The following is a 56,837-nucleotide window of genomic DNA, read 5'->3' as shown; positions in this document are numbered from 1 at the left end:
GCAGCCCGCCGCGCTGCGGCGGCTCCTCGCGGACGGGGCGCCCGGGATCCGTGAGGTGGCGGGCGCCGTCGCGGCGCGGAGGCCGCGCTTCGTCCTGCTCGCGGCGCGCGGCACCTCCGACCACGCGGCGCTGTACGCGAAGTACCTGCTGGAGATCAGGCGGGGGCTGCCCTGCGGGCTCGCCTCCATGTCCACCATCACGGCGTACGGCACCCGCCCCGACTTCACCGGCGTGCTCTTCGTCGGCGTCAGCCAGTGGGGCGGCTCGCCCGATCTCGTGGCCGCCACCTGGGCCGCCCGGGAGGCGGGCGCGATCACGCTCGCGGTGACGAACAACCCGGACTCGGCGCTCGCCGCCGTGGCCGAGTACCACATCGACGTTCTGGCGGGCGCGGAACGAGCGCTGCCGGCCACCAAGTCGTACACCGCCTCGCTGCTCGCGCTGTACCTCTTCACCGAGAGCCTCGGCGGCGCCGACGGGGCGGGGGCCGCCTCCGCCGTGCCGGATCTGGCGGACGAGATCCTCGCCCGGGGCGCGGAGGTGCGGACGCTCGCCGCCCGCTACCGGTTCGCCGGGCGGATGGTCGTCATCTCGCGGGGTTACGGCTATCCCACGGCCAGGGAGGCGGCCCTGAAGCTGATGGAGACCAGCTACCTCCCCGCGCTCGCCTACTCCGGCGCGGATCTGCTGCACGGCCCGCTCGCGATGATCGACAACGGCTCGCCGGTGATCGCCGTCGTCCCCGAGGGCACGGGCGGCGAGGCGCTCCGCCCCGTCCTCGACCGGCTGCGCGGCCGGGGCGCCGATCTGTGCGTGGTGGGCCCGGCGGCGGAGACCGCGCGGGCCGCGGCGGGGTTCGTGCTGCCGGTGGAGGGGGTGGGGGAGGAGCTTCAGCCGATCCTGGAGATCCTGCCGCTCCACCGTCTGGCCTACGAGATCTCCGTCGCCCGCGGCTACGACCCGGACGCCCCGCGCACGATGGCCAAGACACCCGAGTCGAGCTGAGTGGCCACTGGGTCCTGGAGGTCCTGGAGCCTGGGGGACCGGGACCCTTGGAAACACCCGCGGGCCGCGGCGCCGCGACGGGACCCTCAACCCGTACGGCACCGCAGCCCGGAGTTGCTACGGCCGACGGGTGTGCGGTCCCGGCGGCCGTTGGGAGAGGTTCCGCCGCAGTCAGGGCAGAGAGCGCCGGCACCTCGTTCCACCCTCCTGTGCGGGGAGGGCGGAAGCCTGTCGCACCATTCTGGACTAGACCATTCGGAGGTGTCCATGCCCGCGGCGCGTACGGTGAGCCTAATTCGCCGCCTACCCCTCAGTACAGACCAAGGGCGTCCCCGATCCGGACCGGGGGTCGCACCTGAAGGGTCTGATCCGTCCCACGGGTACGCTCGCAGGTGTGCCCTCCATGAACGATCTCGTACGCCAGCACACAGCCCTCGGTGAATCCGACCTGGAGTGGCTGCATCTGCTGGTCTCGGAGTGGCAACTGCTCTCCGACCTCTCCTTCGCCGACCTCGTCCTCTGGGTCCCGACCCGCGACGGCACCCGCTATGTCTCCGTCGCCCAGATGCGGCCGAACACCGGGCCCACCTCCTATCAGGACGACATGGTCGGCCACCTCGTGCCGCGCGGACGCCGGCCCCTGCTGGACGCCGCGCTCGACGAGGGGCGGATCGTCCGGGAGGGCGACCCCGAGTGGCGTGAGGAGGTGCCCGTACGGGTCGAGTCCATCCCCGTACGGCGTGAGGGCCGGGTCCTCGGGGTCATCGCCCGTAACACCAACCTGCTCACCGTCCGGACCCCGAGCCGGCTGGAGCTGAGCTATCTCCAGTCCGCCTCCGACCTGGCGCAGATGATCGCCGCCGGTTCCTTCCCCTTCCCCGGCCAGCAGGTCGACATGGACGCGTCACCCCGGGTCGGGGACGGGCTGATCCGGCTCGACGCCGACGGGGTCGTCCAGTACGCCAGCCCCAACGCCCTCTCCGCGTATCACCGGCTGGGACTCGCGTCCGACCTGGTGGGACAGCACCTCGGCCGGGCCACCGACCAACTCGCGCCCGCCCGCGGCCCGGTGGACGAGGCCATCGTCAAACTGGCCAGCGGTTACGCGCCCCGGGAGACCGAGGTCGAGGGCAACGGCGGGGTCATCCAGCTCCGTACCATCCCGCTCAAGCCGAAGGGCACCCGGATCGGCTCGCTGGTGCTCCTCCGGGACGTGACGGAACTCCGCCGCCGGGAGCGTGAGTTGATCACGAAGGACGCCACCATCCGGGAGATCCACCACCGGGTGAAGAACAACCTCCAGACGGTGGCGGCGCTGTTGCGCCTCCAGGCCCGCCGGATGGACTCGGTGCGGGGCCGCGAGGCGCTCAACGAGGCCGTACGGCGCGTCGGTTCCATCGCGATCGTCCATGAGACGCTGTCTCAGAATCTGGATGAGCGCGTCGAGTTCGACGAGATCGCCGACCGTGTCCTCGCGATGGTGGCGGAGATCTCGCCCGGCAAGATCCTCTGCCGGCGTACCGGACGGTTCGGCATTCTGGACGCCGAGGTGGCCACCCCGCTCTCCATGGTGCTCACCGAGATTCTGCAGAACGCGCTGGAGCACGCCTTCGACCCGGGAGAGGAGGGCCGGGTGGATGTCTCCGCGGTCCGCAGCGGTGACTCGCCGGCGAAGAAGAACCGGCGCACGGGCACCTCGGGCCCGTCGGACACCCGGCTGCTGATCACCGTCCAGGACGACGGGCGGGGGCTGCCCGAGGGATTCGATCCGCACCGGGCCGGGAATCTCGGGCTCCAGATCGTCCGGACCCTGGTGGAGGGCGAGTTGGGCGGCACCTTCGACATGGTGCCCGCGCCGGTGCGCGGCACGCGCGTCCTGCTCGACATTCCGGTGGAGCCGCAGAAGTAACCGCGGAAGCGGGTGGGTCACCGTACACAGCATCGAGCCCCGGACCGTTCTACGGTACGGGGCTCGGTTCGAAGCTCACTATGCGATGCGCATCGGGGGGTACTGCGCGCTGCGGTTCGGGGGCGGGTCTATGCGTACACGCTGTACGCTCCGCCGCCTGAGGCTGTTACACGGGTGGTTCAGGCGGTCGCGTTACGCGCCCGGTTACGAGCGGCGCGACGCTTCATCGCGCGGCGCTCGTCCTCGCTGAGTCCACCCCAGACGCCGGAGTCCTGGCCGGACTCGAGCGCCCACTGCAGGCACTGCTCCATGACGGGGCAGCGACGGCAGACGGCCTTGGCTTCCTCGATCTGCAGCAGCGCAGGACCGGTGTTGCCGATGGGGAAGAACAGCTCGGGGTCTTCCTCGCGGCAAACGGCGTTGTGACGCCAGTCCATGGCTGCTACCTCTCTTGGTATTACGTGCAGGTTGCTTGTGAATGTGAACGCTTTCACGAATCCCTCGACAAGGGAAGGGTCGACCGCCGGGAAACCTGGCGGAGTCCTTGGTTTGAGGAGGGGTTCTGGTGCTCAGGGAGGCCGGTGTTGCGGGCCGTCCCGAGCGCCATGTAGAGATTCGCAAACCTCGGCGGCGGATACAACCCCTTCTGGAAAGTTTTTTTTGATTCCTCGGTGTCGACTAGGTCACAGCCGTACTTCCATGGGGTGGATGGCAGCCTAAACGTTCGAGTGAAAGGAGTTTTGCCTCTTCCGCTCACACAATCACACGCAGTGCACGGCGAACGCCTGTGAACGTCACGCTCGTACGCACTCCGAGATGGTCGCCGTCCATCTGGAAGGGGAGGGGTGCCTTGGAATGCAAGGTGAAGTCGGTCAGGTCGTGCAGGGATACGGCATGGCGCCCGTGGGGGCCCCGCTCGGGGGTCGAAGTGAGCAGTTGTGTCCCATATACGGCCGCCGCCGAAGTGGACATTCTGGTCAGTCCGAGGACGTCGAGCGCCGAGTCGAAGGATGCCGTGGGGGACGAGTACAGCGGTCGATTCCCCAGGTAAGTGTAGGGAGCGGTGTTGCAGATTATCGACAGGACGAGATCTTCGACCGGATCCTCACCGGGCCGCTCCAAAGTGATCAATCCGTGGCGGCGATGCGGTTCTTCGAGGAACTGGCGTATCACCTGGCGCACATAGAGGGCGTGCGTCGAACGCTTTCCGCGCTCCCGGTGCTGTTCGACCCGGCCGACGACTCCCGCGTCGAATCCGAACCCCGCGTTGAAGGTGAACCAGCGGGACGGCACGGCTTCGTCCTCCGACCCCGGGGTCCCGGCCGCCAGTCCCAGGCCGACCGTACGTTCGCTCTTCTCCTCCAGCGCCTGGAGAATCGCGCCGGTCGCCTCCACCGCGTCGTTCGGCAGCCCGAGCGCGCGGGCGAAGACATTGGTGGAGCCGCCGGGGACCACCGCGAGGCGCGGCAGCCGCTCGGGGTCCGGGCCGTTGTGCAGCAGACCGTTCACGACCTCGTTGACCGTGCCGTCCCCGCCCAGGGCCACGACCAGCTCGATGTCGTCGGAGTCGGCGGCCCGCCGGCCGAGGTCGCGGGCGTGCCCGCGGTACTCCGTCGTCACCGCCTCCAGCTTCATCTCGCTGGCCAGCGCGTGGATGAGTACGTCTCGGGTGCGGGCACTGGTGGTGGTTGCTGCCGGGTTGACCACGAGGAGTGCGCGCATGCCGAGCAGATTACCGGCCGGGGGGAGACGGGTCGTCCCCGGGCGGAACGCGCCCGGCGCCCGGCACCCCGGCGGCGTACCCGGCGCCGGATCCGGGCGTGGATCCGGGGGCCGATACCCTGCAAGGGTGAGCAGAGCGACGCAGCCAGAGCCCGCCCCCGGACCGACCCCGCGCCCCACCCGGCTGACCGCCGCCGCGGCGGTCAGCGGTCTGGAGGCCCTGGCGCTGTTCGCCGGCGGCGCGTATCTGCTGGTGATGGGGCTGCTCGGCCGTCCCGACTCCCCGCAGCAGGCCGAGATGGGCGGGGTGACCCTGATCGCGCTCGGCGTGATCCCGCTGCTCGCCGCCCGGGGGCTGCTGCTGCGCCGCGGCTGGAGCCGGGGGCCCGCGCTGATCACCCAGATCATGGCGCTGCCGGTCGCCTACACCTTGCTCACCTCGGACGGCGCCGGCATCCCGGCCGGGATCGTGCTGGCGGCCGTCGCCGTGACGGGGCTCGTCCTGCTCGTCAACCCGACGACCACCGAGGCCCTGGGGATCCGCGGCCCGGCCGGCGACGCGTAGCCCGCGCGGCGGGAGCGTGTCCTGTCCGCGGGAGCGGGGCCTGTCCGCGGGAGCGTGACCTGCCTGCGGGAGCGGGGCCTGTCCGCGGGAGCGTGACCTGTCCGGCGGGGACAGGTCCTTCCGCTATTCCTCCACGAGCAGCCGCTCGCGCAACTGCGCCAGCGTGCGCGCCAGCAGCCGCGAGACGTGCATCTGCGAGATGCCGACCTCCTGCGCGATCTGCGACTGCGTCATGTTGCCGAAGAACCGGAGCAGCAGGATCCGCTTCTCCCGCGGCGGCAGATCCTCCAGCAGCGGCTTGAGCGACTCCCGGTACTCGACGCCCTCCAGCGCCTCGTCCTCCGCGCCCAGCGTGTCCGCCACGGCCGGTGACTCGTCGTCCGTGTCGGGGACGTCCAGCGACAGCGTGGAGTACGCGTTGGCGGACTCCAGGCCCTCCAGGACCTCCTCCTCCGAGATGCCGAGCCGCTCCGCCAGCTCGTGCACCGTCGGTGATCTGCCGTGCTGCTGCGACAGCTCGGCCGTCGCGGTCGTCAGGGCCAGCCGCAGCTCCTGGAGGCGGCGCGGCACCCGTACCGCCCAGCCCTTGTCCCGGAAGTGCCGCTTGATCTCCCCGACGACGGTCGGTGTCGCGTACGTCGAGAACTCGACCCCGCGCTCCGGGTCGAAGCGGTCCACCGACTTGATCAGCCCGATGGTCGCCACCTGCGTCAGGTCGTCCAGCGGCTCGCCGCGGTTGCGGAAACGGCGCGCGAGATGCTCGACCAGGGGCAGGTGCATCCGGACGAGCTGATTGCGGAGGGCCGCCTTCTCGGGCGAGCCGTCCGGCAGTTTGCGCAGTTCGACGAACATCGCCCGCGCGCCGCTGCGGTCGTGCGGGTCGTGCCGTGGCTCGCTCCGCGATTCACCCCGCGATTCACCCCGCGGTTCGCTCCGCGACTCGTTCCGCGGCTCACCCTGAGGTTCGTTCCGCGGCCCGTTGTCCGGTCCGTTGTCCGGCCCTCTGCCGGGTCCGTTGTCCTGTCCGCTGTCCTGTCCGCTGTCCCGCTCGCTGTGCTGCTCGCTCATAAAGGCCGCCCGCTCTGCCTGCGCCCGCTCTGTCCGCGTCTGGTCCGCCGCGGCAGTCTGGCCGTCAAGTCCGTCCTCCGGATGGGGACGGGCCTGCTGCTCGGGGATCCCCGCGGGGGCGAGCACCGGTTCCGCCGGAACCTCGTGCCCTCCCCGCGGCTCTGGTGGGATGCGCCCCTCGTCACGCACCGGACCGTCCCCGTTCCTCACGCCGGCCCGGGTCCCGCGCCGCGCTGTTTGTAGAGGCTGATGGTGACCGTACGGTCGTCGGCGACCGTCGACTCGACCTTGCCGGCCAGTGCGGAGAGCACCGTCCACGCGAACGTGTCGCGCTCGGGGGCGCGTCCGTCGGTGGTGGGGGCCGACACGGTCACTTCGAGCGAGTCCTCGATCAGTCGGAAGACACAGCTGAGAACGGAGCCCGGTACGGCCTGCTGGAGCAGGATCGCGCAGGCTTCGTCCACCGCGATGCGGAGGTCCTCGATCTCGTCGAGGGTGAAGTCCAAGCGCGCCGCGAGGCCGGCCGTGGCCGTACGCAGCACGGACAGGTAGGCACCCGCAGCGGGCAGCCGGACTTCCACGAAGTCCTGGGTCCCGGGCTCGCCTGCGATCTGGGACACCCTCACCTCCAAGGTGGCACAAGCTCTTCAGGGCTCCGGACAGGGCGTGTCGAGGAGCCTTGCGGTACGTGTCATTACGTAGCCGGTCTGGGGGGCGACGCTATCGCGATCCATAGTGCCGTGTCGCCGGGACCCCCATCCGCTACGGTCACTCATGGTAAGCATATGACCACGGAAAGTGGCTAGGGGTCTGCGGCATCCAATTGAGAAGAACCGGCGGAGGGTTGACGTACCCAGTCGTCAGACGATCGAACCGTCGACAAAGCACCAGCGCCAGCTCTCGCCCGGCTCGAAACTTCGCATCACCGCGTGTCCCGTCCGCTCGAAGTGGAGTGTCGCGTGCCGGTACGGCGACGAATCACAGCACCCGACGTTTCCGCACTCCAGACAGAGCCGCAGTTGGACGGGGTGGCTGCCGGCGGCCAGACACTCCGTGCAGGTGTCGCCACTCGGCGTGGGCTCGGGGTGTGGAAGTTCCGCGATGTGACTGCACTGGCTCATGATGGCGAGATTACGACGTACGCCCGCGCGCGCACGACCGAAGCACGACAGACGTGCGACAGGAGTGGGTGCGAGGCGGGAGTACGCGCACGACAGAAGTACGCGCACGGCAGAAGTGCGCGCACACGACAGGAAGACGGAGCCGGGATGGACGTACTGCCGCTGATCGCACTGGTGGCGTTCAGTGCCGCGATCGCCGGGGCCGCCCGCCGGACACCGGTGGCCGCGCCGCTGCTGCTGGTGGCGGTCGGTCTGGGTGCCTCGTACGTGCCCGGTGTGCCGGATTACACACTGGATCCGCACGTCGTGCTCCCGCTGATCCTGCCGCCCCTGCTCTACACCGCCGCGGTGGACAGCTCGTACCTCGACCTGCGGGCCAACATCCGGCCGGTGGCGCTGCTCTCGGTCGGATACGTCCTCTTCGCGACGATCGCTGTGGGCTGGCTCACCTATCTCCTCGTCCCCGATCTGCCCCTGACCACGGCGCTGGTGCTGGGCGCGGTCGTCGCGCCGCCCGACGCGGTGGCGGCCACCGCCATCGCCCGCAAACTGGGGCTGCCGAGCCGGATCACCACCATCCTCCAGGGTGAGTCGCTGCTCAACGACGCCACCGCCATCACCGCCTTCAAGGTGGCGCTGGCCGCGGCGATCGGCGCCGGGGCCAGCTGGGCGGGCGGGGTCGAGGAGTTCGCGCTCGCCTCGCTCGGCGGTGTCGGTGTCGGACTCGTCCTGATGGTCCCACTGCACTGGCTGCGCACCCACCTCACGGAGGCGCTGCTCCAGAACACACTCTCGCTGCTCATCCCCTTCGTCGCCTACGCGGCCGCGGAACAGGTCGGCGCGTCCGGTGTGCTCGCGGTCGTGGTGGTGGCGCTCTATCTCGGCCACCGCTCCTGGCAGGTGGACTTCGCGACGCGGCTCCAGGAGGCCGCGGTGTGGAAGATGGTCGCGTTCGTCCTGGAGTCGGCGGTGTTCGCGCTCATCGGGCTCCAGCTGCCCTTCGTCCTCAAGGGCCTCGGCGAGTACGGGGTGACCGAAGCCGTGCTGTACGCCCTCTGGGTCTTCGTGGCGGTGGTCGTCGTCCGGTTCGTCTGGGTCTATCCGGCGACCTTCCTGCCGCGTCTGGTCTCGGCGCGGATCAGGGAGCGTGAACCCGACACGAACTGGAAGGCGCCGCTGATCGTCGGCTGGGCGGGGATGCGCGGTGTGGTGTCACTGGCCATCGCCTTCTCCATCCCGCTGGTGACCCAGGCGGGCACACCGTTCCCCGGACGCAACCTCGTGCTGTTCCTGACGTTCACGACGGTCATCGGCACACTCGTCGTCCAGGGACTCACACTGCCGCCGTTCATCCGGCTGTTGAACGTGTCGGGCCGCGACCGGCAGGCCGAGACGCTCGCCGAGGCACAGGCGCAGAGCGAGGCGTCCACGGCGGCGGAACGGCGGCTGGACGAACTCCTCGCCGACGAGCGGAACACCCTGCCGGGGCCGCTCGCGGACCGGCTCCGTACGGTGCTGGAGCGGCGCCGCAACGCGGTGTGGGAGCGGCTCGGCTCCGTCAACGCGATCACCGGGGAGTCGGCGGACGACACCTACCGGCGGCTGTCCAGGGAGATGATCGAGGCGGAGCGCACCGTCTTCGTGGAGCTGCGCGACCAGCGGCGGATCGACGACGAGATGCTGCGGACGCTGCTGCGCCGGCTGGACCTGGAGGAGGCGGCGGCGTACCGGGAGGACGGCTCGGAATGAGCCGCCGGGTCTGGGTCTGTATCCACACGACAGGCCCTACGGGGCGGACGGTTCCGGGGCGCCGGTGATCACCGCCGCGACCGCCGTGCCGGGCGGGAAGGCGCCCTCCGCCGCCAGGGTGGTGACCCCGTACAGCATTTTGGCGACATAGAGACGTTCCACGGCGAGCCCGTGCCGGTCCTCGAAGTCCCGCGCGAAGGCGTCCAGCTCGGGCGGGACCCGGGCGAAGCCGCCGAAGTGGAAGCGGTCGTCGAGGTGCCAGTCGCCCGCCGGTCCCGCGAAGGCGGCGCGCTGGAGCCCCCGTATCTCCCCGTCCAGGAAGCCGCCCCGGAGCACGGGGAAGCCGAGGGCCGTGCGCCCCGGCCCCAGGGTCCCCGGCCCCAGGGTCCCCGTCCCCAAGGTCCCCGGCTCCGCCCCGGCGGTGGGGTCCGGCGCGAGTCCCGCGGCGAGCCCCGCGAGCGTGCCGCCGGTGCCGCAGGCCACGGCGACGGTGCCGGCCGCGCCGCGCAGCTCCCGGCCCAGCTCGGCGCAGCCCTGCGCGGCGAGCGCGTTGCTGCCGCCCTCCGGCACGACGTACACCCGGCCGGGGTCGAGGCCGGCGCGCCCGAGCAGCGCGGCGACGACGGCGGGCTCCGCCTTGCGTCGGTATTCCGCCCGGTCGACGAAGAGCAGCCGCATCCCGTCGGCCGCGCACCGGGCGAGCGACGGGTTCCGGGGCCGGTCGGCCAGCTCCTCGCCCCGTACGACACCGACCGTGGCGAAGCCGAGGAGCCGGCCGGCGGCGGCGGTCGCGCGGAGGTGGTTGGAGTACGCGCCGCCGAAGGTGAGCAGCGTGTGGCGGCCCGCGTCGGCGGCGGCCCGCAGATTGGGCGCCAGCTTCCGCCATTTGTTGCCCGGCAGCTCCGGGTGGATCAGGTCGTCGCGCTTGAGGAGCAGGCGCACGCCCCGGCGCGCGAAGCGCTCGTCCTCGACCTCGTGCAGCGGAGAGGGGAGCCGCGGGCGCAGAGCGGCGAGCGGCGCGAGAGGGGTGGGCGGCGGGGTCACGTTCCCATTGTCGGCCGGGGTACGCGCCCGGGAATCCGCGCGCCCCCGAAGTGCGCCGTTGGGATGAATTTGCGCGTGTTGTGCCCAGTATCGGGCCGTTCAATCCCACTCGTTTGTGTAATGGCGACTGCACGCCACGTGATGGAACCATTCTTCTCGCAGGTCGTACATGATCGAAAGTTTCGAGAGGAAGACTTCATGTCGGTTTCGGTTGGTGACGAGGTCCGGGCGGCACAGCCGCCCCAGCAGAGCCTGGGGACGGACGCCGCTCGGAACCTGGCGACCACCACCAAGTCGGCGCCGCAGATGCAGGAGATCACCTCCCGGTGGCTGCTGCGGACGCTGCCGTGGGTCCAGGTGCAGGGCGGCACCTACCGGGTGAACCGCCGGCTCAGCTACGCGGTCGGCGACGGGCGGGTGACGTTCGTGCAGACGGGCGACCGCGTCGCGGTCGTGCCGGCCGAGCTGGGCGAGCTGCCCGCCCTGCGGGAGTACGGCGACGAGGAGGTGCTGGCCGAGCTGGCGCGCCGCTGCGAGCAGCGGGAGTTCGAGCCCGGCCAGGTACTCGCGGCCGCCGGTGACGCGGCGGACCGGGTCTTTCTGCTGGCACACGGCCGGGTGGAGAAGATCGGCACGGGTCCCTACGGGAACGAGACGGCGCTCGAAGTGCTGGCCGACGGCGCGTACTTCGGCGAACAGGCCCTGGTGGACGGGGAGGCCACCTGGGACTGGACGGCACGCGCGGCCACGGCGTGCGTGGTGCTGGTGCTGACCCGCCAGGACGTACGGAACCTCGCGGAGCGCGAGGACTCCCTGCGCCACCACCTGGAGGCGGCGGCCTCCGTACCGCCGCAGCGGACCAACACGTACGGCGAGGCGGCCATCGACCTGTCCGCGGGGCATGTCGGCGAAGCGGTCGTGCCGCACACGTTCGTGGACTACGAGCCGGCGCCGCGCGAGTACGAACTGAGCGTCGCGCAGACCGTTCTGAAAATCCACAGCAGGGTCGCCGACCTCTACAACCAGCCGATGAACCAGACCGAGCAGCAGTTGCGGCTCACGGTCGAGGCGCTCAGGGAGCGCCAGGAGCACGAGCTGATCAATCACCGCGAGTTCGGGCTGCTGAACAACTGCGACTACGGCCAGCGCCTCCAGCCGCACGACGGGGCGCCCAGCCCGGACGACATGGACGAGCTCCTGTCGCGCCGCCGCGGTTCGAAGCTGTTCCTCGCGCATCCGCGGGCCATCGCGGCCTTCGGCCGTGAGTGCAGCAAGCGGGGGCTCTACCCGGGCACCGTGGAGGTCTCCGGCACCCATGTGCCCGCCTGGCGCGGAGTGCCGATCTTCCCGTGCGACAAGATCCCCGTCTCGGATGCCAGGACGACCTCGATCATCTGCATGCGTACGGGCGAGAGCGAGCAGGGGGTCATCGGCCTGCAGCAGAGCGGTATCCCGGACGAGATCGAGCCGGGCCTGTCGGTCCGCTTCATGGGCATCGACGAGCAGGCGATCATCTCGTACCTGGTCACGGCGTACTACTCGGCGGCCATCCTGGTGCCGGACGCCCTCGGGGTGCTGGAGAACGTGGAAGTGGGCCGCCGGCGGTGAGGTGAGCCGCCGCGTGGATGGCGTGGCGTGGCTCCGTACAACCGCATCCCCAGGACCGAGAGGAAGGTGACCCGTGACCATGACCAGCACCGGTGCCGCCACCGAGGGCCACGAGGCGGTGGCCCTCCTGGAGCGCACCCGCGCCGAGGTCGATCCCGAACTGCGCGCCGCCGTCGAGTCGTTACCCGCCTCCATACGCGGGGTCGCGCAGTACCACTTCGGCTGGGCGCGGCCCGACGGCACCCCGGACCCGGGGGGTACGGAGCGGGCCGGAAAGGCGATCAGGCCCGCGCTCGTCCTCGCGGCGGCCCGCTCGCTCGGCGGGGACCCGCGCGCCGCCGTGCGGCCGGCGGTCGCCGTCGAGCTGGCCCACAACTTCACCCTGCTCCACGACGACGTGATCGACGAGGATCCCGTACGCCGCCACCGCGCCACCGCCTGGACGGTGTTCGGCACGGTGGACGCCATCCTCTCGGGTGACGCCATGCTGGCCCTCGCGGTACGGCTCCTCGCGGAGGATCCGCACCCGGCGTCGGCCGCCGGCTCGGCGCGGCTCGCGTCCTGCGTGATCGAGCTGTGCGCGGGCCAGCAGGCGGACTGTGCCTTCGAAGCCCGCGATCCGCGCGAGGTCTCGCTCGACGAGTGCGTCGCCATGGCGACCGCCAAGACCGGTGCCCTGCTGGGCGCTTCGTGCGCCCTGGGCGCGCTCTACGCCGGCGCGGGGCCCGAGCAGGCCGAGGCCATGGACGCCTTCGGCCGGGAGGCGGGGCTCGCCTTCCAGCTCATCGACGACCTGATCGGGATCTGGGGCGACCCGGGGCGTACGGGCAAGCCGGCCGGTGCCGATCTCGCCGCCCACAAGAAGTCGCTGCCGGTCGTCGCGGCGCTGGCCTCGGGCACTCCGGCCGCCGGGGAACTGGCCGAGCTGTACCGGCGGCCGATGGACGCCGAGGCGGTGCGGCGCGCCGCCGACGCCGTCGAACGGGCCGGCGGCCGGGACTGGGCGCAGCACGAGGCGGCCGAGCGGATGGCCCGCGCCGTCCAGCAGCTCTCCCGGGCGGTCCCCGACCTGGCGGCGGCGGGCGATCTGCTCTCGCTCGCGGAGTTCGTCACCCGCCGGAGTCGCTGAGAGCCCCGAGCGGCCTGCGAAAGCCGGTGGTTGACGCGCGATCAGCTGCGTAGGGTGGGCCGGGGACCAGGGGAAATTCCGGCATCAGGGGGATCGGTATGCGCCGACTGACGTACTTCATCGCGGTGTCCATCGACGGCTTCATCGGCGACCCGTCGGGGGACGCGAACTGCTTCATGCCCTTCGTGGATGAGGCGTTCTTCGCGTATCTGAAGGCCGAGTACCCGGAGACGCTGCCGACCCATGGCCGGAAGCCCCTCGGCATCGACGACCTGGAGAACCGGCGCTTCGACACCGTCATCCAGGGGCGGGCCAGCTATCAACTCGCCCTGGACGCCGGTGTCACCAGCCCGTACGCGCATATGCGGCAGTACGTGGCATCCCGCACCCTGAAGGAGAGCCCGGACCCCGCGGTCGAGATCGTGGCCGAAGATTTGGCCGGAAAGGTCCGGCAACTCAAGGCGGAGGGCGGCGGGCTCGGCATCTACCTCTGCGGCGGAGCCGACATCGCCGGGCAACTGGCGGACGAGATCGATGAGTTGATCATCAAGACGTATCCGCTGGTGCTCGGCTCGGGGATGCCGATGTTCGCGAAGGATTTCGCCATCACCGAGTTCACGCTGGAGTCCGTGCGGGCCTTCGAAAACGGAGTACTCGTCAGGAACTACGCAAGGAAGCGGTGACCCCTGCGGCAGCGGCGGTTCCGCTACCGCTACAGTCCGCGCCATGGAAGCGGAACCGACGGATTCATGGGCGGGCTGGTACCGGGACCGCCAGGGGGCGGAAGCGATCACCCTCACCTCGGGGGGACAGCAAGTACGCACGCAAATCAGGGGAGTTGAGTACGAAGGGGCGGATTTCGCCGTACTGGAAGCGGTGGGACCGGACGGGGGCGGGGTGCTGTCCTCGTGCGTCATGGAGTGGGACATCCCGCTGTCCGTCAGCTCCGACGGCGCGGTCGAACAGGCCACGCTGAGCTGTCTGCTCGCGCTCGGCGAGCGGGAGGGCGGCGGGCCGGTCGGGCGCGCGGAGCTGAGCCTGACCCTGCACTGCGGCGGGACGGCGTACGCGTCGGGGATAGCCGGGAGCGGGTTCGAGGAGGCGCTCGGCCGGATCAGGCGACAGCTCCCGACGAACACGGAGCTGTCGGACCGGCGGCTGGTGGGCGCGTCCTGACCCGCCGGGGTCCCGGGACCCGGGACCCCGCGCCCCTGACTCCCCGAGCCGCCGGGGTCGGTCGCCGGAGCGAGGGAACACGGAAGGGGCGTCCCGTGGGGGGTGGATTCGGGGGACGCCCCTTCGCGTGCCGTGCTGCGGGAAAGGTCAGGAGAGCTTGGCCAGCGCGGCGGCCAGGCCGTTCGCCCAGAGGCTGTTGACCCGGGAGCGCTCCGCCGCGTTCGGCTGGGCGTTCTGGCAGGACGTGCCGGGACCGCCGCCCGACATCAGCTCGCTGCACGGGCCCGAGTAGTGGTCGGGAAGACCGAGGACGTGCCCGGTCTCGTGGGCCGTCACCCGCGTCGAGTTGTACTGCTGGTTCTGCGCGTAGTCCAGGAAGATGTACCCGGAACCGTGGCCGTTGGTGCTGGCGTACGAGCCGCGCGGGTCATTGCCCTCGCGGTAGGTGAAGTCGACGCCGCTGGTGCCCGCCTGGAGCTTCACGTTGGAGACGGCGCTGTTCCAGATCGAGGTGCTCGCGGCTATCTGGCTCGCGAAGCGGGGCGCGGCCGAGGCGTTGTAGACCACGGTGACGGCCTGGATGCCGGGGTTCGCGGCGCGCTTCTCGGCGACCGACTTCACGACGGCGTCGAAGAACGCCTTGTTGTTCGCCGCCTCCTCCTTCGAGCCCTCGTACGCGGCGTACGAGGTGGTCCGCGCGGCCGACGCGGCGTCGGGGTCGGCGGCCGACGCGGTCGGGGCGAGGGCGAGGGCGCCGACGAGCGCGAGGCCGAGGCTGACGGCGGCGGAGGCGGCGCGCTTGGTGTGTCTCATGTGGGGGGCTCCTGTTTCCTGATTCGTCCGGGCCGTCCGGGCTGTCCGGGTGTCGGTGCCTTCCGGCTCTTCCGGCTCCCTCGGCTCGTCCGGGTCGGTCCGGTGAACGGGTTCGGGTTACCGCAGAGTCTCGATGAGTTCGCCCCGGCGCGGATGATGTCAGCCGCCGATAACACCAACGCATCACCCCGCGTGGATACCCGGCGGTATTTCTTCGAATCAGGCTCCAATTACAGTGTTTTGACCATCTGGTGTGGCTCAGAAGGCCGTTCTACTCTCTGGGCATGGAGCTGGAGGTGAGACACCTGCGCGCCCTGTGCGCCATCGCCGACACCGGCAGCCTGCACAAAGCGGCACGCCAGTTGGGGATGAGCCAGCCGTCCCTCACGACGCAACTGCGGCGCATCGAGAACGCGTTGGGGGCCGAACTGTTCGCCCGCGAACGCACCGGCTGCCGGCCGACCCCGCTGGGGCGTTCCGTCCTGAGCCGGGCACGGCCGCTCGTCTCCGGGATGGCCACGCTGGTCGCCGAGGCGCGCGCGGCCGCCGACCGGGGCGCCGGGCCCCGGCTGCGCGTCGGCTCCACCGCGAGCCGCGCCCTCGCGGGCTGGCTGCGCAGGCTGCGGCACCGGCTGCCGGGCACGGACATCTCACTGCACATGGACGTCTCGCCGAGCGCGCTGCTGCGGATGGTCGCGGCGGGCCAGCTCGACGTGGCCTTCGTGCACGAGGTGGAGGGCTGCCCGCTGGCCGTCCCCGACGGGCTCACCCGGCGCGTACTGGTCGAACGCGAACCGCAGTTCGTCTCCATGGCCCGGGACCACCCCGCGGCGGCCAGCCAGGTCGTGGAACTGGCCGATCTCGCCGGGGACCGCTGGATGGTCGATCCCGCGGTCGACGGCGAATGGGACGGACTGCGCCGGGTGCTGGGCGCGGCCGGGCTCAACCCCCGGGTGGTGCACGGCGATTACCTCACCGCGGCGCAGCTGATCGCGGTCGGCGAGGCCGTCGCCCCCTGCCAGCCCACCTCGGGCCCGCGCGACGACATGGTGATCCGGCCACTGCGGGACGACCCGCTGGCCGTACGGCTGCTGCTCTTCTCCCGGTCCACGGGCTCCGGCCACGCGATCGGCGACGGCGACGTCCTCGGCCAACCCGCGGTGGCGGCCCAGGTGTTCGCGGACCTGGAGGCGGCGTACCGGGAGGCGGCGCTCCGGGCGGTGGACTACCGGCGCTGGCTCACCCGCCACAAGAGCCCCCTGCTGCACGCCCCGGCCGCCTGACCGAACCGTTCAGCGGTACGCATACGGCCGGTCGGGCTGAGCAGGGCGGGGTGTTCAGCCGTATCCCCAGGTGAACACCGCAGGGGCGACTTGAGGAGCGATTTGAGATGGCCCACCGCTTGACCGTGCCCGGCCTCTTCCCGCCGCCGGACTATGCCCACGCGGCCATCGTCGACACGGACCGGCGCCTGGCCTTCCTGGCCGGTGCGGTCCCGCTCGACGGCGACGGCAAACTGGTCGGCCCCGACGACTTCGTCACCCAGACGGAACAGGTCCTCACCAACCTGGAGAGCGCCCTGGCGGCCCTCGGCTGCGGCCTCGGCGACGTCGTGTCCACCACGGTCTCCGTGGCCACCTCGGACCCGGCGGACCTCAGCCGCGTCTGGGAAGTCGTCCGCGCCGGCGGCCTGACCCTGGGCCCGCACGCGTCGACCCTGCTCGGGGTGGCCTGCCTGGGCTACACGGGCCAGTTGGTGGAGATCACGGCGGTGGCGGAGATCCCCTGAGCGGTCCGGGATCCCCTGAGCGGTTCCGGGATTCCCTGAGCGGTTCCGGGCGCGAGGGGGGAGACAGAAAGCCGGGCGGAGAAAACCGCACCCGGACCGCGAAGGCCGCCGATGTCGGCGGTCCCACGGGCCGGGTGCGGACCGGTGAGTGGAGTGACCCGCGGGAGGCGGGCCGACTCGCCGGGTGAGTCAGGCCTTCTTGGTCTCCCAGAAGATCTTGTCGATCTGGGCGATGTAGTCCAGAGCCTTCTGGCCCGTCGCCGGGTCCGTCGACGCCTTCGCGGCCGAGAGGGCCTTGAGGGTGTCGTTGACCAGCTGGTGCAGCTCCGGGTACTTCTCGAAGTGCGGGGGCTTGAAGTAGTCGCTCCACAGCACCGAGACGTGGTGCTTGGCGAGCTCGGCGCGCTGCTCCTTGATGACCGTCGCGCGAGCCTGGTAGTGGGGGTCGTCGTTGCCGGCCATCTTTTCCTGGACGGCCTTGACCGACTCGGCCTCGATACGGGCCTGGGCGGGGTCGTACACGCCGCAGGGGAGGTCGCAGTGGGCGCTGACCTTCACCTTGGGGGCAAACAGGCGGGAGAGCATGGAGCTGTCCTTCCTCGTGATCGTCTTCTCAGGTGGGACATTACTCCGTGAGAAGAGGTATTTCGCGAGTGCCCCCTTGGGCTTAGGACAAAAGTCCGGGGTCACCATGGGACCGGTGGCGGAACGTACCGTGGGACCGGGAGGTGCCGTATGACGGAACTGGGGCAGGAGCCGGGGGCGGGGCCCGAGCGGGTGCCGGGGCGGGAGCCCCGGGTGCCGTGGGGGATCGCGGAGGTGACCGGGCCGTCGATGTATCCGACCCTCAGGCACGGCGATCAGCTCCTGGTCCGCTACGGAGCCCCGGTCAGGGCCGGGGACGTGGCCGTGCTGCGGCATCCGCTCCAGCAGGACCTGCTCATCGTGAAGCGGCTGGTCGAGCGGCGCGACGGCGGATGGTGGGTGCTCGGGGACAATCCGGGCGCCGAAGGGGACAGCCGGGTGTTCGGGACGGTGCCCGAGGAGCTGCTGCTGGGGCGGGTCAGGGTGCGGTACCGGCCGCTGGGCGGTCAGCGTTCGGCGCGCGCGGTGGTCTCCTGGCTGGTCAGCGGGGTGCGCCCGGTGCTCGCCGGTCGCTCGCCCGTCGGGCGCCTGTCGCTCTCCAGGCGCTTGCGGGCCCGGTAGGCGGCGACGTTGGCGCGGGTCGCGCACCGGTCCGAGCAGTAGCGGCGCGAGCGGTTGGTGGAGGTGTCGAGGTAGGCGTTGCGGCACGGCGCCGCCTGGCAGAGGCCGAGCCGGTCCACGCCGTACTCGGTGAGGTGGAAGGCGAGGCCCATCGCCGCGGTCGCCGCGTACCCCGCGGTCGCGTTGGACGGGTGCTCCGCCAGGTGCATGTGCCAGCGGGGCTTGCCCTCGGCGTCGAGGAGGTCGTGCCCGGAGACCTGCGGGCTGACGGGGAACTCCAGCAGCAGGGAGTTGAGCAGGTCCACCGCCTGGGTGGCCTCGCCCGAGTCGGCGGCGCTGAAGACGGCCCGCAGCCGCGCCCGTACGGAACGGAAGCGCGTCACGTCGGCGTCGGTGGCGCGGCGGGCCGCCTGTGAGTTGGGTCCGAACAGGGCGCGGACCGCCTCGACCGAGGTCAGGGTGTCCGTACCGCGGGCCGGTTCCTCGGTGTTCACCAGGCGTACGGCATAGTCCGAGTAAGAGGCCAGTTCCACTTGTAGTCCTTACGGAAGCGGTCTAGGTTCTGGAAGGCGAGAGCGGTAATGACTGGATACGGTTCTAGGGTATTACCGGGGTGTGGGGGAGGGGGTCCATGACGGGGACGGGGACCGAGGGGAACGGAAGAGGCGCCGCGACCGGACCGGGAGGAGCGCTTCCGGGGCATGCCGGACATGGTGGAGGCCACGGTGGGCCATGGACCGCGGGTGCTGGACCTCGCCCGCGGTACGGGAAGTATCACGGACAGAGTGCTGAAACGGTTCCCCCGTGCGGTGAGTACCGGTGCCGATCTCGATCCCGCCCTGCTCGCCGTCGCCCGCGGCTCCCGCGCCGGGGCCGGCCGGGCCGGCCCACCCTTCGCCACCGCCGACCTGAGGGACCCCGGCCGGCCGCTGCTGCCGCCGTACGCGATGTGGGGAACGCCAAGGACCGGCGGAGCCGGGCGTGCGCTCCGGCACCTCGTCACGGGCCGCGCCGAGGGCGTGGGCGCCGTCGACCGGCCGGGGTGGTGGGAGCCCGGACTGCCGTTCGGATCACGCGAGCGCTTTTCTCGTGCTCGTGCTCGCGCTCGTTCTCGTGCGGGAACGGTGTGTGTCGTGGGTGCGCCGGATGTCGTGGGTGCGCCGGGTCTCCGGCCGGCGCACCCCTGGGGTCAGAGGACCTTCGACAGGAACGACTTCGTCCGCTCGTGCTGCGGATCCGTCAGTACGTCGCGCGGGTGCCCCGACTCGACGACGACGCCGTCGTCCATGAAGACCAGCGCGTCGCCCACCTCGCGGGCGAAGCCCATCTCGTGTGTGACCACGATCATCGTCATGCCGTCCGCCGCGAGATCCCGCATCACGTCCAGCACGTCGCCCACCAGCTCCGGGTCGAGCGCCGACGTCGGCTCGTCGAAGAGCATCAGCTTGGGCTCCATCGCCAGCGCGCGGGCGATCGCCACGCGCTGCTGCTGGCCGCCGGAGAGCTGCGACGGGTAGTTGGCGGCCTTGTCGGCCAGTCCGACCCGGTCCAGCAGCCGCTCCGCGCGGGCGCGCGCCACGGCCTTCGTCTCGCCCCGGACCTGGACCGGCGCCTCCATGACGTTCTCGATCGCCGTCATGTGCGGGAAGAGGTTGAAGCGCTGGAAGACCATGCCGATGTCCCGGCGCTTCCTGGCGACCTCGCTCTCCTTCAGCTCGTAGAGCTTGTCACCCTTCTGGCGGTACCCGACCAGCTCCCCGTCGACGTAAAGCCGACCGGCGTTGATCTTCTCCAGGTGGTTGATGCACCGCAGGAAGGTCGACTTGCCCGAACCGGACGGGCCGATCAGGCAGAACACCTCGCGCGGCGCCACCTCGAGGTCGATGCCCTTGAGGATGTGCGCGGCGCCGAAGGACTTGTGCACGGACTGGGCCTGCACCATGGCGTTCATGAGGCCGCCTTAGGGGCTCGCCGAACCGTTGACAGAGGGGACAGGGCCGACAGGTTCTTGACGACCTTCTGCCAGGGCGTGAGCGGCAGCGAGCGGCTGGAGCCGCGCGCGTAGTACCGCTCCAGATAGAACTGCCCGATGCTGAAGACGGTGGTCAGGATGAGATACCAGGCCGCCGCCAGGAACAGCATCTCCGCCGCGGCGCCCGAGGTCTGCCCGATGTCCAGCGCCGCTCTCAGCAGATCGGGATACTGCACCGCCGAGACCAGCGAGGTGGTCTTCAGCATGTTGATGACCTCGTTGCCCGTCGGCGGCACGATCACTCGCATCGCCTGCGGGATTATCACCCGCCGCAGCGTCTTGCCCTGGCTCATGCCGAGCGCGTGCGACGCCTCGCTCTGGCCCTCGTCGACGGAGAGCAGGCCGGCCCGGCAGATCTCCGCCATGTACGCGGCCTCGTTGAGGCCGAGCCCCAGCAGCGCCGTCAGGAACGGCGTCATGAACGAGGACCAGTAGTCCTTGTAGATCGGTCCGAGGTTGATGTACTGGAAGACCAGGCCCAGGTTGAACCAGACCAGCAGCTGCACATAGACCGGCGTCCCGCGGAAGAACCAGATGTAGAACCAGGCGAGGGAGGACGTCACCGGGTTCTTCGACAGGCGCATCACCGAGAGGATCACGCCCAGCACCACACCCATCAGCATCGCGAGGACGGTGAGGAGCAGGGTGTGCCAGACGCCGGAGATGATCCGGTCGTCGAAGAAGAAGTCGGGGATCGCCGCCCAGTTCACCTTGCCCTGCGAGAAGGCGTAGACGAGGGTCGCGAGCAGCGCGACGGCGACCGTGCCGGCCACGTACCGCCCGTAGTGCCGGACCGGGATGGCCTTGATGGCCTCGGGTCCGGCGGCCGGCGGGTCGGCGGGGCCCGCCTTTTCGATGTCAGTAGTCACAGAAGATTGCCTCTCAGCGCCCCGGTTGCAGGACTGGTGCCAGGACTGGTTTCAGCTCCGGTCCCGGTCACGAACCGCCGTTGAGCTTGGCCTCGGTGACGGCGCCGGCCTCCGCGCCCCACTTCGCGAGGACCTTGCCGTACTCACCGTTCTCGATGATCGTGTTCATCGCCGTGAGGAGGGCGCTGGAGAGCTGCTTGTTGTCCTTGGAGACCGCGATGCCGTACGGCGCGGAGTCGATCGTCTCGCCGACCAGCTGGAAGTCGTTGCCGCCGCCGGAGGTCTTCACCGCGTACGCGGCGATCGGGGAGTCGGAGGAGCCGGCGTCGGCGCCGCCGCCGCGCAGCCGGGTCTGGGCCTGCTGGTCGTTGTCGAACGACTCGAAGGTCAGCTTCTTGCCGGCCGGGCAGGTCGCCGCCTGCTTCTTGGCGGCGTCCTCGGAGACGGTGCCGCGCTGCACGACGATCTTCTTGCCGCAGAGGTCGGCCCAGGTCTTGATCCCCTGGTCCTTGCCCTTCGGCGTGTAGATGGACACACCGGCGGTGAAGTAGTCGACGAAGTCGACCCCCTCGCCGACCTTCTTGCCGTCCTCGACACCCTCCTGCCGGTCCTTGGTGTCGGTCATCGCGGACATGGCGATGTCGTAGCGCTTGGCGCGCAGGCCGGTGACCAGGGTGTCGAAGGTGGCGTTCTCGAATTCGAACTTCACGCCGAGCTGCTTGCCCAGCGCGGCGGCGATGTCCGGGTCGATGCCGACCGTCGCGCCGCTCTTGTCCTTGAACTCCACCGGCGCGTAGGCGATGTCGGAGCCGACCTTGACGACGCCCTTGCTCTGGATCTCCTTCGGCAGCTTGTCGAAGAGGGGCGCCTTGGCGGTGCCGGCCGACGAGGAGGCGGACCCGCCCGTGTCCGAACCGCTCTTCGTCTGATCGCCGCAGCCGGTCAGCAGCAGCGTCCCCGCGACCGCGATCGCGCCGACCGCGGCCATCCGGGACTTCGCGGTGGTGGTACGACAGGTGCTGCTTGCGGTCATGATCAGGGTCCTCCGGCGGATGAGGGAAGCTGCCAATGGCCGAGCACGCGTCTTCGAGTGTCGCGACCTAGTGTGATGAGTGGCATCTTGCCATTCGGACGGTCCACTCAAGGGCGCCGGGCATGTCAAAATCGGGTAACGGGAGATCCCCACGACTCGACAAGGCAGCCCATCACAGCCGGACCTTCTGTCGAAGCACCTTCTTGCGGCCGTAGAATCTTCGGTCCGCATCCCTTACTGGGCATGATTCATGTCGTTTTCCTGAAGTGTCGGCAATATCCGGCATTACTTCCGCATAAGCGGCTATGAGTCATCTCACCGTGAGGGACCGCGCGCGGACACCGCTGCGGCGCGCGTGTGCGACGCGCCCGCTCCGTACGTACGTATGTGCAGGTACGGAAGGCGGTGCCCACCCACTCCTCCTCATCCGGGGAGTGGACACCCTCAACCGATGAAGACAAAGGGGTCACCCACATGGCAGCGGAGATCGTCAATCATCGTGACGGCGGCGGAGCCGTCGACGGCGGCGTGGCCGGGGCGGAAGGTTCCTCCGAAGAGCCCTTCGATCCGGCCTTCGCGCTGCACCGCGGCGGCAAGATGGCCATCCGGGCCACGGTGCCCGTGCGGGACAAGGACGACCTGTCCCTCGCGTACACACCCGGCGTGGCCAAGGTCTGCAGCGCGATCGCCGAGCAGCCCGAGCTGGTGCACGACTACACCTGGAAGTCCCAGGTCGTCGCCGTCGTCACGGACGGCACGGCGGTGCTCGGGCTCGGTGACATCGGCCCGGAGGCGTCGCTCCCCGTGATGGAGGGCAAGGCCATCCTGTTCAAGCAGTTCGGCGGGGTGGACGCGGTGCCGCTGGCGCTCGCCACCACCGACACGGACGAGATCGTCGAGACCGTCGTCCGGCTGTCGCCCTCCTTCGGCGGGGTCAACCTGGAGGACATCTCCGCGCCGCGCTGCTTCGAGATCGAGCGCCGGCTCCAGGAACGGCTGGACATCCCCGTCTTCCACGACGACCAGCACGGCACCGCCGTGGTCACCCTCGCCGCCCTGCGCAACGCGGCGAAGCTGACCGGGCGCACCCTCGGCGAGCTGCGCGCCGTGATCTCCGGCGCGGGCGCGGCGGGCGTCGCCATCGCCAAGTTCCTGCTGGAGGCGGGGATCGGCGATGTCGCCGTCGCCGACCGCAAGGGCATCGTCAGCGCCGACCGGGACGACCTGACCGACGTCAAGCGCGAGCTGGCCGCCCTCACCAACCGCGCGCGGCTCTCCGGCTCGCTGGAGAGCGCGCTCGCCGGCGCCGACGTCTTCATCGGCGTCTCCGGCGGTACGGTCCCGGAGCCCGCGGTCGCCTCGATGGCGCCCGGGGCGTTCGTCTTCGCGATGGCCAACCCGAACCCCGAGGTCCACCCGGACGTCGCGCACCGGTACGCGGCGGTCGTGGCGACGGGCCGCAGCGACTACCCGAACCAGATCAACAACGTGCTCGCCTTCCCGGGGATCTTCGCGGGCGCGCTCCAGGTGCGGGCGTCCCGGATCACCGAGTCCATGAAGATCGCGGCGGCGGACGCGCTGGCGGACGTCGTCGGCGACGAGCTGGCCGCCGACTACGTCATCCCGTCGCCGTTCGACGAGCGGGTGGCACCGGCGGTGACGGCGGCGGTGGCCGCGGCGGCCCGGGCGGAGGGCGTCGCGCGCCGCTGATCGTCTCCGTGACGGGGGCTCTCCGTGGCGCGGGCTCTTTGTGACACGGGCTCTTCGTGACCGGGACTCTTCCTGACGGGGATCCGTCAACGGGGCCCCGTCGTATACGACGTGAGCGCCGGGCGGGCCGTGACCGGTCCCGCCCGGCGCTTTCGCGTGCGCGGGCGCACGCGGCAGCACAAGTGCCCGCGCCGGCGCGAAAGTTCGGCATGCGGCCTTCACGGGTTCATGTGGGGCTGCTGGGATACCTGGCGTCGACTACGACACCAGGAGGCGCATGTGAACCTGCTCGTGAACGGGGATGCCGAGAGAGGGCCGGGAGGGGACGCCGAACCCGTGCCGTCGGTCGACGGCTGGACGGTGCGTCAGGGGGCGCCCGCGCTCATCGCGTACGCCCACGGCAACGGCTATCCGACCGCGGGTGACCCCGGCCCCGCCCGCCGCGGCAGCCGGTTCTTCTCCGGCGGCAACAGCCCGCGTACCGCGCTCACCCAGGACGTGCCGCTGCCCGCGACGGGCGCGACCGGCCGGGCCGCCGTGGACGCGGGACGGGTGCGGTACGCCGTCTCCGCCTGGCTCGGCGGGTACGCCACGCAGGAGGACGGCGCCAGGTTCTCGGTGGAGTTCCGCGACGGCCGGGGCACCCCGGTCGCGCTCTCCGTGCTCGGCCCGGTCACCGCCGCGGAACGGGGCGGCCGTACGGCGCTCGTGGAGCGGACCGCGGAGGCCGCCGTACCGCCCGGCGCGCGCTCCGCGCGGGTGCTGCTGGTCTTCACCCGGACCGGGTCTGGGACCTCCAACGACGGTTACGCCGACGCGCTGTCCCTGACGCTCCGCGCGGCGGCCCCGCTCCACACCGAAGGGGTGCGTCCGTGAACGCGACGAACGGACTGAACCGGCGCGATCTGCTCAAGGCCGCCGGGGCCGCCGGAGCGCTCGGCACCGTCTGGCCGCTGAGCGCCGGACTCTCCCCCGCGCAGGCCCGCGAGGCCGCCGGGGCGCTCGGCTCGACGTACGACGCCGCGCCGTTCACCCTCGGCGTCGCCTCGGGCGACCCGCGGCCCACGAGCGTCGTGCTGTGGACCCGGCTCGCGCCCGAGCCCTTCGCCGAGCCCGGTGAACAGGCGCTGCCCGAGGTCGCCGAGGTGCGGTGGGTCGTCGCCGAGGACCGCGCGCTGCGCCGGGTCGTCGCCCGCGGCACGGTCCCGGCGTCCGCGACGCTCGCGCACAGCGTCCACGTGCCGGTGACGGGGCTGCGCCCCGGCCGTACGTACTGGTACGCGTTCAGCGCGCTCGGCCGGACCAGCCGCACCGGCCGGACCAGGACCGCGCCCGCCGGGCGGGTGCCCTCCGTACGGTTCGCCACCGCCAACTGCCAGAACTACCCGCAGGGTTACTACGCGGCGCTGCGCGGAATCGCCCGCGAGCGGCTGGACTTCGTCATCCATCTCGGCGACTACATCTACGAGTACGGGCCCGAGGGCGGTGACTCCGTCCGCGACAACAACGGCCCGATGATCTACACCCTCGCCGACTACCGCAAGCGGCACGCCCTCTACAAGGGCGACCCGTCGCTGCGCGCGGCCCACGCCGCCCACCCCTGGTTCCTGACCTGGGACGACCACGAGGTCGCCAACGACTACAGCGGTACGGGCGGGGGCGCGCCGTTCCTCCAGCGCCGGGCCGCCGCGTACCAGGCGTGGTACGAGCACCTGCCGCACCGCGACGCGGGGGACGGCGAGGGCGACGGTGCCTCGGCCGCCCTGCCGGACCCGGAGATCCACCGGGTGCGCCGCTGGGGTGATCTGCTGGAGCTGGCCGTGCTCGACCTGCGCCAGTACCGCTCCGCGCAGAACCTCCCCGACGGCACGATCCTCGGCGCCGGGCAGAAGGCGTGGCTCAAGCGCACCGTCGACCGCGCCCCGGACTCCTGGCACATCTGGGCCAACTCGATCATGCTCAGCCAGCTGCGCGGCTCGCCCGGCGGCCGGTTCATGTTCACCGACCAGTGGGACGGCTTCCTCGCCGAGCGCAAGGAGGTCCTGGAGCATGTCCGTACGAGCGGCCTGGAGGACCTCGTCGTCCTCACCGGGGACTGGCACTCGGCCTTCGTCGACGACATCCGGCCGGACTACGACAACCCGGAATCGCCGGTCATCGGCACGGAGTTCACGGCGCACTCGGTGACCTCCAGCGCGTACGACGCGCAGTGGAACGCGGCGAACGGGCCGCTCATGGGCCGGGCCAATCCGCACCTCCAGTACTTCGAGGGCAACCGGTACGGGTACGACGTGTACGAGGTGACGCCGGAGCGCTTCAGCACGCACATGCGGGTGATCGAGGACCGCCGCGACCCCGACTCGCCCGTCTCCACCCTGACCACCTTCCACGTCGACCGGGGCACGGTGGGCGCGTACGAGGACCCGGCGACGAGGAACTCGCCCGCGCAGTACCGCAGGGACTGAGCGGGAGGACCGGCCCGGCGGGACCGGAGGACGGGACGTGTGTCACACGTGTCATCGGGTCCCCGGATCCCGCCCGCCGCCCTATCGTCGGGGCATGTTCGCCGCCTACGCAGCCCACACGGACTTCGCCCACCCTCTCGACGGCCTGGAGCTGGGCGAGCGCCCGGACCCCGAGCCACGCCCCGGCTGGACCACCGTCACGGTGAAGGCCGCCTCCCTCAACCACCACGATCTGTGGTCGCTGCGGGGGGTGGGCCTCAGCCAGGACAAGCTGCCGATGATCCTCGGCTGCGATGCCGCGGGACTGGACGAGAACGGCGACGAGGTCGTCGTCCACTCCGTCATCGGCGGGGGAGACCACGGCACCGAGCCGCGCTCGATCCTCACCGAGCAGTACCAGGGCACGCTGGCGGAACGCGTCACCGTACCGGCCGCCAATGTCCTGCCCAAGCCCGCCGAGCTGACCTTCGAGGAGGCCGCCTGCCTGCCGACGGCCTGGCTGACCGCGTACCGCATGCTCTTCACCAACGCGGGTGTACGGCCCGGGGATTCGGTCCTGGTCCAGGGCGCGGGCGGCGGGGTCGCCACGGCGGCGATCGTGCTGGGCACGGCGGCGGGGCTCCGGGTGTACGCGACCAGCCGCCACGCGGCGAAGCGCGCGCGGGCGGTGGAGCTGGGCGCGGTGGCGGCGTACGAGCCGGGCGCGCGGCTGCCGCACCGCGTGGACGCCGTCATCGAGACGGTCGGCGCGGCCACCTGGTCGCACTCCGTCAAGTGCCTGCGGCGCGGCGGCACTCTGGTGATCTCGGGCGCGACGAGCGGCGACCGCCCCGACCACGCCGAGCTGACCCGGATCTTCTTCCTGGAGCTGAAGGTGGTGGGCTCCACGATGGGGTCCCGGGACGAGCTGGAGGACCTGCTCTCGTTCTGCGCGCTGAAGGGGGTGCGGCCGGTGATCGACGAGGTGCTGCCGCTGGACCGGGCGCGGGAGGGCTTCGAGAAGATGGCGGCCGGTGAGCTGTTCGGGAAGGTGGTGCTGACGGTCTGAGCCCTCAATCCTGTCAATCAGGGTTGACGCTCGCGCGCTTGTCAACGTAGATTGACATGTATGACCGAAGCGACGGATCTCGCCGAGCGGGCGGGCGACCGCGACCCCCGGGTCGGGCTGAGGGCGGTCGCCGCGCTGCGGCGGCTGCTGGAACGGCTCGAATCCGTACAGGTGCGCAGCGCCCGGAATCAGGGCTGGTCGTGGCAGGAGATCGCGGACGAGCTGGGCGTCAGCCGGCAGGCCGCGCACAAGAAACACGGGAGGCAGTGATGTTCGAACGGTTCACCGAAGGTGCGCGCGACATCGTCATCGGCGCGGTCGGCCACGCCGACCGGGCCGGCGCGGCCACCGTCACCGAGGAACACCTGCTGCTCGCGATGTTCGAACAGGAGGGCACCCGGGCGTCGTTCGCCTTCGCCGCCCTGGGGCTGGCCGGCCGCCGCGCCTCGGTGGAGCACGCGCTCCGGGACGCCCGGCGCAGGGGCGGCCTGTCGAAGGCGGAGACGGAGGCGCTGGCGGGGCTCGGCATCGACGTGGACGAGGTCGTCGCGCGGGTCGAGGAGAGCCACGGGGAGGGCGCGCTGCGCGTCGCGGTGCGGCGCAAGCGCCCACGCTGGTCGAAGCACCGCCCGTTCACCCCCGGCGCGAAGGCCACCCTGTCACGCTCCCTGCGCATCGCCCTCGGCCGGGGCGACCGCGCCATCGGCGACGGACACCTCCTGCTGGCGCTGACGGCCCGCCCGGGCGTGGTGTCGGAGGTCCTGGCGGACCACGGCGCGACGTACGCGACGGTGGAGCGGGCCGTGTTCGGCGCGGCGGAGGGCGACGGCGGTGCCCCGGGCAAGATCGATTCCGGGGAAACACCGTAGGCATTGTCAGTGGTCGTCCCTAGGATGGTGGTCAATTCCGAGTCCTTCTCGGCGGCGGCGCGCGGTGCACCCGTGCGTCCGTCGCCGGGGCCAGGGCCGGGTCCATCGCGATTCGTGAGGGGGGGACCCCGCGATCGCCCGACCCGCGACCACGGCTGCCCTTGCGAGCCGTGCGGTCGCCCCACGCATCCATGAGCCCTGACGCGCCCGAATTCTCCGTACCCGAATCCGTCTCCGAGCCCGCGCCCGAGGTCAACACCTTCCAGGTGGACCTGCGGGGCCTCGTCGACCTGCTCTCCCACCACCTCTACTCCAGCCCGCGCGTCTACGTCCGCGAGCTGCTGCAGAACGCGGTGGACGCCGTCACCGCGCGCCATCTCCACGACCCCGGCGCGCCCTCACGCATCCACCTCGTCGCCGACGGCTCGTCCGTCGTCATGGAGGACTCCGGCATCGGCCTGACCGCCGACGAGGTGCACACCCTGCTCGCCACCATAGGCCGCAGCTCCAAGCGTGACGGACTGGAGAACGCCCGGCAGGAGTTCCTCGGGCAGTTCGGCATCGGGCTCCTCGCCTGCTTCGTCGTCGCCCGGCGCATCCGCGTCGTGTCCCGGTCCGCCCGCACCCCTGGGGAACCGCCCGTCGAGTGGCTGGCCCGCGACGACGGCTCGTACACCGTACGGACCCTGCCCCACGAGGCGCGGCCCGAGCCGGGCACGACCGTCCACCTCGAACCGCGGCCCGGCGCCGAGGAGTGGGCCGACCCGCGCCGGGTCGCCGAACTCGCCGCGGACTTCGGCTCCCTGCTGCCCCACGAGGTCACCTTCACCGGCCCCGACGCCACCGGCCGGCCGCTGACCGAGCGCCCCGCCGCCTGGGACCGCCCGTACCCCACCCCCACCGCGCGGCGCGTCGCGCTGGCCGGGCACTGCGCGCGGGTCTTCGGCTTCACCCCGCTCGACTCCATCGACCTGGACCTGCCCGTCGCCGGAGTACGCGGCGTCGCCTATGTCCTGCCCTCCGCCACCAGCCCCGCCCAGCGCGCCGCCCACCGCGTCTACCTCAAGGGCATGCTGCTGACGGACCGGGCCGACAACCTGCTGCCCGACTGGGCGTTCTTCGTCCGCGTCGTCCTCGACACCGACACCCTGCGCCCCACCGCCTCCCGCGAGAACCTGTACGACGACGACACGCTCGCCGCCGTACGGGAAGCGCTCGGCGTCCGGATCCGCGGGTGGCTGGCCGAGCTGGCGGCGGGCGACCCGGACCGGCTCGCGTCGTTCCTCTCCGTGCACCACCTGGGCGTCAAGTCCATGGCCAGGTACGACGCCGAGCTGTTCGCGCTGATGCTGCCGTGGCTGCCGTTCGAGACCAGCGACGGCCAGGTCACCCTCGACGAGTTCGCCCGCAGCCACCCGCGCATCCACTTCACCCGGACCGTCGAGGAGTTCCGCCAGGTCTCGCCCATCGCCGCCGCGCACGGCCTCGGCGTCGTCAACGCCGGATACACCTACGACGCCGACCTCCTCGCCCTGCTCCCGGCCATCAGGGAGGGCGTCACCGTCACCGAACTCGACGCCGGAGCCGTCACCGCGCACCTCGACCCGGTCGACCCCCAGCGGGAGCTGGCGCTCGCCGCCTTCCTCGCCACCGCCAGGACCCGGCTCGACGCGCTCGGCTGCGACGTCGCGCTCCGGGCCTTCCACCCGCTCACCGTTCCCGCGCTCTTCCTCGACGACCGCGAGGCCCGCCACGAACGGGACCGGGCGGCGGCCGAGGAGAACGCGGACCAGCTGTGGAGCGGCATCCTGGGCGCGCTGCGCGGCTCCGCGCCCCGCGCCAGGCTGGTGCTCAACCACAACAACCCGCTGGTCCGCCGGATCGCCGCCCTCACCGACGCCGAACTGACCGGCACCGCCGTCGAGTCGCTGTACGGGCAGGCCCTGCTCATGGCCCAGCGTCCGCTGCGCCCTGCCGACACCTCGCTGCTCAACCGGGCCTTCCTGGACCTCCTGGAATGGGCCACCCACCCGGTCGCGGCACCCGCCGACGCCCCCCGCGCCGCTCACGAGGAGGGCGACCAGTGACCGCCGAACTCTCACCCGAGGACATCCGACGCGCCCTCTGGGAGAACGACTCCGCCCCCAACGGCCTGGCGCGCAACGCGCGTGGCGAGGAACTCGTCGCCGCCGCCGAGCGGACCGGCGACCCCGACGTGCTCCGCAGGGCGCTGCTCAGCCTCGTCCAGGCGTACGAGTACAGCACCGAGCGCGGCAAGATGCTCGTCCCCTTCGCCCGGCTGCTCCAGGAGTGGGACCGGGACCCGTCCGGCTTCTCCGGCGCGGACACCCACACCTTCCACTGGGTCTTCAAGTGGGCCAGCTCCGGGATGCTGACCCTGCCCGAGATGCCGCTCACCACCATCGAGCACTGGCTCACGGAGATGGAGCGCCGCTACCGCACCGCGGGCTTCACCGAACGCGCCGTACGCCAGGCCGAGTTCGAACTCGCCGACGACAGCGGCGACCCGGAGCGGGCGGCGCGCGCCTTCGCCGCGTGGACGGCCGCGGAGCGCGACCGGATGGCCAACTGCCACGCCTGCGAGCTGAACGACCAGGGCAGTTACCGCGTGCGGCAGGGCGACGACGAGAAGGCGCTGGAAACGTGGGAGCCGGTTCTCGCCGACCGGCTGCGCTGCGCGGAGGAGCCGCACCGGACACTGGCCCAGTCGCTGCTGCCGCTCGTACGCACCGGCAGGCCGGACGAGGCGCGCTCCCACCACCTCAAGGGGTACCGCCTGGCCAGGGGCAACGAGAGCCTGCTGCCCTCGATCGGCCTGCACATCGAGTTCTGCGCGCTGACCGGCAACGAGGGCCGCGGTCTCGAAATCCTCGCCGAGCACGGGGCGCACCTGGACTCGCACGGCAACCCGTGGGCGCGGCTCCAGTTCATCGGGGGCGTGCTCACCCTGCTGCGCCGGCTGCCCGCGCTCGGCCTGGGCGACCAGCCGGCCGTACCGGGCGCGGTCGCCGGTGAGCCGCGCACCGTGGCGGGACTCCTCGCGCTGCTGGACGACGAGGCCACCGCGCTCGCCGCCCGCTTCGACCTGCGCAACGGCAACGACACGGTCTCCGCCCGGCTGGCCCGCAGGCTCGCCGCCGCGCCCCTGGTGGACGCCCTGCCCCTGGGGATCCGCGCGCCCCGGTTCACCCCGGCCCCGGCGGGGGCGGCGGCGGTACGGGAGGACGCGGCGCCCGCCGTGACGGTGACGCGACTGGCCCGGGAGGCCCGCGAGCTGCGCGGCCAGGGGCACCCGCGAGCGGCATCGGTATGGGACCGGATCGAAGCCCTGGTATCGGCGCGGACCACCGCGGAGCCGGGCACGACGGAGCCGGGCACGACGGAGCCGGGCGCGACCGAGGCAGGCGCCACGGAGGCAGGCGCCACGGAGCCGGGCGCGCTCGAACCGCTGCTCGTCGCGGAGCTGCTGGAACACCGCGCGCTCCGCGCCGGGCGCGCGGGCGATCCGGGTGCCCGGCCGCTCCTGGCGGAGACCGCCGCCGCCTACCGGGCCGCCGAGGAGCCCGGCCGGGCCGCCCTCGCCGAACTGCAGATCGTCTTCGCGGCGGCGCAGAGCGGTGAACCGCCGGAGGAGATACGGCGCCTGCTCGCGACCGCCGCGGCATCGGCGGACGCGCTCGACCCCGGGGAGCCCACGCGCACGCGGCGGATCGCGAGCGTCGTACTGAGCGAGGCACGGCTCGGCGCCGTACTGCGGCACCAGGAGAGCGGCCACGACCCCGCCACCGCCGAGGCCGATCAGGCGCTCCTCGACGCGGACCTCGCCGGCTTCGTCACCGCGTTCGGCGGCCGGGACGCCGAGGAACCGGCCGCCGGCCTCGGGGATCTGCTCGCCGGCGCCGAGAAGCAGCGGGCGGAGCTGGCCTGGGGGGCCGGGGACGGTGAGCGGGCCGAGGCGCTCTTCGCCTCCGCCGCACGGCGCGGCACCGCCGCCGGCCGCCCGTGGGACGCCGCGGAACCCCTCGCCCGGCGGGCGGCGCTGCTCATGGCGCTCGGCCGCGAGGAGGAGGCGGAGGAGGCGGCGCGCGCCGCCGTGAGGTACGGCGCGGAGCTGACCGACCCGGACGAACTCGGCCGTCTCAGACTCACCCTCGCCGACATCCTCTACCAGCAGTACGGCAAGGAGGCCGAGGCCGCGGAGTACGCCCTCGAAGCCGCGCACTGGCTCGACGAGGCGGGCGAGTCGGCCGGCGCGGGGGCCTACGCCCGGCTGCTCCTCGCCCAGGCGTACGCCGAGACGGGGCGCCCCGCCGAGGCCGCCGAGGTGCTGGAGTCGGCCCTGCCCGACCTCCTCCGCCAGGGGGAGCCGCGGGCCGTACGGGCACGGGAGGCGCTCGCCGGGATCCTCCGGGCGCTGGGCGACCAGCGGGGCGCGGCCGAGCAGTATCTGCTCGCCGCCGAGGTGGCCAAGGGCTGGGAGAACCAGCAGCCGCACGCCCGGTTCGCCACCCTCGCCGCCGAGTGCCTGTCGGGCGCGGGGCTGCGTGACGAGGCCGTCGCCGCGTACCACCGGGCCGTCGAGCTGTGGCAGGAGACCGGCGAACCGGTCGGCGCCGCGCGGGCCCTGCGCTCCGTCGCCTGGCTGGAGGTCCGGGCGGGGAACGCGGACGCCGCGAAGGAGCTGATGGCCCGGTCCCTCGTGGCCGTCGAGGGCGACGGCGACGAGCTCCTGCTGGAACGGGCCCGCGGCTGGTACCAGACCGGCGAACTGCTCCTCGACCTCCTCGACGCCGACGACGACTACGACGATGAGGACGATGAGGACGCCGCCGTCGACGACGAGGAAGGTGACGACGCCGACGGACAGGCCGGTCGGGAGGGAGACGGGGAGGCCGACGGCGTCCGCGAGGAGGCGATCGGGCTGCTGGAGCAGGGTGCCACCGCGCTCGCCGCGCTCGGTGTCCTGGACGAACGGGTGCGCTGTGTCGTCCGTGTGGCCTGGACCGAGCAGGAGCTCGGCCGGCGGGAGGCGGGGGCGCGGCGGCTGCGCGCCCTCGTCGAGGAGGTCGCCGCGACGGACACGGACGAGGCCCGGGCCATGGTGCCCCGTCTGCGGAACACCCTGAAGCACCTGGAGTCCTGAGCAGGAGAGGGTGGGGGCGGCGGTGTGCCGCCCCCACCCTTCCCGGGCTCAGAGCCCGTCGCGGACCATCGCGGCGACGATGCGGACATGCCGGTCGGCCGCCGTGTTCGAGAACTCGTTGTCGTAGTTCAGACCGTAGGGCCAGAAGTGCCCCCCGCCGGTGGACAGCGTCGCGTTCGCGCCGTCGTACTGCTTGACCAGGGCCGTGGCCTGGGCTCCGCGCCAGGTGCCGCTGCCGCCGAGGGAGGACCAGCCGCCGCTCGTGCCCACGCCGATGGTGTGGGATATCTCGTGCAGGGCGGTCCGCTCGGCCATGTAGCCGCGGTTGCTGCCGAAGCGGATCGTCCCGTTGATGTTGCCGTCGGCGGTGGGCACGCCGGGCTCGTAGCGCACGGTGATGGCCTTGCCCAGGTCGCTGAGATTGTTGTAGCGGGACACCGCCGCGTTCATCGCCGCCGTGATGCGGTTGTACGCGTCCTGCTGGTCCGCGGTGGGATTGCTCGCCCGGACCAGGGTCCAGGTGATGTCGGCCGCCGCCCGTTCCACGGAAGCGGAAGCGGAAGCCGGAGCGAGGGCGGTGGCAGGCGCGGCCGGTGGCGCCGCCAGTGCCACGCCCGGCCAGCTCAGCGCGACGGCCGCCAGGCCCGTGACCAGCGCTCTCGGGCGCCGTTTCACGGTCCTGCGCTCGGCGCGCTGCGGAGTCGATAAGGGAGTCATCGCGGCTTCCTCCTGTGTGGGGGGCCGTTCGGTGCGGGGGAGAGGGCGTGACCGGACGGTGGCGTCACACGGCGAGATGAGGGCACAAGTCCCAACAGATTCACCGGTGTTGATGCCACACAATCCGTCACTTCCGAACGGTGTCGCCCACCAGTATCGGGCCGGGAAGAGACACGTCAAGGGAGTCCGCGTCTCCTCCCGCCCGTCCGCCCGTCACTTCTCCGGGGTGCGCAGCAGCGCGCCGATGCGGACCGCCGCCGTCGACAAGTGGCTTCTGGCCTCGTCGAGTTGGGCGTCCGTGACCCCGTGGTCCCGGGCCGCGTCGCGGATGTCGTCGCGGAAGCGGTCCAGCAGCCGGTCCAGATCCCGCGCCGGGTCACCGGACCCCGGCACGTCCTTCGCCCACTCCGGGGCGTCGTGCGCGGACTCCCGGGCGTCTTGCGCCCCGGCCGCGTCGTCCCGCGTCCCGGCCGGGTCCGGCTTGCCGAACGGGGGCCGGGCCGAGCCCGTCAGGCCGCCGAGCTGGCCGGCCAGCTCGGAGAGGCCCTCGCGCAGCCCTGTCGGCCAGTCGCCCCGTACGAAGTGGTCCTGCACCTGGTCCTGGACCTGCTTCGCGATGCGCTGCATCTCCTGACGCGCCATCTCCTGGGCCTCCCTGGCCTGGCGGCGGGCCTGCTGGGCGTCCTCGCGGGCCCGGCGGGACTCGTCCTTCGCGCGGCGGGCCTGCTCCTTCCACTCCTGCTTCGCGCGCTTCAGCTCCTCCTTCGCCACCCGCCAGGACTCGCTGTCCCCCGGGGGCACCTCCCCGTCGCCCGCCCCGTGGGACCGGGAACCGGACGCCGTACGGGTCCTGGAGGCGGCCGCCCGCATCTCGCTGCGGAGCTGGCCCGCCGCACCCCGTACGTCCTCGCGGATCTCCGCGGCCAGTTCGGAGACCGACTCGCGGATCTCCAGCTCCAGATCGGCCAGTTCGCCGCCGCGCCCGGCCAGCTCGGCGCGGCCCGCCTCGGTGATCGAGTAGACCTTGCGGCCGCCCTCCGTGGCGTGCGTGACCAGGCCCTCGGCCTCCAGTTTGGCCAGCCGCGGATAGACCGTGCCGGCGGACGGCGCGTACAGGCCCTGGAAGCGCTCCTCCAGCAGCCGGATCACCTCGTAGCCGTGGCGCGGCGCCTCGTCCAGCAGTTTGAGCAGGTAGAGGCGGAGTCGGCCGTGGGCGAAGACCGGGGGCATGTCAGAGCTCCTTCGTCAGGGCGGGCGCCGCGTCAGCCGGACCGTCGTCCTCCGACGGTGGTTTTCTGAGCAGGGCGATCGAGCCGGACACCGTGTTCGCCTTGAGGGTCCCCGCGCCCGCGCCCAGTGTGCCGGTGATCTTGTGGGCGCCCCACCGGCCGCTGACCCGCAGATCGTCGAACGCGTTGGTCACCGCACCGCTCGCCGTGTTCGCCTCGACCTGCGCGTCCGTGGGATGCGGCAGCCGGATCGCGACCTCGCCCGACACGGTGTTGAGACTGATGTCCGTGGGCCGGCCCGCCGGGTCGAGGTCGACGACCATGTCGCCGCTGACCGAGTCGGCCCGTACGGTCGACCCGGAACCCTCCACGACCGTCAGGCTGCCCGACACGGAGTGGTAGTGCAGGCTGCCGGTGACCGCCTGGGCCTCCAGGTCGCCGGAGACCGTCTCGGCGCGCACCTCGCCCGACAGCCCCACGAGCGTGGTGCCCCCGCTGACCCCGCGCACCGCCGTACGCCCCCGGATCCCGGTGACCACGGCCTCGGCGCCGACGACGCCCACCTCCACCTCGGTCCCGGTGGGCACGGCGAGGGAGACGACCGCGCTGCGCCCCCGGCCCTTGCGGTCGAGCCAGTTGAGCAGGGACTTCCAGGGCAGGTCCGCGTAGGCGACGGTCAGGGTCGAGCCGTCCAGGGTGACGATCAGCGGCGGGCCCTCGACGCGCGAGATCTCCAGCCGGGTGCCGCCCGGCCGGTCGGGCAGGGCCTCGTCCGTGCCGACCACGTTCACCGCGCCGTTGACGACGCGCACGTCCAGTCTGGTCACCGGGTCGTCGAAGGTGAGCTTCTCGGACCCGGCGACTTCCCACGTCGACTCTGCCATGGTGCTGACCTCCCGGGGCCCGGCTTCACGCAACATATCGCGTCTCCTGAAGAACACGATATATCGCGGTTACGGGAAGTCAAGGCCGGACGGCGGAACGGGTCGTTCCGTGGGTCGTCAAGCGCTCGTATCGAGGCAAAGTGGCCTAGCGTAAGGGCCATGAACGCGACATCCGCAGGTGCGCTGCTGCTCTGCCGGGCCGAGCCCGCGGTGGTGCGGCCCGCCGCCCATCTGCTCCGCGAGAAGCTGCTGCTGGCCCCGGCCGGGCTGGGCTGGAGCGCGCTGGTCCCGGAGGGGAAGCCGTGGCTGGACGGTACGGATACGGTCGACCGGGTGGTCGCGGGGTGGGCCACCGCGCTCGCCGTCGGCGCCAACTGGCCGGTCCTCGCGCTGTGGTGGGACCCCGACCGGGCGGGGTACGTCCTGGCCGCGGGCTTCCGCCGTACGGTCGGCTACACCTGGCTCGCGGACGGCACCGCGGCCGGCGAGGACGAGGCGATGCGCACGTTCGCGGCCCGGCTCGGCCTCGACCCCGTACTGGACCTCCAGGCGCTGGAGCCGCTCACCCTCGGTGACCCCGAGGCCGACTCCAGGACCCGGCTGCTCGCGCTCTCCGCGTTCCTCACCCGCACCGGCCTCATCCTTCCGGCGGGGCTCACCCCGGGCGAACCCGCCGACCGGCTGCGCGAGGTGGCCCGGGTCCAGCCGGGGGCCGAGCAGATCGAGTGGGCGGGGTGGCGCGACGCGGTACGGGCCGAGCTGGACGCGGTGGAGGGCGGGCCGCTCGGCCCCTGGCTGCACGGGCCGCGGGCCCGGCTGCTGGGCGCCGCGCAACTCGCGGCCGGCGCCCCGCTGGCGGTGTGGGCGGTCCGCCGCCGCAGCGCCGGGTGGGCCTTCGCCGCCGCGCTGCTGATCACGCAGGGCGCGCTGGGACTGACGTACGACCGGCTCCGTAAGGCCGGGGAGTGACGGCGCGGGGAGTGATGGGACGAGGAGTGACGGGCGGGACGGGGCGGGGCCGGTGAATCCGTACCCGCTCGACCGCGCCCGGTGAACCCGTACCCGCTCGACCGCGCCCGGTGACCCGGTGACCCGGCTACTCGTCCTCGTCGTCCTCGTCGTCCAGCCGGGCCAGCCAGGTCGCCAGGCGCTCGACCGGCACCTCGAAGTCGGGGTTGAGGTCGACGAACGTGCGCAGCTGTTCGGCCAGCCACTCGAAAGTGACCTCCTCCTCGCCGCGCCGCTTCTCCAGTTCCTCGATCCCGCGGTCCGTGAAGTACATGGCAATCAGCCTAATGCCTGGTCACCGGCGGTGAGCTCGCGAGAACCGTTCGGCCACGAACAGCCGTCCTCCCTCATGTGCCTCGCTTCGGTGCCGTACGGCCGCTAACCTGCGGGGAATTGGGGGAAATGAGGATGTCATGGGTGACGGAGAGGCCAATGTCACGCGCATCGAAATGCCGGACGGCACACCCGTCTGGGCCCGGATCTCGGGTGCCGAGGAGCTGAGCCGCCCCTCCGGGGGCCTCGTGTACTCGGACACCGGATTCGCCGACCAGGTACAGGCCCGGGTCGAGAGTCTGCAAGGCGTCGTGACCAGCGTCGCGCGTTCGCTCGTCGGGCCGCTGCGCGCGGTCAGGCCCGACGAGGTCAGTATCGAGTTCGGGATCGAGCTCACCGCGAAATCGGGGAAGGTCGTCGGGCTGCTCGCCGACGGCGAGGCCAAGGGAGGCATCAAAGTCACGCTCACCTGGACCGGCGGGGGACCGCCCGCCGATCTGTCCGCACCGCCGCTGGTGCCGCCACAGGCCCAGCCGCACGCCGGGACGCACGCCGGGGTGCAGCGGCCGGCCGCGCCGCCGCCACCGCCGGCCGTCCCAGCCGTACCGCCGCCGGCCGTCCCGCCCGTACCGCCGCCGGCCGGGCCCCCCGCGCCGCCATCGGCCGTCCCGCCCTTACCGCCGCCGTCCGGTCCGCCGTCGCACGGGCGGACCTCCGGGGGCGCGTCCCCCGGCGCACCGGCGCATCCCGACGGGTTCACGCCCCCGGCCGGGAGCGGAACATGATCGACGGAATGGGAAGGATCGCGCAGGGAGGCACGGAGGACACCCGCGGTGCGCTCCGCGACCTCGTCATGGCGGCGACCGTGCGCATCCATGGCCCGGACGGCGGGTATGTCCCTGACGGGCCGGGTGGAAGCTTCCTGGGGAGCGGCTTCTTCATCGCCCCGAGCTGGGTTCTCACATGTGCGCATGTGGCACTGCAGGGGGAGGGGCGGGACGTGACAGTGGTCTTCGAAACCGGTCCCCGCAGCGGCGAGACCTCCGTGCCCGGCACGGTGGTCGCCGCGCTGCCCGAGCCGGCCCCCGGGACGTCGCCCGGCGGCGGGGGGTGGCCCGCCCCCGATCTCGCGCTGGTCCGGCTCCTCCGGCCCGTCGAGCACGCCTGCGTGTACGTGACGGAGCGGCCCGCCGCGTTCTTCGGCGGCGGCTCGGTGCTGTACTCCGGCTGGACGGAGGTGGGCGGCCGGATCAAGCGGCTCAGCGGGCAGTTGTCGGTCCAGGGCACGGTCGGCGGCTGGTCGGAGCCGGAGGACGAACAGGTGCGGCTCGGCGGGGACGTACTGCCGCCGGGGGTCTCCGGCGGACCCGCGGTCGACCTGGCGCGCGGCGAGGTGGTCGGCGTACTCAAGTCCCAGCTCGTCGGCGGCATGGGCGGCACGTCCATCGGGATCGAGCGGCTGCGCTCGCTGCCGGTGCCCGCCGCGATGGCCGGGTCCGAGGCCGACGACGACTACCAGGCGGTCTTCCACGCCCATGACCGGTACCACGCGGACCGGCAGCTCGCCCGCGTGGACACCGGCTGGACCTGGGCGGACGTCCAGACCTCGCTCGACGCGGGCGCCGACCGGGCGCTCAGCCCGCAGCAGCGGATCCTGCTGCTCGGCAGGCTGGCCGCGCTGCCGCCGCCGGTCTCCACGCACAGCCTGCTCGATCTGCTGGTACGGCTCCCGGGCGTGCACCGCGTGGAGCGCTATCCGGCGCCGCGGAGCTGGCGGGACGGGCTGGGCGCGCTGTACGAGACGCGCGGCGGCGGCGCCGCGCTCGAACTCGTCCTGCGCTACTGCATGAGCGTCATCGCCGCCGAGCGCCCGTACGTCAACGGGGCGACCGCGGCGGCCGAGGAGGCGCTCTGGGACTGGGTGAAGTTCGTCGCCGACGACCGGCTCTCCCGGGACTTCCGCAACGAGATCGCGCTGCTGTGGTCCGCCACCCGGTACCGTACGGACCGCGCCCAGCGGCGTGCGGCCCCGGCGTACGGGGAGCGGCCCCGCGCGGGCGAACGCCCCTTCGTCCTGCTGGAGCTGGAGCCGCGCGGCTGGGAGCGCGACAGCTACGACTGGCGCGTCGGGGTCGCCCGGCACAGCGGGGAGGTGCTGCCCGTCGCCGAGGACAGCAGGGGCACCCCCGGCAGCGCGCTGCACACCCGGCTCACCGGTTCGCTGGCGGAGGCGTTCCGGCGGTGCGACGAGCCGGACAGCCCGGCCGTCCTCCAGGTCGCCGTCGTCCAGCAGCAGCTCGGTCTGGAGGTCGAGGGCTGGCGGCTGGCACCGGACGAGCCCCCGCTCGGCACCCTGCGCCCGGTGGTCGTGCGCTGCTCCGACCGGGAACCGCCGCTCTCCGAGGAGGAGGCCAGGGAGCACCGGACACGCTGGACCCGTGCGGCGCAAACCGCGGTACGCGCCGAGATCGTCGACTGCGAGGACGGATTGCGGGTACCCGTACCCGAGGAGGAGCTGCTGCGCTCCCTGGCGTACGAGGCCGTGCCCGTGCTCTGCCGTTACGCGGTCCGCCCCGACGGCGAGACCGCGGCGGGACTGGGCCGGGTCGTACGCGGCGGCTTCCATGTGGCGCTGCTGCGGCGCGGTGAGAACCGCCCCGAGGCGGTCTGCGCCGAGTTCCACCGCCGGGCCGTGCACACGGTGGCCGAGGCGGGCGGCGCGGAGCAGTTGCCGCGGCTCCTGATGGAGCTGCGCCAGGGCGTGCACGCGGGCCGTGCGGAGACGTTCTGGTCGGACGGCGTGGCGCTGTTCTACGACGATCCGCACCATCCGCTCCCCGGATCGGGCCTGTTGCTGGAGGCACCTTGAACGGCCTTGTCCGGCCCGGCTCCTGGCGAACCCTTACGGGGTCCGCCGTAGATCGCTACGGTGAAGCACCTTCGGCGGCTGCCGCCCCCGTCGGACGAGTGATGACGAGGAAATCACCATGAGTGAACCCAGCGAGTGGCTCATCTACCGAGGGGCCGGCGAACCGCACGACGGCATCGGCCAACTGCCCCCGCCGCCGCCCTGGCGGGACTTCGCCGGGCGCGGCGACACCTGGCCGGCGGGCGGGCACGACGGCAACGGCGGCGGTGACGGCTCCGCCGACCGGCGGCTCGGCGGCTACCGCCACGAGGCGGAGCTGCACCGCCCCGGCGCCGAGGAGCTGGAGATGATCAACGCGGCGCTCTATCTGCGCCGTCCGCTGCTCGTCACCGGCAGCCCCGGCGCGGGCAAGTCCACCCTGGCCCACTCCGTCGCCCATGAACTGGGGCTCGGCCGGGTGCTGCGCTGGCCCATCGTCAGCCGCTCCACCCTGCTCGACGGGCTCTACCACTACGACGCGATCGCCCGCCTCCAGGACGTCCAGCTCGCCGCGCACAGCGCCGCGGCCGGCGCCGGGGCGGCGGCGGGGCAGGACCCGTCGGCGGACATCGGCAGCTACATCCGGCTCGGCCCGCTCGGCACGGCGCTGCTCCCCTCCGAGCAGCCGCGCGTCCTGCTCATCGACGAGCTGGACAAGAGCGACATCGATCTGCCCAACGACCTCCTCAACGTCCTGGAGGAGGGCGAGTTCGGCATCCCCGAGCTGGAGCGGATCGCGGACCGGCTGCCCGACGGGGAGGCCGAGGTCCTCACCGACGACGGCAGGAAGGTGCGGATCAGGGGCGGCCGGGTGCAGTGCCGCGCCTTCCCCTTCGTCGTCCTGACCAGCAACGGGGAGCGCGACTTCCCGGCCCCGCTGATGCGCCGCTGCATCCATCTGGAGCTGGGCCGCCCCGACCACCAGCGCCTCGCCACCTTCGTACGGGCCCACCTCGGCGACGAGGCGGCGCGCGCGGGCGACGATCTCATCGCGCACTTCCTGGAGCGCTCGCGCAGTGAACTGATCGCCACCGACCAGCTGTTGAACGCGATCTACCTCACCGACGCCGCGGCGCCCGCGGGCCGTGACCGACTCGCCGACCTGCTCATCCAGCGGCTCGACCGACCGAGGTGATGCGCTGATGCCCGACGTCACGGGGCGCCACGGCCCGGCGGGCGAGCCGGACCCCCGCGTGGCGGATTCCGGCGTACCGGACCCGCGCGTGGCGGATTCGGACGTGCCGGACCCGCGCCTGCCGGACCCGCGCGCGGTGGATCCGCGTGTACCGGACCCGGGCGTACCGGACCCGGACGCGGCGGACCCGGGCGCGGTGGACCCGATCGCCGGGGAGCCGATCGCCGGGGAGCCGCGGCCGTACGACAGTGCGCGGCTCGCCGCGCTCGTCGCGCGGTTGCGCGGTGCCGGGCTCGACCCCGATGCCGAGCAGCTCTGCGACGTCCTCTGGCTCGCCCAGCAGACACGCCGCGACCACGACACACCCCCCGGCGGCCCCCGCGCCGTCCCGCCGGGGAACGACAGCGGTCCGGAGGCGGAGCCCGGGTCCGGCCCCGGTGCCAGCGGTACGGAGGGGACAGAGGAGCCCGACGCGGCCGACGGGGCCGCGCCGCCGCCCGCCCTCCCCGTCGAGGACCCCCGCGTCACCCTCTACCCCGTACCGCGCCGCGACGGACCGCGCGCCCGGCGGGGCGGCGGACGGGGCGGCGGCGCCACCGCGCTCACCCTGGGCGTACCGGCCGCCCCCGCGCTCCCCGCGCCCCTCGAACTCCAGCGCTCCCTTCGTCCGCTTCAGCGGTACCGGCCCGCCGCGCCCCCACTGCGCCGTACCCTTGACGAGGTGGCGACCGTAGAGCTGAGTGCCCGCGCCGGCGGGCTGATCATTCCGGTGTTCCGAGGAGTCTCGCGCGGGGACGCGATTCTGCAGTTCGTCCTGGACGCCTCGTCGTCGATGCGCGTATGGGAACGGCTCTTCGTCGAACTCCAGCAGATATTCGGCCAGTTGGGCGCCTTCCGGGATGTGCAGACCCGCTATCTGCACCAGGGGCCCGACGGCGCGCCCGCCGTCAGCAGAAGCCCCGACCCGGCCGCCGCGCCGCTCAGTTCGGCCGACCGGCTCAGCGACCCGACCGGCCGCCGCGTCACCGTCGTCGTCAGCGACTGCGCCGGCCCCCTCTGGCACAGCGGGCGCGCCCACCGGCTGCTCCACCAGCTCGGCCGCCAGGCGCCCACCGCCGTCCTCCAGCCCCTGCCGCAGCGCATGTGGAACCGGACCAGACTGCCCGTCACCTACGGGGTCCTCTCCCGGGGCGAGGGCGCGGCCGGCGCCGCCGTGCTGAAGGTCGGCGGTGACGCCGCCACCGCGCCCGCCGCCCGCCCCGGCTCCCTCGCCGTGCCCGTGCTGCCGCCCGTCGCGGGCGCGCTCGGCGCCTGGGCCCGGCTGCTCTCCGGCACCGGCGCGGGACGCATCTCCGGCGCGGTCGGCTGGGTACGCGCCGACCATCCGCCGGCCCCCGCGCCGCGCCCCGGCGAGCGGATGTCCTCGCTCCAGCTCGTCAGCCGCTTCCGCTCGGCCGCCTCCCCGGTGGCCGGACAGCTCGCCGTCTATCTCGCGGCGGCCCCGCTCTGCCTGCCGGTGATGCAGCTCGTCCAGCGCACGATGCTGCCCGACTCGGGCCCCTCCGAACTCGCCGAGGTACTGCTCAGCGGACTCCTCTCGCGCAGCAAGAGCGACGGCCCCGCGGATCTCGACGGGGCGTGGTACGAGTTCGCGCCCGGCGTGCAGGAGGCGCTGCTCGGCCCGCTGGGCCGGGACGAGGCCGTCCTCGTACTGAAACACTGCTCCGAGTACATCGAGCAGCGCTTCGGCCGCGGCGGCCCCAACTTCCCCGCGCTCGCCCTCGCCCAGCTCGGCAACGAACGCCGCGGCCCGCTGCTGCCCAGCGGCGACCCGGACGAGGACGCCGAGTTCGGCGGGGAGTTCGACGGCGCGTTCGGCCGCCCCTTCGGCCCGGACGGCCACGGCGAGCACCGGGACGGCGACGGCCGGGGGCCGCGCGTGCCGTCCCCGTTCGCCGAGGTCGCCGCCCGGGTGCTGGAGCAGTTCATGCCGCTGCCGGAGCAGTTCGCGGCGTACGGGCCGGGCGGCTCGGGGCCCGGCTCCGCGACGCAGCCGGTCAACGCGGCCGTCGAGAGCGCCCGCGAACTGACCGCGCAGTTCGAGTCGGACAGCATGGTCCAGTACCTGATCGACGCCGTACAGCTGCTGCGCGGCGCCACCGAACGCGAGACACCCGGCGGCTCCGACCCCGAACTGTGGGCCGAGTTCGCCCGCTGCCTGCTGCGGCTCTGGGAGGTCCAGGGCGGCGGCGAACTGCTCGGCGAGGCGGAGCGCGCGGCGGAACGGGCCACCGCGCACCCCAGGGCAGTCCGCGAACGGGCCGTTCTGGCCAAGGTGTTGCACGCCGCCGCCGACGACCGGCGGCGCCACGGCGACCGGCACGGCGCCCTCGAACTGCTGCGCCGCGCCGACCGCGAGTACACCGTCGCCTGCGCGGCGCCCGGACTCGACCCCGGCGAGGCGCTGCGGCTCACCCTCGACCGGGTCCGCGCCCTGGAGGCGCAGTGGCAGCTCGGCGGGGACAGCGCGCTGCTCCAGGGGGCGATCGGCATGCTGGAGGCGTTCGCCGACGTCTGGCCCGACCAGGAGAACCGGCCGCCGGGGCTGCCGCTGGCGCACGGCAGGACCCTGCTGCGACTCTCCGGCGCGACCGCCGACCCCGAACAGGCCCAGGTGTACGCGGCCCAGGCGGCCCGCTCGCTGCGCAAGGCACTCACGCCGGGCGGCCACACCGTCGGCACCCAGGCCCGGATCCTGCTCGACCTGGTGGACGCGCTGCTCCACTCCGGCGAGGGCCTTGAGGAGGCCGCGACCCTCGTCGACCAGTCGCTGGTGACCGTACGGGACGAGCGGCTGCTCGCCTCGCTCCGGATCCGCGCGGGACGCGTCAGGGTGGCCCGCTACGAACGCGCCGGGAACCCGGACGACGCTCATGAACTCGACGAGGCCGCCGAGTTCTTCGCCCGCGCCGCCCGCTCCACCGCCCGGGACTCCCGGGCCCACGCGGACCTCCTCGCCGAATGGGGCGCCACGCTGCTGCGCCGTGCCGGACTGCCGGACGGGGCGCCGCACACCGGCGCGGCGGTACGGGTGCTCCGTGACTGCCGTACGGAGACGGCCACCGGCACCGCGCGCCAGGCGGAACGGCTGCTGATGCTGGGCCAGGCGCTGATGCTGCGCCACCGGATCAACGACGACCGGGTCGATCTGCGGGAGGCCGAGCACCTCTTCGGGCTCGCCGCACAGGAGGCCCGCGACCCGCTGACGGCCGCGCGCTGCTGGCTGGAGCTGGGCCGCTCCCACTTCGACGCCTACCGGACGCTGCAGCGCCCGGCCCGGCTCGACGACGCGGCCGAGGCGTTCCGGGACGCGGCGGACGCGGCCAGGACCGCCGAGGAGGAGCTGGAGAATCCGCGGCAGCGACAGGAAGCCGTCGCGTTGCGTGCTGCGGCCGGCCATTGGCGGGGTAAGACCTATGAGGAGGCGGGCCGGCCCCGGGCCGCGCGTGAGGCGTACCGGGCGGCCCGCACGGAGTGGCGCAAGCTGCCGGACGGCGGCGGCGAGCCGGCCCGATCGACCGCGGCCCGGCTGGCCGAGCTGGACCGCTGACAGGCGCGCGGTGCGCGCCGTACGACCTGACGGGGAGGCGTGATGACCGAGGCGGCGCACGGCCGGGAGCACGACGACGCAGAGCGTGGGCGGGAGGGCGGGGGCGCGCCCTCCGCCCCCCTCGGTACGGGCACGGCCGGTGAGCTGCCGGATCTGCTGGGTCTCGACCTGGCGGCCCTGCGGACCCTCGACCACCCGGTGCTCAGCGAGGTGGTGGCGGACCTGCGGGGCAGGGCCCAGCAGCCCAGGGAAATGCTCTGGGGGTTCAACAACGCGTTCTGAGTGGGGCGTTCCGGGGCAGTACCTTCTGCGCAAGGAGTTCGGGCGGGCCCCGCCACGGGCCGTCCGACGACGCCGTACAGCCGTACAGCAAGGGGGTGCGGAGTGTCCCGACCGGGGATGCCGCGCACCCCTGAGCCCGTCCGGGGCGGTCGGCGCGTACCCTTCGCGCAGTTCATCGTGAAGGTCCACGGCCGCTGCAACCTCGCCTGCCGCTACTGCTACCTCTACGCGGGACCCGACCGCACCTGGCGCACCCGCCCCGCCGCCGCTTCGCCCGAGGTCCTGGACCGCACGGCCGACCGGATCGCCGAGCACGCCCGTACCCACGGGCTGCGCGAGACCGCCCTCGTGCTGCACGGCGGGGAGCCGCTGCTCGTCGGTGCCGCCCGGCTCGGGGCCTTCGCCGACGCCGTACGCGACCGGGCGGGCCCCTCCCGTACGGTCCACGCCACCGTCCAGACCAACGGCACCCTGCTCACCGAACGCGCGGTCGCCACCCTCGCCCGGCACTCCGTACGGATCGGCATCAGCCTCGACGGCGGGCTGCCCGCGCACAACGCCCTGCGCACCGACCACGCGGGACGCCCGTCCTTCGCCGCCGCCGCGCGGGGCGCCCGGCTGCTCGCCGAGCACCGTCCGGAGGCGTACGCGGGCCTCCTCACCGTCGTCGACCCGCGCACCGACCCCGTCGAGCTGTACGAATCGCTGCTGGAGCTGCGCCCGCCCGCGCTCGATCTGCTGCTGCCGCACGGCAACTGGAGCAGCCCGCCGCCCGGACTGCCCGCCGCCGGAGCCGGGGACGCGGACCCGCCGCCCGGGCGGCCCGGACGTGGGGATCCCGTCCGTGGGAATCCCGGCCACGGGGATCCCGGCCGCGCCACTCCGTACGGCGACTGGCTGGCCGCCGTCTTCGACCGCTGGTGGGGGGCGGGCCGGCGGGAGACCCGGGTGCGGCTCTTCGAGGAGTGCCTGGCACTGCTGCTCGGACTGCCGGGCGCCACCGAGTCCCTCGGGCTCGACCCGGTCAACGCGGTGGTCGTCGAGACGGACGGCGCGATCGAGCAGGTCGACTCCCTCAAGTCCGCCTACGACACGGCCGCCGCCACCGGGCTCGACGTACGGAACCACTCCTTCGACGACGCCCTGCGCCACCCCGGGGTCGCCGCCCGGCAGAGCGGCGCCGCCGCGCTGGCCGCCGCGTGCCGCGCCTGCCCGCTGCTCACGGTCTGCGGCGGCGGCCACTACGCCCACCGCTACCGCGCGGGGCACGGCTTCACTCAGCGCTCCGTCTACTGCGCCGACCTGGAGCGGCTGATCCGCCATGTCGCCGCCCGGCTCACCGAGGCCGCCGCGTCCGCCCCCGCCACCCGCGCCGCCCCCGGGGCCCTCCGGTGAGCCCCGTCCCCGAGGGAGCCCTGCGCGAGCTCGGCCGCACCGAAGGCGGCGCCGAGGCGCTGCGGCTGCTCGTACGCGACCAGCACACCCGCCGGCTCGTCCTGCTGCGGGCCCTGCTCGACGCGGCGGCCGACGCCCCGCCCGCGCGCCGCCCGCCCGCCGCGCTCGCCCGGCTGCGCGACGACTGGGCCCTGCTGGAGGCCGCCGAACGGGCCGACCGGACCGCCGTACGGACCGTGCTGCTCTACCCGCTGGCCGGCCCCTGGGCGCAGCGCTGTCTGCACGGACTGACCACCGGGGGACCCGACGGCGGCGACAGTCCCGAACTCCGCGCCGATCTCGACCACTTCGGCGCCCTTGCCGCCACCGCCGCGATCCGCGCCCGGCTGCCCTTCACCGGTCGGCTCACCGGCCGCGGCGGGGTGCTCGTGCTGCCCGCCCTGGGCGCCCTGCGCACCGGCCGGGACGAACCCGTACCCGTCGATGTCACCCTGCGCGGACCGGAGTTGACCCTGCGCCAGGCGGACGCGGCGCCCGTCACGGTACGCCTGGACACCGAGGACCCGGCCGGCGCCGGCGCCGCCGTGGACGCTCCCGGCGCCGCCCGGAGCGGGGACCCGCGCTGGCTGCCCGTCCTCGCGCTGCCCCCGGTACGGCCCGGGGCGGCCCCCGTGCCGCTGGACGACATCGACCCGTACCGCACCGCGGGCGCGGCGCGGCACGGGCTCTCCGCCGTCACCCGCCTCGACGCGCGGCACCGTACGGCGTGGGCGCGCTCCTGGGCCGAGGTGGAGCCGCTGCTGCGCACCGGCGGCCCGCACCGCGCCGAGGAGACCGCCACTCTGCTGCACTGCCTCGTACCGCTCGCGCCGCCGCCCGGATCCACCCCCGCCGGGGGCGGCCCGGCGCAGTGCAGCGGCACCCGCCGCGAGGCGTTCGGCGCGGTCCTCACCAGCCGACCCGCCACCGCCGCCTCCTTCGCCTCGACGCTCGTGCACGAGCTCCAGCACACCAAACTCGCCGCGCTCGCCGCCCTCACCCCGCTCCACCACGAGGACGCCGCGCCCCGGCACTTCGCGCCCTGGCGCTCCGACCCCCGCCCCTTCGACGGGCTGCTCCAGGGCGCCTACTCGCACATCGCCCTCGCCGACTACTGGCAGCGCCTCGCCCTCGCCGCGGACCGCCTCGCCGTCCGCGACCAGGCGTGGGCCGAACACGCGCGCACCCGCGAACAGGTCGGCGCGGTGCTGCCCGTGCTCGCCGGCTCCGGGGCGCTCACCAAGGAGGGCCGGGTCCTCGTCAACGAGATGATCGCGGTGTACCACCGGCTGGCCGACCACCCGCCGCCACCGGGACACCGCGCGCGGGCCGCCTCCTACGTCCGTACGGCACGGATGATCTGGCGCCAAAGGAACGCAACGTGAAGCGGCGCGCACAAGGATGGATCCGAGCCGGCCGGGGGTATGTTAAAAGGGCGTATGACGATGCAGGGAGACGGTCGAATGCCCGGAGGACGTAAGCCAGTTGGATCAACCGGGCCCCGGTCGGTCACGATCAGTTTCGCCGGGTACAACCGTCCCTGGGCGGCCTGGATCGGCGACCGTCTCGAACGGCGCGGACTCTCCGTCTCCTACCAGCGGTGGGACCCGCAGGACAACATGACACTGACGCAGTGTCTGCGCGACCTCCTGCTCGCCCCGGGCCCCGTCCTCGTGGTCGTCAGCCAGTGGTACTTCCAGCTCGGCCCGCGCGGCCACGACGAGTGGAACAGCGCGCTGCGCGAGGTCGTCGCCGCCGAGCGCGACCGGTTCTTCGGCGTCTCCGTCACCAACGAGGCGGAGAAGCTGCCCAGCGCCGCCGCCGTCTTCGCCGCCGTCGGTCTGGACACCGTCGGCGAGCAGGAGGCCGAGCGGCGGCTGCTGACCCAGCTCGGGCTGTCCACCGAGGGGCCGCGCGAGCGCGAGCCCGACGGGCCCCGGCGCGGCCCCCGTTACCCCGGCGAGTCGCCCGACATCTGGGACGGCGTGCCCCGCCGCAACACCCGCTTCACCGGCCGCGAGCCGCTCCTCGACGCCGCCCACCACGCGCTCCAACAGGCCGCCAGAGGCGCCGGGGTGGTCACCCTGCACGGCATGTCCGGCGTCGGCAAGACCCAGCTCGCCGCCGAGTACGCGCACCGCTTCGGCGCGGAGTACGACGTGGTGTGGTGGGTCTCCGCCGACAAGCGCGTCAGCTGCCGCCAGCGACTCGCCGCGCTCGCCCCGGCCCTCGGCCTGGACACCGGTGTGGAGTACGGCGAGCGGCTGCGCGCCGCACGGGACGCCCTGCGCCGCGGCGACCCGTACAGCCGCTGGCTGCTCATCCTGGACGGCGCCGACGAGCCGGACCAGATCTGGGACCTCGTACCGAACGGACCCGGGCATGTGCTGATCACCGCGCGCAACCCGGAGTGGGGCGAGCACAACAGCTCCCTGCTGGAGGTGCGCGTCTACGACCGGGTCGAGTCGGTGGCGTTCGTCCGCCGCCGCGCCCCGCGCCTCACGTACGACGAGGCCGACCGGCTCGCGCACGCGCTGGAGGACCTGCCGCTGCTGCTCGACCAGACGGCCGGCTGGCTCAACGACTCCGACATGTCCGTCGACGCCTACATCAACCTGCTCAAGGACGGGGTCGACCAGGACGTCGTCCGGATCTCCAGCGACTTCCCGCTCGCCTTCCAGACCGGCTGGTCGATACTGCTCAACAAACTCCGCGAGACCGTCCCCGAATCGGTCGACCTGCTCCGCCTGTGCACCTTCTTCGCGCCGGGCGCCATCCCCGTACGGCTGGTGCGCGACCTGCCGCCGGAGACCCTCCCGGAGAAGCTGCGCGGCCTCGTCGACGACCCGGTGCGCTGGGCGCGCGCCATCAACAAGCTGCGGCAGTACGCGGTCGTCCGGGCCGCCGGGGTCGGCGAGCGCGAGGTCCACGACGCGGTCAACGAGACCTCGCCCGCGGGCGCGGCGGGCGACTCGCTCTACATGCACCGCATGGTCCACCAGATCGTCCACCTGGACATGCCCTCCCAGGACCACGCCGAGTTCATCGAGGTCGTCCGCCGCGCCCTCGTCGAGGCGGACCCCGGGCGGCCCACCGACACCCGCCTGTGGCCCCGGTACGCGGAGATCACCCCGCACCTCAAGTGGGCCGACGTGCTGAAGAGCACCGACCCCGCGATGCACACCCTGGTCCTCAACTGCCTGCGCTACATGTACCTTTCGGGCGAGTACCGGGCGGGCATCAACCTCGGCAGGCGCGCCCTGGACACCTGGCGGCGGCTCCTCGGCGAGACCCACCCGAGGATCTGGGACCTCAGCTACCACTACGCCAACCTGCTGCGCGCCGTCGGCGACTACGCCGGTACGGAGGCCATCGAGCGCGCCGCCGTGGAACACCTCCGCGAGGAGCGCGGCGAACAGGACCTGGAGCATCTGCGGGCGGCCGGGGGACTCGCCGCCGACCTGCGCGGTCTCGGCCGGTACGAGGAGGCGTACGAGATCTCCCGGGGCCTCCTCGCCTCGTTCCGCGAACTCCTCGGCGAGCAGGACTCCCGTACCCTCAACGCCCAGAACAACCTCGCCATCTCGCTGCGGCTGCTGGGCCGTTACGAGGACTCCCTGGACCTCAACCGGCGCACCCTGGACGCCCGCAGGCAATTGCTCAGGCCGCGCCACAGCTGGACCCTCTACTCCGAGATCAACTACGCGACGGACCTCAGGCTCCTCGGCCGCTACAGCGAGGCCGAATCGATCCAGTCGCAGAGCACCCGCGTCCACCGGACGGTCCTCGGCCGGGACAACCCGCAGACCCTGCGCGCCGAGTTCAACCTGGCCCTGTGCCTGTACCGCTCGGGCGAACGGGGCCGGGCCGGGGCGCTGTTCACCCAGGTCCTGGAGAGCTGCGAACGCGTCCTCGGCGAACGGGACCCGCTGACCATGATGTTCGCGGCCGGCCAGAGCTGCTTCGCCCGGGAGCACGGCGACATCGACCGGGCCAGGGACATAAGCGAGCGTGTCATCGACGGCTATGTGACGATGCTGGGCGAGGGCCATCCGTACGTCGCGGGCACCCGCTCCAACCACGCGCTGATCCTGCGCAACGTCGGCGAACGAGACCAGGCCCTCGACGTCACCGAGAACGCGCTCACGGACATGTCGGGCGCCGTCGGCGAGACCCACCCCTGGACGCTGGGGTGCGCCATCAACACGGCGGCCCTGCGCAACATCACCGGCGACGCGGAGGGCGCGGCCACCCTCACCGGCGAGACCGTCGCCCGGGCCACCGAAACCCTGGGCCGTACCCACCCGTTGACCCTCTCGGCCCGCATCGCGCACGCCGCGGACCTGCGCGGGCTGCGGGACGCGCAGCGCGCCGAGAAGGTCGAACAGGAGGCACTGGACGACCTGGTGGCCACGCTGGGCGCGCAGCACGTCCACACGGTCGCGGCCCGCTCCCGCAACCGCCCCTACTGGGACTTCGAGCCGCCGCTGACCTGACGGTCCGGCCGCTCGGGTCGCGGCGGTGCCGTTACTTGCCGACGGTGACTGTGGCCTCATCGACGGCCGCGGTGTGCTGGGGGTCGCCCGCGTACCGGACGGTGTAGGTGACCTGTCCGGTCGTGCGCGGGCGGTCCGTGAACCGGAAGGTTCCGTCGGCGGCGACGGTGAACCGGCCGAGGGTGACTCCGGAAGGGGATCCCGCGTCCGTGCGGGTCACCTCGACGGTCGCCGCCGCGGTGTACGGCTCGACGGCCCACAGGCTCCCGGTCACCGTCAGCTCCTTGCCCCTGACCGCGGTCGACGGTGCCTGGAGGCTGAGGGTGCTGTCCGTCTTGCCGCCGTCCGGGAAGACGTGCAGGGAGGGGACGATGTCGCCGCCCACGGCGAAGAGGCGGTTGTCGTCCGGCGCCCACGCGAGCCCGTCACGCTGCAGCTCGTCCGTGTAGTACTCGCGCAACCGGGAGAACGAGTCCGGGCGGAAGGTGTTCACGGTGGAGTCGGAGGACCCCGTGGCAACCGTGCCGTCGGCGGCGACGGCCACCGCGTTGGGGAAGTTCCAGCTGGAGTAGGCGCCGTTGGCGGACAGGTCGGAGACGCGGACGACCTGGTGGTCGGCCGGGTTGTTGGCCGCCGTGACGATGTTCTGACCGTCCCCTGTCACGGCGAAGTCGTTCAGGAAGGACATCCCGGGGTTCTGGGTGAACAGGCGCCTGACCCGTTCCCGCAGACCGGTGGGTGTGGCCTCGTAGACCGCGAGCGTGGCGGGACTGACGCCCTCCTGACCTGCCACCAGGACGTCCGGATCGGCCGGGGACGAGGCCAGCGACGGCGCGTAGTACCAGGGGGTACCGGCCGGGTCGAGGGTGACGACGGGATCCGTGCCGGAGAGGTCGAGCGAGCCGATGCCGCCGCCGCTGCCGACCGCGTAGCCGAACCACAGCTTCCCGCCGGCCAGGGCCAGGTTCCTGGGCGAGGTGTCCTCTCCCGTCGGATACCGGCCGGTCTCGGTCAGCGTGCTGGTGCTGATCGCCGATATCGCACCGGCCGACGACAGGGCGACGTAGACCTCGCTGGAGTCGGCCGAGAGCGCGAGCCCCGTGGCTCCCTCCTCCGCCGTGATCTGTCCGACGACCGCCCCGTCGTAATCCGTGACGACAACGCTGCCGCCCTCCGGGTCACTGATGAACACCCGGTCGTGTACACCGTCGACGACGATGTCCCCGAAGGAAGTCACCGGCAGCCGCGTACCGCCGTCCGCCACCGCGGGCGGTGCCGTGATGCCGAGCAAGGAGACGGATCCCGCGACGACGGCCAGCGCGGTGAGCAGGGCAGAACATCTGAGACGCATGTTATCGGCCTTCCAAGTGGACACACTGGCCGGAAAGTTCCGGCCGGCACCACGAACGTTATGACAGGCCACTGACAATGAGCTCCACGGACCGGCGCCGGCCGGTCACGCCGCGCGGCCGGTCGCCGCGGTTCCGGGTTCGGTAGGATTCGCGGGTCTTCGTACCGGGGGAGAGATCATGATCGAGGGCCGTGGCGCCGAAGGCGCCCACTACAACGCGGACTTCACCGCCGATGCCGACGGTGTCGCCGGGACTGCCGGAGCCGCCGAGGCCGCCGGCGCCGTGGAGGAGCGGGCCGTGGTCCAGTTGGTGTACCGGCCGGGGACCGCCGACACACTGGCCGGTCTGCGGGTCCGCGAGCGGATCAAGCGGACCGGGCTGCTGCTGCGGGGCGTGTTCCTCGCGCTGTGGGCAGCGCATTGGCTGCTCACCACCGTGGGCCGTGGGAAGGTCGACGGCGTCTCGACACTTCTCTTCCTGCTCATCGTCGCCCTGACGTGGGGGTATACGCGGCTGCAGGCCGCCCAGGTGCAGCGGATCATCGGATGGCAGGGCGAGTACCGCGCCACCGTGTCCGCGGCCGGGATCACCTGCAGGAGTGACCACAGCACGCTGATCCAGAAGTGGTCCGTCTTCCAGGGCTACCGGGAGACGGCGGGGCACTTCGTCCTGCTCAGCCGGGACCCCAACATCATGTGTCTCGACATCCTGCCCAAGCGGGGAGTGCGGGAGGCCGACGGCGTCGACCGGCTGCGGGCCCTCCTGGACGAGCACACCACGCGCGTGTGACGGCCGGCCGTACGGCGGAGGGCCCGGCCCCGCGGTCGGTTGCCGCGGGGCCGGGCCCTTGATCCGTACAACAGGTGAGCGAGCGGTCAGGCGTCGAAGACCTCGTTGACGAGCTGTGCCTGCTCCGCCTGGTGGCGCTTGGCCGAGCCGACCGCCGGGGACGAGGAGTGCGGGCGCGAGATGCGCCGCAGTCGCTCGGCGCCCGGGATGTCGGCGCCGACCGCCAGGTCCAGGTGGTCGATCAGGTTGAGCGCGATGAACGGCCAGGCACCCTGGTTCGCCGGCTCCTCCTGCGCCCACAGGTACTTCTCGGCGTTCGGGAACTTGGCGATCTCGGCCTGGAGTTCCGCGCCCGGCAGCGGGTACAGCCGCTCCAGGCGGAGGATCGCGGTGTCCGTGACGCCGCGCTTCTGCCGCTCGGCGTCCAGGTCGTAGTAGACCTTGCCGGAGCAGAAGACGACCTTGCGGACCGCGTCCGGGTCGACACTGCTGTCGCCGATCACCGGGCGGAAGCCGCCGCTGGTGAACTCCTCCACCGAGGACGCCGCCGCCTTCAGGCGCAGCATCGACTTCGGGGTGAAGACGACGAGCGGCTTGTGGTGCGGGTTGTGGACCTGCCAGCGCAGCAGGTGGAAGTAGTTCGACGGCAGCGTCGGCATGGCGATCGTCATGTTGTTCTGCGCGCACATCTGGAGCAGGCGCTCGGGGCGGGCGGACGAGTGGTCCGGGCCCTGGCCCTCGTAGCCGTGCGGCAGCAGCAGCGTGACGCCGGAGGTCTGGCCCCACTTCTGCTCGGCCGACGAGATGAACTCGTCCACGATGGTCTGCGCGCCGTTGACGAAGTCACCGAACTGCGCCTCCCACATGACCAGCGCGTCCGGCCTGGCCAGGGAGTAGCCGTACTCGAAGCCCATCGCCGCGTACTCGCTGAGCAGCGAGTCGTAGACGTTGTAGCGGGCCTGCTCGGCGGTCAGGTACTGCAGCGGGGTGTAGTCCTCGCCGGTGCCCTGGTCGACCAGGACCGCGTGGCGCTGGCCGAACGTGCCGCGGCGGGTGTCCTGGCCCGAGAGGCGGACCGGCGTGCCCTCCATCAGCAGCGAGCCGATGGCCAGGGTCTCGCCCATGCCCCAGTCGATCGTGCCGTCCTCCACCGAGGCCGCGCGACGCTGCATCTGCGGCATCAGGCGCGGGTGGACGGTGACGGTGTCCGGGATGTTGACCTGCGACTCGGCGATCCGCTTGACGACCTCCTGGGAGACCGCGGTCTCCACGGCCACCGGGAACTCCGCCTGCGCGTCCGGGACCTGGACGGGACCGGCGTGCGAGGTGGCCTCGCGGACCTCCGCGAAGACCTTCTCCAGCTGGCCCTGGAAGTCCTGGAGCGCCTGCTCCGCCTCTTCCAGCGTGATGTCGCCGCGGCCGATCAGCGACTCGGTGTAGAGCTTGCGCACCGAGCGCTTCTTGTCGATCAGGCGGACCATCTGCGGGTTGGTGAACTGCGGGTTGTCGCCCTCGTTGTGGCCGCGGCGGCGGTAGCAGATCAGGTCGATGACGACGTCCTTGTTGAACGTCTGGCGGAACTCGAAGGCGAGCCGTCCGACGCGGACGACGGCCTCCGGGTCGTCACCGTTCACGTGGATGATCGGCGCCTCGATCATGCGGGCCACGTCCGTCGCGTACATCGACGAGCGCGAGGACTCCGGGGCGGCGGTGAAGCCGACCTGGTTGTTGATCACGACGTGGACCGTGCCGCCGGTGCGGTAGCCGCGCAGCTGCGACATGTTGAGCGTCTCGGCGACGACGCCCTGGCCCGCGAAGGCCGCGTCGCCGTGGAGCGCGAGCGGCAGGACCGTGAAGTCCGTACCGGCCTTGTTGATGATGTCCTGCTTGGCGCGGGCGATGCCCTCCAGGATCGGGTCGACCGCCTCCAGGTGCGAGGGGTTCGCGGCCAGCGAGACCTTGATCTGCTCGCCGTCCAGACCGGTGAAGGTGCCCTCGGCGCCCAGGTGGTACTTGACGTCGCCGGAGCCGTGCATCGACTTCGGGTCGAGGTTGCCCTCGAACTCCCGGAAGATCTGGGCGTACGACTTGCCGACGATGTTCGCGAGGACGTTGAGCCGGCCGCGGTGGGCCATGCCGATGACGACCTCGTCGAGGCGGGACTCGGCGGCCGAGTCGATGATCGCGTCGAGCAGCGGGATGACGGACTCGCCGCCCTCCAGCGAGAACCGCTTCTGGCCGACGTACTTCGTCTGGAGGAACGTCTCGAACGCCTCGGCCGCGTTGAGCCGGCGCAGGATCCGCAGCTGCTCCTCGCGCTCCGGCTTGGAGTGCGCGCCGCGCTCGATCCGGTCCTGGAGCCACTTGCGCTGCTTCGGGTCCTGGATGTGCATGAACTCGATGCCGGTGGTGCGGCAGTACGAGTCGCGCAGCACGCCGAGGATGTCGCGGAGCTTCATCATCGACTTGCCCGCGAAGCCGCCGACGGCGAACTCGCGCTCCAGGTCCCACAGCGTCAGCCCGTGCTCGGTGATGTCGAGGTCGGGGTGCTTGCGCTGGAGGTAGTCCAACGGGTCCGTGTCGGCCATGACATGACCGCGGACGCGGTAGGAGTGGATCAGCTCGAAGACCCGGGCGGGCTTCGTGACGTCCTCGTCGTGCGAGGCGTCGATGTCCTTGAGCCAGCGGACCGGCTCGTACGGGATGCGCAGCGCCTGGAAGATCTCGTCGTAGAAGTCGTTCTCGCCGAGGAGGAGCTGGCTGACGATCCGCAGGAACTCGCCGGAGGCGGCGCCCTGGATGACGCGGTGGTCGTACGTCGACGTCAGGGTCATGACCTTGGAGATGCCCAGCTTGTTCAGGGTGTCCTGCGACGTGCCCTGGAACTCGGCCGGGTAGTCCATCGAGCCGACGCCCATGATGACCGACTGACCGGGCATCAGGCGCGGCACGGAGTGCACCGTGCCGAGGCCGCCCGGGTTGGTCAGCGAGACGGTGACGCCGGTGAAGTCGTCCATCGTCAGCTTGTTGTTGCGGGCGCGGCGGACGATGTCCTCGTACGCCTGCCAGAACTCGAAGAAGTTGAGCGTCTCGGCCTTCTTGATGCCGGCGACGACGAGCTGGCGGTCGCCGTTGGGCTTCACCAGGTCGATGGCGAGACCGAAGTTGATGTGCTCGGGCTTGACCAGCGTCGGCTTGCCGTCGCGCTCCGCGAAGGAGTAGTTCATCGACGGCATGGCCTTGATGGCCTGCACCATCGCGTACCCGATGAGGTGCGTGAAGGAGATCTTGCCGCCACGCGCGCGCTTCAGGTGGTTGTTGATGACGATGCGGTTGTCGAAGAGCAGCTTCACCGGGACGGCGCGCACGGAGGTGGCCGTGGGCAGCTCCAGCGAGGCGTTCATGTTCTTCGCGACGGCGGCCGACGGGCCGCGCAGCGTCACGTACTCGGGGCCCGCGGGCGCCTCGGTGGCCGGAGCCGCCTTGGCCGGGGCCGGCTTCGCGGGCGCCGCGGCGGGCTTCGCGGGCGCCGGCCGGCACGAGGTTCCCGCACCAAGGGTTCCAAGACCGGCAAGGGGCTGCGCATCGAGCGGATCCACACGACCCCCGGCGTGCATCCGTACGA

The 56,837-nt window shown here is 72.4% G+C and carries 47 protein-coding genes and 1 pseudogene (1 of these 48 running past the window's edge); 29 read left to right on the top strand and 19 right to left on the bottom strand.

Going from position 1 to position 56,837, the window contains the following annotated elements:
- Positions 1–1,006, top strand: the 3' portion of a protein-coding gene (locus AB0P17_RS35390) for an SIS domain-containing protein (RefSeq protein WP_365817673.1). It extends 68 nt beyond the left edge of the window; 1,006 of the gene's 1,074 nt are visible here — the last part of the coding sequence; the start codon falls outside the window, past its left edge; it ends in the stop codon at positions 1,004–1,006.
- A gap of 403 nt (positions 1,007–1,409) precedes the next feature.
- Complete coding sequence (locus AB0P17_RS35385) at positions 1,410–2,915, top strand: histidine kinase N-terminal domain-containing protein (protein ID WP_365817671.1); 1,506 nt, start codon at positions 1,410–1,412, stop codon at positions 2,913–2,915.
- A 179-nt stretch (positions 2,916–3,094) separates the two neighbouring features.
- Here the strand turns inward: AB0P17_RS35385 and AB0P17_RS35380 are convergent, their stop codons facing one another.
- Complete coding sequence (locus tag AB0P17_RS35380) at positions 3,095–3,352, bottom strand: WhiB family transcriptional regulator (RefSeq protein WP_004937597.1); 258 nt, start codon at positions 3,350–3,352, stop codon at positions 3,095–3,097.
- A gap of 316 nt (positions 3,353–3,668) precedes the next feature.
- A complete protein-coding gene (locus tag AB0P17_RS35375) occupies positions 3,669–4,637 on the bottom strand; it encodes a diacylglycerol kinase family protein (protein WP_365817669.1) in 969 nt (322 codons plus the stop codon).
- A gap of 127 nt (positions 4,638–4,764) precedes the next feature.
- Here AB0P17_RS35375 and AB0P17_RS35370 point away from each other — a divergent pair, with 127 nt between their 5' ends.
- A complete protein-coding gene (locus AB0P17_RS35370) occupies positions 4,765–5,202 on the top strand; it encodes a hypothetical protein (RefSeq protein ID WP_365817667.1) in 438 nt (145 codons plus the stop codon).
- Positions 5,203–5,325: 123 nt separating this feature from the next.
- On the opposite strand, the gene AB0P17_RS35365 is transcribed toward AB0P17_RS35370, so the two are convergent.
- The 3 genes from AB0P17_RS35365 to AB0P17_RS35355 form a co-directional block, all read right to left on the bottom strand.
- Positions 5,326–6,480 (bottom strand): SigB/SigF/SigG family RNA polymerase sigma factor, encoded by a 1,155-nt coding sequence (locus AB0P17_RS35365; RefSeq protein ID WP_365817665.1) that lies wholly within the window; start codon positions 6,478–6,480, stop codon positions 5,326–5,328.
- Positions 6,477–6,890 (bottom strand): anti-sigma regulatory factor, encoded by a 414-nt coding sequence (locus AB0P17_RS35360; protein ID WP_365817663.1) that lies wholly within the window; start codon positions 6,888–6,890, stop codon positions 6,477–6,479. Before AB0P17_RS35360 ends, AB0P17_RS35365 begins: the two co-directional genes overlap by 4 nt.
- Positions 6,891–7,130: 240 nt before the next feature.
- On the bottom strand, positions 7,131–7,391 hold the full coding sequence (locus AB0P17_RS35355; RefSeq protein ID WP_365817661.1) for a UBP-type zinc finger domain-containing protein: 261 nt from the start codon (positions 7,389–7,391) through the stop codon (positions 7,131–7,133).
- 147 nt (positions 7,392–7,538) lie between these two features.
- Between AB0P17_RS35355 and AB0P17_RS35350 the strand changes: the two genes are divergently transcribed.
- The gene (locus AB0P17_RS35350; protein ID WP_365817659.1) at positions 7,539–9,140 is read left to right on the top strand and encodes a Na+/H+ antiporter; all 1,602 of its coding nucleotides are present in this window, start codon (positions 7,539–7,541) and stop codon (positions 9,138–9,140) included.
- A gap of 36 nt (positions 9,141–9,176) precedes the next feature.
- Here the strand turns inward: AB0P17_RS35350 and AB0P17_RS35345 are convergent, their stop codons facing one another.
- The gene (locus tag AB0P17_RS35345) at positions 9,177–10,184 is read right to left on the bottom strand and encodes a pyridoxal-phosphate dependent enzyme (protein ID WP_365817657.1); all 1,008 of its coding nucleotides are present in this window, start codon (positions 10,182–10,184) and stop codon (positions 9,177–9,179) included.
- Positions 10,185–10,382: 198 nt separating this feature from the next.
- Here AB0P17_RS35345 and AB0P17_RS35340 point away from each other — a divergent pair, with 198 nt between their 5' ends.
- From AB0P17_RS35340 to AB0P17_RS35325, 4 genes are all read left to right on the top strand, one after another.
- Positions 10,383–11,792 (top strand): family 2B encapsulin nanocompartment shell protein, encoded by a 1,410-nt coding sequence (locus AB0P17_RS35340; protein ID WP_365817655.1) that lies wholly within the window; start codon positions 10,383–10,385, stop codon positions 11,790–11,792.
- 79 nt (positions 11,793–11,871) lie between these two features.
- Positions 11,872–12,921, top strand: coding sequence for a family 2 encapsulin nanocompartment cargo protein polyprenyl transferase (locus AB0P17_RS35335; RefSeq protein ID WP_365817653.1), 1,050 nt, complete (start codon positions 11,872–11,874; stop codon positions 12,919–12,921).
- 98 nt (positions 12,922–13,019) lie between these two features.
- The gene (locus AB0P17_RS35330) at positions 13,020–13,604 is read left to right on the top strand and encodes a dihydrofolate reductase family protein (protein ID WP_365817651.1); all 585 of its coding nucleotides are present in this window, start codon (positions 13,020–13,022) and stop codon (positions 13,602–13,604) included.
- 43 nt (positions 13,605–13,647) lie between these two features.
- Positions 13,648–14,097 (top strand): DUF6304 family protein, encoded by a 450-nt coding sequence (locus tag AB0P17_RS35325; protein ID WP_365817649.1) that lies wholly within the window; start codon positions 13,648–13,650, stop codon positions 14,095–14,097.
- 147 nt (positions 14,098–14,244) lie between these two features.
- On the opposite strand, the gene snpA is transcribed toward AB0P17_RS35325, so the two are convergent.
- Positions 14,245–14,910 (bottom strand): snapalysin, encoded by a 666-nt coding sequence (gene snpA / locus AB0P17_RS35320; RefSeq protein ID WP_365817647.1) that lies wholly within the window; start codon positions 14,908–14,910, stop codon positions 14,245–14,247.
- A 284-nt stretch (positions 14,911–15,194) separates the two neighbouring features.
- Here snpA and AB0P17_RS35315 point away from each other — a divergent pair, with 284 nt between their 5' ends.
- A complete protein-coding gene (locus AB0P17_RS35315) occupies positions 15,195–16,193 on the top strand; it encodes a LysR family transcriptional regulator (RefSeq protein ID WP_365817645.1) in 999 nt (332 codons plus the stop codon).
- A gap of 107 nt (positions 16,194–16,300) precedes the next feature.
- Positions 16,301–16,699 carry a RidA family protein gene (locus AB0P17_RS35310; protein WP_365817643.1) on the top strand — a complete coding sequence of 133 codons (399 nt, stop codon included), beginning with the start codon at positions 16,301–16,303 and terminating at the stop codon, positions 16,697–16,699.
- Positions 16,700–16,888: 189 nt separating this feature from the next.
- Here the strand turns inward: AB0P17_RS35310 and sodN are convergent, their stop codons facing one another.
- Complete coding sequence (gene sodN / locus AB0P17_RS35305; protein ID WP_037937753.1) at positions 16,889–17,284, bottom strand: superoxide dismutase, Ni; 396 nt, start codon at positions 17,282–17,284, stop codon at positions 16,889–16,891.
- Between the two features lie 150 nt (positions 17,285–17,434).
- Here sodN and sodX point away from each other — a divergent pair, with 150 nt between their 5' ends.
- A complete protein-coding gene (gene sodX, locus AB0P17_RS35300) occupies positions 17,435–17,905 on the top strand; it encodes a nickel-type superoxide dismutase maturation protease (RefSeq protein ID WP_365817640.1) in 471 nt (156 codons plus the stop codon).
- On the opposite strand, the gene AB0P17_RS35295 is transcribed toward sodX, so the two are convergent.
- On the bottom strand, positions 17,791–18,438 hold the full coding sequence (locus AB0P17_RS35295; RefSeq protein ID WP_365817638.1) for a CGNR zinc finger domain-containing protein: 648 nt from the start codon (positions 18,436–18,438) through the stop codon (positions 17,791–17,793). The genes sodX and AB0P17_RS35295 overlap by 115 nt on opposite strands.
- Positions 18,439–18,579: 141 nt before the next feature.
- Between AB0P17_RS35295 and AB0P17_RS35290 the strand changes: the two are divergent.
- A pseudogene (locus AB0P17_RS35290) lies at positions 18,580–18,825 on the top strand (SAM-dependent methyltransferase); the annotation flags it as partial.
- Positions 18,826–19,094: 269 nt separating this feature from the next.
- Here the strand turns inward: AB0P17_RS35290 and AB0P17_RS35285 are convergent.
- From AB0P17_RS35285 to AB0P17_RS35275, 3 genes are all read right to left on the bottom strand, one after another.
- Positions 19,095–19,847, bottom strand: a complete 753-nt coding sequence (locus AB0P17_RS35285) for an amino acid ABC transporter ATP-binding protein (RefSeq protein ID WP_365817681.1) — start codon at positions 19,845–19,847, stop codon at positions 19,095–19,097.
- 5 nt (positions 19,848–19,852) lie between these two features.
- Entirely contained in the window at positions 19,853–20,806 is a 954-nt protein-coding gene (locus tag AB0P17_RS35280) for an amino acid ABC transporter permease (protein ID WP_365817636.1), read from the bottom strand.
- Positions 20,807–20,873: 67 nt separating this feature from the next.
- Positions 20,874–21,839: an ABC transporter substrate-binding protein gene (locus AB0P17_RS35275; protein ID WP_365817634.1), complete on the bottom strand. Its 966-nt coding sequence runs from the start codon at positions 21,837–21,839 to the stop codon at positions 20,874–20,876.
- Positions 21,840–22,313: 474 nt separating this feature from the next.
- Between AB0P17_RS35275 and AB0P17_RS35270 the strand changes: the two genes are divergently transcribed.
- From AB0P17_RS35270 to AB0P17_RS35240, 7 genes are all read left to right on the top strand, one after another.
- Positions 22,314–23,549: an NADP-dependent malic enzyme gene (locus AB0P17_RS35270; protein WP_365817632.1), complete on the top strand. Its 1,236-nt coding sequence runs from the start codon at positions 22,314–22,316 to the stop codon at positions 23,547–23,549.
- 279 nt (positions 23,550–23,828) lie between these two features.
- Entirely contained in the window at positions 23,829–24,425 is a 597-nt protein-coding gene (locus AB0P17_RS35265; RefSeq protein ID WP_365817630.1) for a phosphoesterase, read from the top strand.
- Positions 24,422–26,014: an alkaline phosphatase D family protein gene (locus AB0P17_RS35260; protein WP_365817629.1), complete on the top strand. Its 1,593-nt coding sequence runs from the start codon at positions 24,422–24,424 to the stop codon at positions 26,012–26,014. The genes AB0P17_RS35265 and AB0P17_RS35260 overlap by 4 nt, the downstream gene beginning before the upstream one ends.
- Before the next feature lie 94 nt (positions 26,015–26,108).
- A complete protein-coding gene (locus AB0P17_RS35255; RefSeq protein ID WP_365817628.1) occupies positions 26,109–27,062 on the top strand; it encodes a zinc-binding dehydrogenase in 954 nt (317 codons plus the stop codon).
- Between the two features lie 60 nt (positions 27,063–27,122).
- Positions 27,123–27,332 (top strand): HTH domain-containing protein, encoded by a 210-nt coding sequence (locus tag AB0P17_RS35250; protein WP_365817627.1) that lies wholly within the window; start codon positions 27,123–27,125, stop codon positions 27,330–27,332.
- Entirely contained in the window at positions 27,332–27,931 is a 600-nt protein-coding gene (locus AB0P17_RS35245) for a Clp protease N-terminal domain-containing protein (RefSeq protein WP_365817626.1), read from the top strand. Before AB0P17_RS35250 ends, AB0P17_RS35245 begins: the two co-directional genes overlap by 1 nt.
- A 191-nt stretch (positions 27,932–28,122) precedes the next feature.
- On the top strand, positions 28,123–30,018 hold the full coding sequence (locus AB0P17_RS35240) for an HSP90 family protein (protein ID WP_365817625.1): 1,896 nt from the start codon (positions 28,123–28,125) through the stop codon (positions 30,016–30,018).
- An 11-nt stretch (positions 30,019–30,029) separates the two neighbouring features.
- Here the strand turns inward: AB0P17_RS35240 and AB0P17_RS35235 are convergent, their stop codons facing one another.
- From AB0P17_RS35235 to AB0P17_RS35220, 4 genes are all read right to left on the bottom strand, one after another.
- Positions 30,030–31,427, bottom strand: coding sequence for a pentapeptide repeat-containing protein (locus AB0P17_RS35235; protein ID WP_365817679.1), 1,398 nt, complete (start codon positions 31,425–31,427; stop codon positions 30,030–30,032).
- Positions 31,428–33,143: 1,716 nt separating this feature from the next.
- Entirely contained in the window at positions 33,144–33,812 is a 669-nt protein-coding gene (locus AB0P17_RS35230) for a hypothetical protein (RefSeq protein ID WP_365817624.1), read from the bottom strand.
- 213 nt (positions 33,813–34,025) lie between these two features.
- Positions 34,026–35,042, bottom strand: a complete 1,017-nt coding sequence (locus AB0P17_RS35225; RefSeq protein ID WP_365817623.1) for a helix-turn-helix transcriptional regulator — start codon at positions 35,040–35,042, stop codon at positions 34,026–34,028.
- Between the two features lies 1 nt (position 35,043).
- The gene (locus tag AB0P17_RS35220) at positions 35,044–35,925 is read right to left on the bottom strand and encodes a DUF4097 family beta strand repeat-containing protein (protein WP_365817621.1); all 882 of its coding nucleotides are present in this window, start codon (positions 35,923–35,925) and stop codon (positions 35,044–35,046) included.
- Positions 35,926–36,084: 159 nt separating this feature from the next.
- Between AB0P17_RS35220 and AB0P17_RS35215 the strand changes: the two genes are divergently transcribed.
- Positions 36,085–36,894, top strand: coding sequence for a hypothetical protein (locus tag AB0P17_RS35215; protein ID WP_365817619.1), 810 nt, complete (start codon positions 36,085–36,087; stop codon positions 36,892–36,894).
- A 127-nt stretch (positions 36,895–37,021) separates the two neighbouring features.
- Here the strand turns inward: AB0P17_RS35215 and AB0P17_RS35210 are convergent, their stop codons facing one another.
- Positions 37,022–37,207, bottom strand: a complete 186-nt coding sequence (locus AB0P17_RS35210; RefSeq protein ID WP_010061466.1) for a DUF6104 family protein — start codon at positions 37,205–37,207, stop codon at positions 37,022–37,024.
- A gap of 139 nt (positions 37,208–37,346) precedes the next feature.
- Here AB0P17_RS35210 and AB0P17_RS35205 point away from each other — a divergent pair, with 139 nt between their 5' ends.
- The 8 genes from AB0P17_RS35205 to fxsT all read left to right on the top strand — a co-directional run bounded on the left by AB0P17_RS35205 (position 37,347) and on the right by fxsT (position 51,071).
- Positions 37,347–37,991, top strand: coding sequence for a CU044_2847 family protein (locus tag AB0P17_RS35205; RefSeq protein ID WP_365817616.1), 645 nt, complete (start codon positions 37,347–37,349; stop codon positions 37,989–37,991).
- Positions 37,988–40,075 (top strand): trypsin-like peptidase domain-containing protein, encoded by a 2,088-nt coding sequence (locus AB0P17_RS35200; protein WP_365817614.1) that lies wholly within the window; start codon positions 37,988–37,990, stop codon positions 40,073–40,075. Before AB0P17_RS35205 ends, AB0P17_RS35200 begins: the two co-directional genes overlap by 4 nt.
- Positions 40,076–40,193: 118 nt before the next feature.
- On the top strand, positions 40,194–41,249 hold the full coding sequence (locus AB0P17_RS35195) for a MoxR family ATPase (protein WP_365817612.1): 1,056 nt from the start codon (positions 40,194–40,196) through the stop codon (positions 41,247–41,249).
- 7 nt (positions 41,250–41,256) lie between these two features.
- Positions 41,257–44,859 carry an SAV_2336 N-terminal domain-related protein gene (locus AB0P17_RS35190; protein WP_365817610.1) on the top strand — a complete coding sequence of 1,201 codons (3,603 nt, stop codon included), beginning with the start codon at positions 41,257–41,259 and terminating at the stop codon, positions 44,857–44,859.
- Between the two features lie 144 nt (positions 44,860–45,003).
- Positions 45,004–45,141 carry an FxSxx-COOH cyclophane-containing RiPP peptide gene (fxsA, locus tag AB0P17_RS35185; RefSeq protein WP_365817677.1) on the top strand — a complete coding sequence of 46 codons (138 nt, stop codon included), beginning with the start codon at positions 45,004–45,006 and terminating at the stop codon, positions 45,139–45,141.
- A 117-nt stretch (positions 45,142–45,258) separates the two neighbouring features.
- A complete protein-coding gene (locus AB0P17_RS35180) occupies positions 45,259–46,536 on the top strand; it encodes a radical SAM protein (RefSeq protein WP_365817608.1) in 1,278 nt (425 codons plus the stop codon).
- Complete coding sequence (locus AB0P17_RS35175; RefSeq protein WP_365817606.1) at positions 46,533–47,960, top strand: HEXXH motif-containing putative peptide modification protein; 1,428 nt, start codon at positions 46,533–46,535, stop codon at positions 47,958–47,960. The genes AB0P17_RS35180 and AB0P17_RS35175 overlap by 4 nt, the downstream gene beginning before the upstream one ends.
- A 78-nt stretch (positions 47,961–48,038) precedes the next feature.
- Positions 48,039–51,071 (top strand): FxSxx-COOH system tetratricopeptide repeat protein, encoded by a 3,033-nt coding sequence (gene fxsT / locus AB0P17_RS35170; protein ID WP_365817604.1) that lies wholly within the window; start codon positions 48,039–48,041, stop codon positions 51,069–51,071.
- A 31-nt stretch (positions 51,072–51,102) separates the two neighbouring features.
- On the opposite strand, the gene AB0P17_RS35165 is transcribed toward fxsT, so the two are convergent.
- Positions 51,103–52,422, bottom strand: coding sequence for a hypothetical protein (locus AB0P17_RS35165; protein ID WP_365817602.1), 1,320 nt, complete (start codon positions 52,420–52,422; stop codon positions 51,103–51,105).
- Positions 52,423–52,600: 178 nt separating this feature from the next.
- Here AB0P17_RS35165 and AB0P17_RS35160 point away from each other — a divergent pair, with 178 nt between their 5' ends.
- Entirely contained in the window at positions 52,601–53,212 is a 612-nt protein-coding gene (locus AB0P17_RS35160) for a YcxB family protein (RefSeq protein WP_365817600.1), read from the top strand.
- Between the two features lie 86 nt (positions 53,213–53,298).
- On the opposite strand, the gene AB0P17_RS35155 is transcribed toward AB0P17_RS35160, so the two are convergent.
- The gene (locus AB0P17_RS35155) at positions 53,299–56,811 is read right to left on the bottom strand and encodes a multifunctional oxoglutarate decarboxylase/oxoglutarate dehydrogenase thiamine pyrophosphate-binding subunit/dihydrolipoyllysine-residue succinyltransferase subunit (protein ID WP_365817598.1); all 3,513 of its coding nucleotides are present in this window, start codon (positions 56,809–56,811) and stop codon (positions 53,299–53,301) included.
- Positions 56,812–56,837: the final 26 nt, after the last annotated feature.

It is taken from the genome of Streptomyces sp. NPDC088124, from assembly GCF_040685895.1.
Taxonomy (GTDB): Bacteria; Actinomycetota; Actinomycetes; order Streptomycetales; family Streptomycetaceae; genus Streptomyces.
The sequence above is the reverse complement of the archived record's forward strand: the minus strand, read 5'-3'. Positions and strand labels throughout refer to the sequence as shown.

Bases quoted from the DNA above. Each gene is read 5' to 3' on its own strand.
- AB0P17_RS35385 (WP_365817671.1), top strand. From the start codon at position 1,410: ATGAACGATCTCGTACGCCAGCACACAGCCCTCGGTGAATCCGACCTG.
- AB0P17_RS35380 (WP_004937597.1), bottom strand. From the start codon at position 3,352: ATGGACTGGCGTCACAACGCCGTTTGCCGCGAGGAAGACCCCGAGCTG.
- AB0P17_RS35375 (WP_365817669.1), bottom strand. From the start codon at position 4,637: ATGCGCGCACTCCTCGTGGTCAACCCGGCAGCAACCACCACCAGTGCC.
- AB0P17_RS35355 (WP_365817661.1), bottom strand. From the start codon at position 7,391: ATGAGCCAGTGCAGTCACATCGCGGAACTTCCACACCCCGAGCCCACG.
- AB0P17_RS35350 (WP_365817659.1), top strand. From the start codon at position 7,539: ATGGACGTACTGCCGCTGATCGCACTGGTGGCGTTCAGTGCCGCGATC.
- AB0P17_RS35340 (WP_365817655.1), top strand. From the start codon at position 10,383: ATGTCGGTTTCGGTTGGTGACGAGGTCCGGGCGGCACAGCCGCCCCAG.
- AB0P17_RS35335 (WP_365817653.1), top strand. From the start codon at position 11,872: ATGACCAGCACCGGTGCCGCCACCGAGGGCCACGAGGCGGTGGCCCTC.
- AB0P17_RS35330 (WP_365817651.1), top strand. From the start codon at position 13,020: ATGCGCCGACTGACGTACTTCATCGCGGTGTCCATCGACGGCTTCATC.
- AB0P17_RS35325 (WP_365817649.1), top strand. From the start codon at position 13,648: ATGGAAGCGGAACCGACGGATTCATGGGCGGGCTGGTACCGGGACCGC.
- snpA (WP_365817647.1), bottom strand. From the start codon at position 14,910: ATGAGACACACCAAGCGCGCCGCCTCCGCCGCCGTCAGCCTCGGCCTC.
- AB0P17_RS35315 (WP_365817645.1), top strand. From the start codon at position 15,195: ATGGAGCTGGAGGTGAGACACCTGCGCGCCCTGTGCGCCATCGCCGAC.
- AB0P17_RS35310 (WP_365817643.1), top strand. From the start codon at position 16,301: ATGGCCCACCGCTTGACCGTGCCCGGCCTCTTCCCGCCGCCGGACTAT.
- sodN (WP_037937753.1), bottom strand. From the start codon at position 17,284: ATGCTCTCCCGCCTGTTTGCCCCCAAGGTGAAGGTCAGCGCCCACTGC.
- sodX (WP_365817640.1), top strand. From the start codon at position 17,435: ATGACGGAACTGGGGCAGGAGCCGGGGGCGGGGCCCGAGCGGGTGCCG.
- AB0P17_RS35285 (WP_365817681.1), bottom strand. From the start codon at position 19,847: ATGGTGCAGGCCCAGTCCGTGCACAAGTCCTTCGGCGCCGCGCACATC.
- AB0P17_RS35275 (WP_365817634.1), bottom strand. From the start codon at position 21,839: ATGACCGCAAGCAGCACCTGTCGTACCACCACCGCGAAGTCCCGGATG.
- AB0P17_RS35270 (WP_365817632.1), top strand. From the start codon at position 22,314: ATGGCAGCGGAGATCGTCAATCATCGTGACGGCGGCGGAGCCGTCGAC.
- AB0P17_RS35255 (WP_365817628.1), top strand. From the start codon at position 26,109: ATGTTCGCCGCCTACGCAGCCCACACGGACTTCGCCCACCCTCTCGAC.
- AB0P17_RS35250 (WP_365817627.1), top strand. From the start codon at position 27,123: ATGACCGAAGCGACGGATCTCGCCGAGCGGGCGGGCGACCGCGACCCC.
- AB0P17_RS35245 (WP_365817626.1), top strand. From the start codon at position 27,332: ATGTTCGAACGGTTCACCGAAGGTGCGCGCGACATCGTCATCGGCGCG.
- AB0P17_RS35240 (WP_365817625.1), top strand. From the start codon at position 28,123: ATGAGCCCTGACGCGCCCGAATTCTCCGTACCCGAATCCGTCTCCGAG.
- AB0P17_RS35230 (WP_365817624.1), bottom strand. From the start codon at position 33,812: ATGACTCCCTTATCGACTCCGCAGCGCGCCGAGCGCAGGACCGTGAAA.
- AB0P17_RS35225 (WP_365817623.1), bottom strand. From the start codon at position 35,042: ATGCCCCCGGTCTTCGCCCACGGCCGACTCCGCCTCTACCTGCTCAAA.
- AB0P17_RS35220 (WP_365817621.1), bottom strand. From the start codon at position 35,925: ATGGCAGAGTCGACGTGGGAAGTCGCCGGGTCCGAGAAGCTCACCTTC.
- AB0P17_RS35215 (WP_365817619.1), top strand. From the start codon at position 36,085: ATGAACGCGACATCCGCAGGTGCGCTGCTGCTCTGCCGGGCCGAGCCC.
- AB0P17_RS35210 (WP_010061466.1), bottom strand. From the start codon at position 37,207: ATGTACTTCACGGACCGCGGGATCGAGGAACTGGAGAAGCGGCGCGGC.
- AB0P17_RS35205 (WP_365817616.1), top strand. From the start codon at position 37,347: ATGGGTGACGGAGAGGCCAATGTCACGCGCATCGAAATGCCGGACGGC.
- AB0P17_RS35200 (WP_365817614.1), top strand. From the start codon at position 37,988: ATGATCGACGGAATGGGAAGGATCGCGCAGGGAGGCACGGAGGACACC.
- AB0P17_RS35195 (WP_365817612.1), top strand. From the start codon at position 40,194: ATGAGTGAACCCAGCGAGTGGCTCATCTACCGAGGGGCCGGCGAACCG.
- AB0P17_RS35190 (WP_365817610.1), top strand. From the start codon at position 41,257: ATGCCCGACGTCACGGGGCGCCACGGCCCGGCGGGCGAGCCGGACCCC.
- AB0P17_RS35180 (WP_365817608.1), top strand. From the start codon at position 45,259: ATGCCGCGCACCCCTGAGCCCGTCCGGGGCGGTCGGCGCGTACCCTTC.
- fxsT (WP_365817604.1), top strand. From the start codon at position 48,039: ATGCCCGGAGGACGTAAGCCAGTTGGATCAACCGGGCCCCGGTCGGTC.
- AB0P17_RS35165 (WP_365817602.1), bottom strand. From the start codon at position 52,422: ATGCGTCTCAGATGTTCTGCCCTGCTCACCGCGCTGGCCGTCGTCGCG.
- AB0P17_RS35160 (WP_365817600.1), top strand. From the start codon at position 52,601: ATGATCGAGGGCCGTGGCGCCGAAGGCGCCCACTACAACGCGGACTTC.